We start from the raw sequence: 56,765 nt of genomic DNA, 5'->3' as shown, positions 1-56,765 counted from the left end.
CTTAGCCGAGTTCGCGCACGAACGCCAGGATGTCCGCGCCAAGCCGCCGCGCATGCGTGAACGGCAGGCCGTGCGGCGCGCCCGCGTAGACGGTGAGGCGGGCGTTGGGCAGCAGGGCCGCCGTGCGCTCGGCGGTCAGCGCAATCGGGCAGGAGGCATCGTTGTCGCCGTGGACCAGCAGGGCCGGCACCCTGATGGCCGGCAGCTCCGCGCGGAAATCCGCATGGACGCTGGCATGATTGCAGCCCAGCAGCGCCTGCAGCGAAGTCTGCAGCGCCATGGCGCGCACCCACGCAAGCCGCGGCGCCGAGCACAGGCCGCCGCCGAACGGCGCGAGGTTGTTCTCCACCCAGAGCGGAAAGTCGTCCGCCAGCTCGGCCGCGGCTTGCGCCAGCAGCGCGGGATCGATGCCGTCCGGGTTGTCGTCGCTGCGCGCAACGCACGGCGTGGTGCAGCCCACCAGCACGATGCCGGCGACGTGGCCCGCGCCGTGGCGCGACAGGTAGCGCACGATCTCTCCCGCAGCCATCGAATGGCCGACCAGCGTCACGCGCCGCAGGCCGAGCGCGTCGATGACGTCCGCGAGATCGTCGGCCAGCGTATCGAAGTCATAGCCGCGCCCCGGATCGCTGGAACGGCCATGCCCCCGGCGGTCGTAGGCGATGCAGCGCATGCCTGCGGCATGCAGCGCCTGCATCTGCCCGCTCCATGCGTCCGATGGCAGCGCCCAACTGGCCGCGAACAGCACCACGTCCGCGGCCGGATTACCGTTGTGCCAGTCGCGCACGAAGAGCGACACGCCTTCACGGGTCAGCACATGGCCGGGCTGTGTGGCGTGGCGCTCAGCGGGGTTTGATGCGCCGGGATGGCGCAGGGGCGGCGCGGAATGTGTCATGGCGGTGGCAGGCATGAGGCGGCTCCGGTGGTGGTTACCTGGCGAGTCCAGGCGAGCTCAGTGTCGGAGCTGGGGGGCTGCGCGCCAATTACGCGAGAGGTAATAGAAACGGCCAGAGAGCCGCCTCCAGCCGTGGCCGTCTACTATTTCGGTCACTGCGGCCTTGGTCGTTAGACGCTTCATTGCTACGATTCCCTGAGAAGCACTCCGGAGATGGACATGCCATGGTTTGTGGTCCTGGCTGGCGCACATTGGCGCCAACTGTCGCCGACGATTTTCAAGACACACGCMCGCGTCGACGACTGGAGCCAGCTGTTTTGTGACGGCGTCGATACAAGCGGTGGAATGACCGAGTTGAGGTACAAAGCATCGATCATCCTCGTGCCGCACTCGGCCGTTCTTGTTGCTGTGCGGCTGGGCGAAAGCAAGGGCGGAATGGGTTTCGTAGCTGACGCCGACGTAGGCGACACCGCCGATCACTGAACCCGTCTGCCAAGTGAGCGCGTATCGGTTCAAACTACGAGCCCCGAGGGGGCAACTATGTCCATCGCGACCTATGGCGGATACACCATCCGAGGCTTTGCGAAGCCCTTGGTGGATGGCTCGTTCGAAGCTTCGGGGGCCGTAGAGAAGGATGGCCAAGTGCTCGAGACCTCCGACCCGCTTGGCTATTACCCGACTTTTGAAGGGGCACTTGCCGAAGGCCTTGCCTGGGCCAGGGAATGGGTTGACGTTCATATCTGAACCTTCCGAAATTCCACCACCCCCGCCCATGGGTTCGCGGCCCACGCGCTTGCGCCATTGATCTCGTCCCACAGGTCGCGATACGCCCGAATGCTCGGCTTCCATTGAATATCGAGGCCAGTGGCATTGATCGCATTGCGGTGCTTTCGCAAGATCGCAGCGCTGAACTGGTAATCAAGGCTTGCCACAGCCCGCCACGAGCGGGCATCTTCCGGAGCAAAAAAAATCCCGCCAGGCACGGAATGCCAGGCGGGGATACGAATTCGCATCGTGCCCAGCGGAGGGCCGCGATGCGAGTTTCAAKGCTAGCAGGGCGGGCGGCTTGGGACTGTCAACAATTGTCACGGTGGCCGGGGTGCCGATCGCACCGGAGCCGGGCACTTCGTAGCGGGTGTGGGCTTGACGCGGCATTCGAGGCGAAAGGCGGCCTCGAATGTCTAAATGCGCGACGCGATGACGGGGGGCAATCATGGGTGACCGCCGACGGCCGTGCCCGGCTGGCACGTTGCCCGCGCAGTCCACCAAGCTAGATGACGATAGTGTGACGATCTTGGGATACGCGACAGCACGGCAGGTAAGAGTTCAGGAGGAAACCGGGGTTCAAAAGGAAACGGGGATTCAAGAAGAAGCCGGCGAGTAGCCGGAGCAGCACAATCTATCAGCCGACTTCGGGCGGCTTTTTTCCTCGCAGTTTTTTGACGCAGTGTGCGCTTGCGCACCGTGCTGCAGACCCGGGCGCTAAACGATGGAGGCGGGCTGGCTAAAGCGGCCGGTCACGGAAAATGCCAGGCGCCTGGGAGGGATCAGCCTGGCACTCGGCGAATCCTGTTGATGACCAAGACTAGCGAGCATTTTCACTCTAGATGTCCAGAGTAGATTCGTAAGTGTGGCAGCAAACACATCCGCCTCTACAGGCGTTTTTTTTACGCCCGCCGCGCGCGGGCGTCTTCTTTTCTGGAGCGTTGGTGGCCACATGTCGAGCCAGCACTGTTCGAGTCGGGGTCCTGTCGCCGGCGCGCGTAGCCGCGTGGATTGCGCAAGCCAGCCAACCCGCGCAGCTTCTTGTCCTCGTTTTGTGAGTTACCGCCTGCGATGGCTGCCCAGCGCTCGCGGCGTCCCGCTCCGAATCGCTTCCTCGAGCAAATCCGCGAGGGCACGCGTCCGGTGCTCCGCGATCTGCCGCGCCGTGGCCCGTGCGCCAGGCATCTGCGCATCCGTGAGCGCACCGGCCCCCAACGCTTTCATGGCTTCGCGGCAACGGGCCGGATCGATCTGCGGTTTCGCGTCATCTAGCATGGGATTCGAGGTCTGCGCTTGCTGTTTCAGGCCGGATTGTGCACCCATCTCACGTGGGGACGATCCCCTCTTGTTGGGGTAATCGTGAAGGACTATTGACGGCGGAAAAGCGCCTGTGCCGGCGCCCGGCGATCCACCATMGGGATGATGTGGAAGAACGCCACAGGCCATTCGGGCCAGGACGTTTCGTGCAGGACCCGGAGTTTCGGGCTCTGCTTTTGTCTTGAAAGCGATGGCTTGCGCTTGGCGAGGCAAAAAAATGCCCACCGGATAAACGGAGGGCACGAAGAAGTGACATTGGGCGAGACGCTTTTCCCGCCCGCACGCAGTGTCTCACCATGGGCGGCGGGTATCTGCCCCAACAGCGTGGGGTTTGTGCTTCATCACCCACTTGACTTGGATCAACGTTCGAAGCTAGGAGATGTGATCCTCGCCCCCMTGCGGGGCAGTGGCCCGGGATGGCCTCAGCGGCCTGCCTACTGCTCGTGCGGTACGAATCGCCAGCCGCCGGCTTCGAGCGCAAAGGCAAAGCCGGTGACGCGCTGGTCGGGCTTGCCGCCGGTAGAGATCATGGCGGAGCAGCGCACGTTGCCGCTATTGTGGCTCAGGCCGCACTCGTCGAGCTGCTTGACCGTCAGCGATGTGGCCATTGCGGTCAGCTCCGCGACTGCCTCCGCATCCGTCTCGGTCTTCAATCGCCCACGGGCAAACTCGCGCATCGAGGCGGTGGCTTGCCCGGCATCCGGGCCGCTGATGGCGGGTTCTTCACGCCGCACCAGCACCCACGGCTCCGGGTTGCCGCCGAAGGCCAGCGCACGGTAGCCGTCGCGGCGGCCAGCCTTGACCCCGACGATACAGACGATCTCGCCGCCGCTGGCGGGCAGGCAGCCCTTGACCGTGTGCGCCTTGATGGAAGCCATGATCCCTGCCACAAGCGGCGAGCGCGCACGCTCGGCCGCAGCCGGGTCAGTCTGCTCCAGCTGCTTCAGGCGCTCGGCCTCCGATTGCTGGATAGCGGCGGTGACCTGGTCGGGCGTGGGCGCGGGCGGGGCCGCGGCAGCGATGACGCCGGCGCTGGCGGATGCCAGGCAGACAGAGAGGAATGCAGCTTGGGTAGCGAGACGGGAAAAGCGCATGGAGAGGGAGCAACAGCCGGATAAGAAGGGCGGTCAGTTTAGCACCCAGGCAGGCAATCATGAGCAGCAAGGGCCGCTTTGGCGTGGCGCTCGCTTTCCGTTTTCCGTTCCGGGGACCACGCTCGGTGTCCGGTGCCTGTCACCGGCATGAAACAGCCCGCTGGGCGGCGGGCTGGGCGGCCTGGTCAGGCCTTGCAGGGTCCAAGCGCCTTAGCTGGCTTTCTCTTTCTTCTGGTGATGGACGATCCGGTCCCACCAGTAATGGAACGGATGGGCGTGTTCCGGATAGAGCACCGACTTGTGGAAAAAGCCCGCGCGAATGACGAAGGCATAGAGCAGGACGACTGCCCCGAGGAAGAGCATATAGGCGATCATGGCGGTTCCCTTATATGGTGGCCATGATTCATTGTAGGCGTCGCGCGCCTGGCGCGCCGGGCGCTGGCGGCTACATGTTCCTGGCCCCCAGCGCGGCTAGCTGGCTAGCTACTTCAGCGGCCAGGCCGTGCAGATGAATGACGAAAACATCGCGAACGGCTGAGCTGATGCCGGAAGCGCCTCTCAGGCGCAGACTGCAGCGCATGCTTGCCAATCGCCGCACTGGGACGGAACCCGCCATGCCACGCATTCAGAGCGATATCCCCGCCCGCCTGGACCGCCTGCCGTGGTCGCGCTGGCACTGGCGGGTGGTGATCGCGCTGGGGGTGGCGTGGGTGCTCGACGGGCTTGAGGTGACACTGGTGGGATCGCTGGGCGGCGTGCTGGAGCGCCCGGATGGCCTGGGCCTCAATGCGGCGCAGGTAGGGTGGCTAGGGTCGCTGTACATAGCTGGCGCGGTATTGGGCGCGCTGGTGTTCGGCCGCCTTGCGGACCGCCTTGGCCGCAAGGCCTTGTTCCTGGTGACGCTGGCGGTGTACATGGCGGCGACATTGGCCACCGCTTTTTCCACGGGTTTTGTCTTCTTCGCGGTGTGCCGCTTCCTGACGGGCCTTGGCATCGGGGGCGAGTACGCGGCGATCAACTCGGCCATCGATGAACTGATCCCGGCGCGCGTGCGCGGGCGCGTTAGCCTGGCCATCAACGGCAGCTTCTGGTTCGGTGCCGCGCTTGGCGCGGGCCTGAGCCTGGTGCTGCTGGATCCGCGTGTGCTGGGCCCGGCCCTGGGCTGGCGCGCGGCGTTCCTGCTCGGCGCAGTGCTGGCGCTAGCCATCCTGCTGGTGCGCCGGGACGTGCCGGAGAGCCCGCGCTGGCTGCTGACGCATGGGCGTGGCGAGCAAGCCGGGCGCATCGTCGCCGCCATCGAGGCGCAGGTGGTGGCCCAGTACGGCGCGTTGCCGCCAGCCACGGGCACGATCCTGCTTTCCAGGCGCGCGGCGCCTACGCTTGGCGAGGTCGCGCACGTACTGTTCAAGCGCTACCGGCTGCGCAGCGCGGTCGCCCTGGCGCTGATGGTCTCGCAGGCGTTCTTCTATAACGCGATCTTCTTTACCTATGCGCTGGTGCTCACGCGCTTTCACGGCGTGCCCGATAACCGCGTAGGGCTGTATATCTTCCCCTTTGCGCTCGGCAATGTGCTGGGGCCGCTGCTGCTGGGGCCACTGTTCGACCGCGCCGGGCGGCGCCGCATGATCGGCCTTACCTATGTGCTGTCCGGTGTTGGACTGGCTCTGACCGGGTGGGCGTTCGAGCAGGGCTGGCTTGACGCGCGTAGCCAGGCGCTGTGCTGGTCGGCGGTGTTTTTCCTGGCCTCCGCGGCGGCCAGTTCCGCTTACCTGACGGTGAGCGAGGTCTTTCCCATCGAGACGCGCGCCCTCGCCATTTCGGTGTTCTACGCCGTGGGGACGGGCACCGGCGGCTTTATCGGGCCGTTGCTGTTCGGCGCGCTGATCGCAAGCGGCAGCCGCGCCGCGGTGGCTGTTGGCTATGGCATTGGTGCGGCGCTGGTGATCGTCGCGGGCTTGTTTGCCCTGCGCTATGCGGTCAATGCGGAAAAGCGCCCGCTGGAAGAGATTGCGCCGCCGCTGTCGTCGCGCGATTAGCCCGCCTTGCGTGCCAAATCTGCGCCGCCGCAGCCCGGCCGGATGCGTTGCCGCAAGCGCGGCTGCTGTGATTGCCGAGCCAGGGCCGGCGCACCGGCAACACGGGCGCGGTCTGGTCTCCCTCAGACCGGATCTTTCCTGCGGAACGCGGCCTGCGCGGTGGCGATCAAGCGGCCTTGGCTGTCGGTGACCTCGGCGTTGGAGAAAAATACCCGGCGGCCACCGCCCACGCGCCGGCCAACCACCAGCAGCGGCTCCACTTGCGCGGACGAGACATAGTTGACGTTCAGCGAGATGGTGGTGGCGGCACGGCGCATGCCATGCTCGGGAAACAGGCCGGCGTAGCCGCCCGCCGCGTCCAGCAGCGTGGCCAGGATGCCGCCTTGCACGACGCCCGTGTTGTTGAGGTGCGCAGCCTGCGGCATCAGCGACATGCGCACCAGGTCCGGCTGCCACTCCACGATGGTGAGATTCAGCGATTCGAGAAAGGGATTCTCCAGCGCGTAAGGCTGGCTTGCGGGGGCGTTGTCAGGCATGGCGAGCGAGGGACTGTGCCAGTGAGTTGGAATGGCCGTCATGATAGCCGCTCGCGGCCCGCGGCTATCCGGACGGTTTCGTTGTCGCGCTCTCCGACGGGACGGGTGAGATGTGCTTGCTGCGCGCCTGATCCTGTTCGCAGGCCCCAGAGATGGCTAGGCGGGCATCGCGCCCATCGTCAGCAGCCCGCATCCGCCCAGCATCCCTGCCCAGCGGGCGGCGCGTACCGCGATGGCCGGCGCGTAGCTGAGCAGCAGCACCAGCACGAGCGCGCCGAGCGTCAGCGTGCCGATCCATGAGACGCTGCCCATCGGCCAGCCTTGCTGCTGCACGCAAGCCGCCAGGGCAAGGGCCAGCGCGGCCCAGCCCAGTCCCTGCAGGCGCAAGCGCGCGGCGGGCGAAGGCGCGGCGCCACGGCCGTGGCGATCGGCATAGTGGCGGTCCAGCGTCTGGCTGAGCGCGGTGAAACCGCTATAGGTGAGGGCCAGCGCGGTGAGGAAACCCAGGCTTGCGCTCATGCGGCTCCCTTCGCATCGCTGGACGGCATACCAGTGCCTTTGGCCGGCGCCGGGCGCCGCGCGGGCACGCGCGCCTTGGCGCGCCGCCCCAGGATATGCGCTGCCGCGCCCAGCGCAATGCCCAGCGCCAGYACCGTCAGGTCGAACCCCGCCACGGCAGCAGGCCCCTGGCCTTGCAGCAGCGTCGCGCCCAGGTGGGTCTGCGTGGTGAAGGCGTTGAGCACGGGAATGGCAGCGAGCATCAGCGCGCCGGCCCAAAGTTGCGCGCGCCACATGCCGCGCGTCGGCCGCACCTGCGCCAGCACGGCTGCCGTGCCCCAGGCGATGAAGAAGGCATGGATCTCCGCGTCGGGGCGGTGCGGCATGCCCACGGGCAGCAAGCGGTTGGCCCAGAAGTACGCAGCAAACGCGATCGGCAGGCCGGCAATGGCGCCGAGGTTGAGCGCGTCCACCAGCCGCAGGCCGAAGCTCGGGCGCTCGCCGGCCGCCAGTGCCTTGGCCTGGCCTTGGCGCGTTTTTACGCCCCACAGCAGCGCGCCGGTGGCCACCATGACGCAACMTGCCAGCCCGCTCACGAAGAACAACGCGCGCAACAAGGGCCCGGCGAAATGCGCCTCGTGCAGGCCCACCATCACGCCGCGCGTCTGGTTGGCCGCGGCGGGCGCGTCTCCAGTGGCTGCGACCAGCGCGCCGGTGACGCCGTTAAAGCGCATCGACGGCGCATTGGCGGACAGCGAGCCTTCGGTGCCGCGCGACACCGTGATGGTGGCGTTGGCATCGCCGGGCAGCATGATGGCGACGCGGCCGGGCTGCGCGCCATCCCAATGGCGCATGGCTTGTTCCACCAGCGGGGCGACCGGCGTCAGCGGGGCCGCGCGCCCACTTGGCTTGCCTTGCGGCGCGCGGCCGAAGGCCTCGTTGTTGAAAGCCTGCTGGTTGCCCTCGTACGCGGTCTGGATGCCCCACGGCATGTACATGAACATCAGCGTGACCAGTCCGGTGTAGGTGATCATCAGGTGGAAGGGCAGCGCCAGCACGGCGGTGGCATTGTGCGCRTCGAGCCAGGAGCGCTGGCCCTTGCGCGGCCGGAAGGTGAAGAAGTCCTGGAAGATGCGCCGGTGCGTGATGATGCCGCTGAGAATGGCCACCAGCATGAACATCGCGCAAAAGCCGATGATCCAGCGCGCCCAGATCGCCTGCATGAAGTACAGGTCGAAGTGCAGGCGGTAGAGGAACTCGCCACCGCGCGTGTCGCGCACGGTTTGCAGGAAGGCGCCGGTGGCGGGATCCAGCGTGCGGCTCTCGAAGCGGCCGCGGCCGCCTCCGATGCCTGAGGCCGGCGCGCCGGGTGGGCGCATCCACAGCACGTTTACCGCGGGGTTGCGCGCATCCGGCAGGTTGATGAACCAGCGGGGCGAGTCCGCGGCGTTGCGCTGCAGGTAGGCTACCGCACGGCTGGCGGCTTCGGCGCTGGACACTGGCGTGGCGGCCGAGCGGTGCAGCTCGGGCTTCATCCACAGCGTGATCTCGTCCTTGAAGTAGCTGGCGGTGCCGGCGCAGAACACCAGCAGCAGCACCCAGCACACCAGCAGCCCGGACCAGCTATGCAGCCAGGCCATCGATTGGCGCAGCCCGGCCCTCATGACGCGCTTCGCAAGGCAGCCAGCATGACGCCGAGCACCGCGGCAGGCACCGCCACGCCGGCCCAGGCGCGCCACGCGCTGCCGGCGGCGAACACCCACAGCACCGCGCACGCATATAGCGAGAACGACAGCAGCGTGGCGGTCATCACGGCCTCGTCCGGCGGCATGGGCATCACCACGGCCAGCAGCCCGGTGGCCACGGCCGCGAGTACATAGCCGCCCCCGATGGCGGCCACCACGCGCGAGGCAACGCCGAGGCGATAACGGCCGGTCTGGCTCAACCCCATGACAAGCGCTCCCTTCTTACTTGTTGGGCGMGGCTGCCGGCACTGCGGGTACCGCGGCCAGGCCATCGCCCTGCGTCAGCGACAGGGTGGTGACGTAGCTGGCGATGTCGTACGGCTTGCCATTGCGCTCGCCGGCGGTCTTGTCAACGTGGTGCACCTCCAGCACGTAGGTGCCTTGCCACGGCTGCGCCAGGCGCACGATGCCTTGCTCGTCGGTGCGCAGCTCGCGGCCCCAGCCGGACTGCACGGCCACGCCCACTTTGGCCTTGGGCAGCGGGCGGCCGGCATAGACCACCTGGTACTCGCCGGCGCGGCCAGTCGGCACGATGTCCAGCGCGAGCCTGGGCGTGACGGCGGTGGTGGAGCCAGCACCCAGCAAGCGAGCCGCCGGCGTCCAGGCGGTGCGGATCACCTTGTCGCCGTCCTTGCGCTCCAGCACCGGATAGCCCGTGTCCTGCGCAACGATGGTCTCGCCCGCGCCTGCGCGCCCCGAGAGCACGAAGCCGTTGGTGGTCTTGTCCGCCTTGAGGGGTTGCTCACCCCTGGCCGTTACCAGCACGGCGGTGGGCTGCACGAACCGGTCCAGCAGTCCCGGCGAAACTTCGCGCAGGTTCTCGTTGAATTCGCCAAAATACAGTTGGGCGGCCGCTGGCGTTTGCTCCAGCCAGACCTGGTGGGCCTGAGCGGTGCCGCTCAGTGCGGCGCCGCAAAGCAGGGCTGAGGTGATGAGGCGATTCATGGGCGATGCATCCTTTCAAGACGGGGGCCTGGCAGTGCCGTGTTGCGCACAGGCCGTTGGCTGGGACGGCCGGCAAATTGTGGCCGCCGAGTCGCATATGATAATCGTTCTCATTTATCTTGTGTGGATTTTGCGTGATGGCGGAGCGTGGGGGCAGGCTATGGACGCAGGCCGGCCGACGCCCCCCGGAGGCGGATTTGCGGTCATTGAGGGGGTGCAGGAAAGGGGTCTTTGGCCCGGCTTTTGCGTCCGGATTCAAGGCTTGGGGGGGGCCGGTCCCGCGCTCGGCTATCATGTGCGATCCTCAGGATCTTCAGTGTGCGGCCAGCGCCGCATCCGCGACCGTTTCCCCGCCTCTTCTACCTGCATTTATTGTGTCTTTTGCCATGCATTCTTCTGATCCCGCCGACGTCAAGAAAGTCGCCGCCATTGTCTGGATCCGCGTCCAGATGGAGCGGCTCGGCATCTCCATGGATGAATTGGAGGCGGCAGGTTGTTTTGACTGGGAGGCGGCGCCCGCCAGGGCACCGGCCGAGGAACCCATCGTCGAGGAAAGTGAAATGGATGTAGATGTAGCCCAGGCGCTGTTGCCCGCAGGACCGATCACGGCACCGCCCGCGCTGTTGCCTGCCGGGCCAATCACCGCACCGCCGGTAGTAGCGCCTGCGCCATTGCGCAAGGCCGTAGCGCGCAAACGCGTTCCTGCCCCTGTCAGGCAATCAGCGCCGCCTGCTGTGCCGGTCGCATCGCCGGTCGCAACTCTGGAAGCCGCGCCTGTCGTAGTTGCGGTGGCAGTCGCCGACGCCGTGCCCGCGGAAAAGCCGGCCGCCGTAGTGGTTGCCGAGCCGGCGGCAACCCCGGCTGCCGCTCCTGCGCCTGCACGGGTGACCATGTCCGTGCCCGCGCAGAAAGCGGGAGCCGTGAAACCAGCGGCACCTCCAGCGGCTTCGGCACAGGCAGCCGAGGCCGCAGCCGTGCCGGCAGCCGCAGCGGTAGCACCTGCGTCAGCACTGCCGCAGGCGAGCGTCCCCGCACGCCGCTACCGCAATGCGGAGGGACAGGTCTGGGATGGCGTGGGCCCCATGCCCGCATGGCTGCTGCGTGCAGTCAACGCGGGTCAGTCGGTGGAGCATTTCCGGGTGAATTGAAGACAGCGGCCGATGGCCGCTGTCCTGGTCGCTGTCCTGGTCGCTGTCCTGGCCGCTGCCGGCGAGGCAGCGATGGTGCCGCGCTGCCGTTCAGGCCAGCGGGTTAATGATGGTGCGGCAGCGGATAAACGTTGTTTCCGCATCCAGCGCGGCGGCCAGCGTCGGCGAGGGCACCTTGTCGAGGTCGGTCACGACGTAGCCCATCTGGCCATGCGTTTGCAGGTGCTGGGCCACGATGTTGACCCCGTCGCGCGCCAGCAGCGTGTTGAGCGCGGCGAGCGCGCCCGGCGCGTTGCCGTGCACGTTGAGCAGCCGCGCCGGCGACGTTAGCGGGCCGGGGCTCACCTCGGGGAAATTCACCGCGCCAATCGTGTCGCCCGTCCTGAGGAAGGCAATGAGCTTGGTGGCGACTTCCGTGCCGATATTTTCCTGCGCTTCTTCCGTGCTGCCGCMGATATGCGGCGTCAGGATCGCGTTGGGCACGCCCTGCAGCGGGCTGGTGAAGCGGTCAGCGTTGGTCTTGGGCTCTTCGGGGAAGACGTCGATCGCCAGGCCGGCGATATGGTTGTCATCGCACGCCGCGCGCAGCGCTTCGATATCCACCACGGTGCCGCGCGACGCGTTGATCAGGATCGCGCCGCGCCGGAACTGGCGGAGCACGTCGGCATCGATCATCTTCTTGGTCTGCGCGGTGGCCGGCACGTGCAGCGTCACGATGTCGGCCTGCGACACCGCATCCGCCAGCGAGCGCGCCGCGCGCGCCGAGCCCAGCGACAGCTTGGCCTGCACATCGTAGTACACCACGCGCATGCCCATGGCTTCCGCCAGCACGCCAACCTGCGAGCCGATATTGCCGTAGCCGATGATGGCGATGGTCTTGCCGCGCGCCTCGAACGACCCGCTTGCGCCCTTGGCCCATTTGCCGGCATGCGCCAGCGCGTTTTTCTCGGGAACGCGGCGCAGCAGCAGGATCGCCTCCGCGATCACCAGCTCGGCCACGGAACGCGTATTGGAGAACGGCGCGTTGAACACCGGCATGCCGGCGCGGGCCGCGGCGTCGAGGTCTACCTGCGAAGTGCCGATGCAGAAGCAGCCAATGGCCACGAGGTGTTTGGCGGCTTCGATTTCAGCGGCGCCAAGGTGCGTGGCGGAGCGAATGCCGAGAATCTGGTGGGCCGCGGGAGCGCGATGCAGTTCGTCGCCAGCGAGCGCGCCAGTGCGGCGCTCGACGGTGACATGCGCTTCCTTGAAGCGCTCGACGGCGGTGTCATGGATGTTTTCAAGCAGCAGTGCTGAGGTCATGGCGATTGGGTGATGGCGGCGAAGGCGCGAGGTGGGTGCGGCAGCGCGAGGGCATGCGCAAGGTGAAACGTACGCTGCCATGGTAACGCAGGCAGCGCTGCCCAGCCGAACACCCACATTGCCGCCAATGGCAAATCCGTCCCGCCCGGGACGAGGCCCGCTAGGGAAAGCCCCCGGATTGACCGGTGAATCAACGGCTCCTACAATTAATCGGAATGCTATTCCGTCTAATAGAACATCGGGCGCGACAACTCCGGAAGAACGCCCCGCCGCCAAGAGCGGGCGTGAGCCACGCATAGCGAACATCGAACACCGGACATCAATCAGTCAGACATCAATGGAGACAGCCATGTACCACCGCCTTTGCGCCAGCCTTGCCCTGGCAACCCTTAGCGTGGCCACGACCTATGCCCACGGCGCCACCTGGCCCGACAAGCCGGTGCGCATCGTGGTGCCATACACCGCTGGTGGTACCACCKATTTCGTAGCCCGTCAGGTGGCGCAGAAGCTGACCGAAAGCACCGGCAAGTCGTTCTTCGTGGAGAACAAGCCCGGCGCCAGCGGCACCATTGGCACGCTGCAGGTGGCACGTTCCGCGCCCGACGGCTACACGCTGCTGGCCAACGACACCACGTACACCATGTTGCCGTCGCTGTTCAAGGCGCTGCCCTGGGACTACAACAACGACTTGGTGCCGGTGACCACGATTGCGCAGACGCCGGTGATCCTGATCGTGCCCGCGAGCTCGAAGTTCAAGACGCTGCAGGAACTGATCGACTTCGCCAGGCAAAACCCGGGCAAGCTGAACTTCGGCTCGGGCGGCGCCGGCAGCTCCACGCACTTGTCCGCCGAGGTCTTCAAGAAGGACGCCGGGATATCGATCACGCATATCCCGTACAAGGGCGCGGGCGATGCGCTGATGGGGCTGATCGGCAACAACGTGGATATCCTGATCACCGCCACGCCGACCGCGGTGCCGCAGATCAAGGGCGGCAAGGCCCGCGCGCTGGCGGTCACGGGCGTCGTGCGCGTGCCCGCGCTGCCGGACGTGCCGACCTTTGCCGAAGCTGGCCTCAAGGACTACAAGGTCATCAACTGGTTTGGCCTTGCAGCACCCAAAGGCACGCCCCCTGCGCTGGTTGCCAAATTGCAGGCGGAGGTGCACAAGAGCGTGAACAGCCCGGAGGTGAAGGAGCGCCTGGCCAGCATGGGCGCCCAGCCGGGCGGCATTGCGCCGGCGGAATTCGCCAGGCGCATCAAGGACGACACCGCGCTGTGGAGCCAGGTGGCAAAGTCCGCCGATGTGAAGGCCGAGTAAATGGGCAAGCGCCGCCATTGCGCGGCGCTGGGACAACAAGGAACGAACATGTACTTCAGAACGGTGCCCCGGGAGATATCCCTCCAGGTCTTCTCGGCCATGCCCGCGCATTTGCGCAAGACCGGCGTGCGCTCCGAGTGGGCCGATGCCAACAAGGGCGGAGCCTGCATCGACAGCTTCCTGGAGGGGCCGGTCTTTGATCCCGCGGGCAACCTGTATGTGACGGACATCCCGTTCGGGCGCATCTTGCGCATCTCGCCGGCCGGGGAATGGTCGCTGGTCGCCGAGTACCAGGGCGAACCCAACGGCATGAAGTTCCTGAACGCGCGCGAACTGGTGGTGGCCGACTATCGCCGCGGCCTGTTGCGCGTCAACGTGGACACGGGCGAGGTGGCCTCCTTGCTGGGACGGCGCAACGCGGAACAGTTCAAGGGCGTGAACGACCTCGCCATCGCCCGCAACGGCGACCTGTACTTTACCGATCAGGGCCAGACCGGCCTGCACGATCCCACGGGCCGCGTCTACCGCCTGCGTGCCGGCGGGCAGCTGGACCTGCTGCTGGGCAATGTGCCCAGCCCCAACGGCCTGGCGCTGTCCTGCGACGAAAAAGTGCTGTTCGTGGCGGCCACGCGCGGCAATTGCGTGTGGCGCGTGCCGCTGCAGGCCGACGGCAGCGTGTCGAAGGTGGGGCAGTTCTTCACGTTCTACGGCACCAGCGGCCCCGACGGCATGGCCATCGACAGCCGTGACCGGCTGTTCGTGGCGCATGCCAGCCTGGGCTGCGTGTGGGTGCTGAGCAAGCGCGGCGAGCCCGAGGCGATCCTCGCCAGCCCGGCAGGCGCAACCACCACCAACCTGGCGTTCCAGCCCGCCGCTGAGCCGGGGCAGCCGCGCAAGGTGTTTGTCACCGAATCGGAGACGGGCACGATCCTGTTCGCGGATCTGGACGAGGCCGGGCTGGGCGCTTGATTCCGTTGCCGCCCGCGCCTGTCACTTCGGTGGCAGCAGGTCTTGCAGGTCCCGCAGGGTTGCCGCGGTAGCGGGGCCCGCAGGCGCGGAGACGGGTGGCGCCGGGCGGGCCGGGCTGATCGTATTCGTCCTGCCGGCCGGGCCGTTGCCGTTGCCAGTGCCGCCGCCGGCGGCGGCATGCGGCACGGCAGCCGGGTCGAGCCGGCCATTCTGGCCCAGCGCGATCTGCGCGCAGCCGGTGAGGAAGCCGTCCTTCTTCAGGCTGTTGGTGATGTCGATCGCCAGGACTGCAGCGCGCTCCTCGATCGGGATGAGGGTGCCGCCGCGGCTGAATGTGTATTTGCCTTTCCACACCGCGCGGTTCTGCCTGACATCCGTCAGCGTCGTGCCATAGTTGATCGACAGGCGGCCGCCGGACGCATTGACCACGCCCCCGCCGTTGGCGATGGTCAGCACCGTATCGGCGCCGAACGTACGCATCCTGCCGGTCAGCGCGGTCGAGTCCAGCTCCAGCCCCGAGATCTCGTCGTACGCCGATTCCACGCCGCACTGCCGGGTCACCTCGCGGAACTTGGCCGCGAACGCCGCGGAGAAGTCGCTGTTCCACCCCATGCCGGTAGTGCCCAGCACATACATGCGGGTGGGCTTGCCGGTGTAGTCGCTGGCGCGGCTGGTCACGCCGACGGTGGTCGGCGCGCAGCCGCCCAGCAGCATCGACGCTACGGCCAGCGCGGCGGGGGCGCTATATCGATATCGGTTTCCCATGTCTTGTGCCCTGAGAGAAATGGCGAGGCGACCGGTTGCGGCCGGCGCCCGCTTGCTACTTCGTGTATGAAAAGTAATAGGGGCTGGTGGCGGATCGCATCACATAGCGGCCGTCGGCTTCGGTCAGCCGATAGCATGTTTGCATCGCGTTGAAACTCGGGTTGGCCATCTCCAGGCAGACCTGGTTGGCTTCCGGCTCGATGCGGTAGCGCCCGGACGAATAGCCGCGGCTGACGGAATTGGTCACATCCAGGCTGCCGCTTTCCCGGACCTGCATCCAGAGCGTAACGCCGGACGGCGCGATGGCATTGATCCTTCCGAGATGCGTGAAATGGCTGGCCAGCTCGGCCCCGGTCAGTTGCCTGCCCTGCGGGCCGGCTGCAGGCCGGGTCGGGGCGTAGGCCGTGGCGCCCTGGCCAGGCTGCCCAGGCTGGCCAGGCGGGAGCGCCATGGCAGGCGGGGCGGCGGACGCCGTCTCGCTACGGAATTTCTGCAGTKCCAGCGCGGACCGCGCTGGCACTTCGCTGATCCATTGCGCGGGAATGGCAAAATTGATGTTCTGCGCGTCGGTCCGCATCAGGTAGGTAATGCCGACGAGCTGCCCGTCCGTGTTGAACAGGCCGCCACCGCTGGAGCCCGGGGAGATCGGGGCGGTGGTCTGGAGGCGGACGATGCGGTCGCGCTCGTCCTTGTTCAGCGAGGAGAGCAGGCCATCGCTCAGCGTCAGCTCGTAGCCGCGCGGCGCGCCGATGGCGTAGACCTTCTGCCCCACCTTGAGCGCGGCCAGCGGCGCGATCTTTACCGCCGGGGCGGTGAGGCCCTTGGCGCGCAGGATGCAGAGGTCGCGCTCGACATCGGCGTGCACCAGGCTGGCGCCATACGTGACCTTCTCGCGCCGGATGCTGACGGATTTGCCGCTCTTGAGCACGTGGCAGTTAGTGACCAGTTCCTCCGGCCCGATCACCACCGAGCTGCCCAGGCCGAACCGCGTGCCTTGCGCGTCAAAGACGGATACTACCCAGATGCTGGGCGATTCCCGCTCATAGAGTTCGGCCGAATCCAGCGCCAGGCAATCCGTCGAGATGCCAAAAGCCAAACACGAAATAGCGACGCTTCCCGCAATGTTTTGCGCCCGACCCATGATGTTCATTCTGGTGACTGGTTTTGCCGGATTCAGCCGCTATCCTGACGGTGCGGGCTGTCTGGTCTTTCCCCGGCCAGTTCGGCCGGGCTGCCTATGATAAACGTTCCGGATGCCAAGCGGGTGGCCCGCTATTGCGGCCGCCGCGCTAAAGATTCCCGGTTGATGGCCGACAACATGGATGCTGGGAGGTGCGCTTTCCCGCTGGCTTCAATGCCAATCGTAGCTTCAGCCGCAGCTTCAACGGTAGCTTCAATCTCAACCTCAATTTCAACCTGGAAGACCATTCAATGGATATTTCCCTCGTCAGTGCCGCTAGCAACTCGGGCGGCGATCCGGTGCCCACCATGATGCTGCGCAAGTCGCTGGACCTGCAGGCTCAGAGCGTGGCAACCCTGCTGGGCTCGATGCCGCAAGTCAGCGTTCCGGCCAGCAATCCGCCTCACCTTGGCCAGAACATCGACGTCAAGGTCTGATTCCGGTAATCCGGTAACGGAGCTGCCCGCGCCCAGGTTGACATCGAACGGGTGCGGGGAGCTAAACGGCGGAGCCGGGCGGCTGCGGCGCCAGCGCGAACGCCAGCCGCACGGTCGTCCCTTGCGCCGAAGAGCGCAGGTCCAGCGCCGCTCCGATGGCCTCGGCACGCCGGCGCATATTGCCCAATCCCCGTCCGTGCGCGGCAGCCTCGGGCGCAAAGCCGCGGCCATTGTCGTGGATCTCGACGACCAGGGCTTGCTGGCCGGCATCATGGCGCGCCGAGACCCGGATAGCGCTGCCGCCGCCATGCTGCATGGCATTGGAAAACACCTCCAGCAACAGGTAGTGCAGCTCACGCACCCGCTGCGGCGTCAGGTCGTGCAGCGCCGGCAGGCGCGCTACCTGCCAGTCCACCCGCAATCCCGCCGCCTCCAGCCGCGGGCCAAGCCGGTAGCGCAGGTTGCCGAGTACGGTGGCCAGGTCGCCGCCGGTGTCCTGCAGCGCATCGACGGATAGTTTCAGGGCATCCAGCGCATGCTGCAGCTGTTGCTGCAACGTGTGCGTGGAAGGGCTGCCGGAGCGCAGCATGGAGAGCATGCCCACCAGCTGGCTGCCAAGGCCGTCATGGATATCGCGCAAGACCCTGCCGCGCTCTTGCAGGGTGGCCTGCTCGCGCTCCATCTCGCGGGAGTGGCGGTACAGCGCATACAGTTCCTGCTCCTTGCGCGAGACCGCCCTGTCCAGCTTCTGGTTCAGGGCAGCCAGCATGCGTGTGGCGCGCGTGTAGCGGTCGACCAGCAGCCAGCCCATGGTCAGGCTGAAAATCAGCGACACGTAGCGGGTGACGGAGGAGTCCCAGTAGTCATCCCCGATCCACCAGACATGGATCAAATCCAGCATCGAGATGAGCAGGGTGAGGCCAAGGGCGGCGGCAATCGCCGTGCGCTCACGCTCCGGGCGCGTCACGGCGGCGCGGACCAGCACGGCCACGATCGACAGTGCCATCGCAACATTGACGACCACATTGGCCAGCACCATGGCGCGGGTGCTGTGGGCCGCCACCATCAGCGCGATCAGCGGAAGCTTGACGCTCAGGTAGAGCCGCAGCACGCGGCGCAGCCAGCGCGCCTCCAGGCCGGTCACCAGGATGGCGAACCTGGCGGTCGCGTACATGAAGACCGCCCGCCCGGCCAGCACCACCGCGAGCCACGCATCGGGCGCGCCGGCGTCGTCGGAAACGAAGTACTCGGCCAGCCCGAAAGACCAGCCAAACTCGGCGATGGCATATAACCCGAACAGGGGATCCCGCTGGCGCCACCACACCAGCGCCGCCAGGCAAGCTAGCAGCACACTGGCCGCCGCGATGACTATCGGGCCGATGACCTTGAACCAGAGCGCGCGCTGGTAGTGGGCCTCCACCAGTGCCGGGGCACCAAACTCCACGCGTGACAGGCCGCCGCGCGAGCTGGCGCTGGCAGCGATCGTGACAATCAGTTCGTTCTCCGGGCGCAGCAGGTCAGCCGGCACCGGGATCAGCAATGGCTGCTGGCCGGCATAGGACGCCGGGGCCGACAGGCTGCCCGCGTGGGCGAGGCGGCTGCCGTTGAGGCGCACTTCATAGCTATTGGCGGCCCGCTCGATATACAGCGCGGCCATGCCCTGGCGGCCTGGCAAATCCGGGAAGCGCAGGAGAAATCGCGCGCCGCCGGTCTGGCCGGGACGGGACCGGTCCCAGTAGTAAGGCAGCCTGACGGTGGCCGGCGTGCCGTCGCCGGTGATCATGGCGGCCTCGCCAAGGATCTGCGGCTGCCCGGCGGCAAGCGGCGATGTGCCGGGCAAGGCGAGCAGCAGCCAGAGCACAAGCGCTAGCAGCGGCTTTGCGGTGAGCAGGGGGCGGGGCAACAGGATGCGCGCCATCCGCAAGGGGGCGGTAGCCGGCGTGGCGGGGGCGCTTGCCGCCGCGTGGGGTATCACCATGAGCTGGTCTGGGGCTTGGCGCAAGGGTGCGGGATGATGGCCCCGCCGCGCCCATCGTAGCTTTGCGCCGGAGCTCGGTCAATCGCACCGGTTGCGCGGCCCATCGCCGCGCCTTCAGGCGGGATGGGCCGGGCTTCACCCCACCGCGGCCGGCGCGCTCGCGGCGGGCCTGGAGCTGGTGCCGCCAGCGGGTGAAGGCACCCGTTTCAGGCGTTCGGCGTGTGCCGCCTCGGCATGGTTGCCCATGACCTCCAGGCGCAGCAGGATGATGGGCACGGACACCAAGGCACGTTCCAGCGCAACCAGCAACTGCCCGGCCCGCATTTGCGGCATACGGATCTCAAAGCTCAGCATGCACTTGATTGGCGGCAGGCCGAGCGGCATCTGCCGCTCGTTGGCGGGGTACTGGCCGCAGTCGCTGGTGGCGCAACGCATGGCCACGCGCACGTCGGGCACATCGTCCAGCCGCGCGATCACGCTCAGGCGATACAGGCGCCACCGCTGGACGGGCGGCGCAAGGTTGACGGCTTTCATGGCAGCTCTCCTTTGAATTTTGATGCGAGGCAATCGAAGCAATCGAAGCGATCGAAGCGTTTGGTGCGCCCGGCCGTGGCCGAGCGCACCGGGCCTTCAAAGCGCGGGCCGCAAGCCGGTGGAAAGTTGCAGCTCCACCGTGGCGCCCGCCAGGTCCGCCTGGGCCTGGAGGTAGTCGAGGTAGGTCTCGTCCGCGGTGCGTTGCGCGTCGAGCAGTTCCAGCAGGGAGGCCGAGCCGTGACGGTACGACTGGCGCATGCCGTCCAGCACCCTGTCGGCATCGGCGATCACCGAGTCGCGGTAGCGCTGCAGGTTGTCCTGCGCGGCCTGGAACGCGGTGAGCGCATTGCGCACGTCGACCTCGGTCTTCAGCTCCGCCTCGCGCAGGGCCAGCATGGCCTGCGTGACCTCCGACTCCGCCTGGATCAGCTCGCCGCGCTGCAGGCGCGACAAGGGCAGGGGAATCGACACCGACACGCCCAGCATGCGCGAGCGCGCCGTGGCGTCGCCGCTGGGCTGGCCCTCATCGTCCGTGGTGCCGCGTACGCCGGGGGTCATGGTCATCGCGAAGCTCACGCTGGGATCCACCCAGCGGTTGGCGCGCGCCAGTCCCGACTTGTCGCGGGCATTCTCCAGTGTGGCGCGGGCGATCCGGACCTCGTCGCGCGCTTCCATCGCCTGGGCGATCAGCGCGCCGCTGTCGGTGCCGGGATCGTAGGGCTGGAACTCGCAAGCCAGCGGCGCGTTGCCGAAGGCCTCGGCCACGCGCACGCCAAGCTGGATGGACAGCTTTTGCATGGCGGCCTGCGCGGCGGCGCGTGCGGATTTCACCTCGGCGGTGAAGCGGTCGCGCTCGACCCGCGACTGCGACAGCTCCAGGCCGCCGATGTCGCCGGCCTTGCGGCGGATCTCGTTGGCGCGCACCACATTGGACAGAGCGGACAGCGTCGATTCCTGCCGGACCAGGGCCTCGCGGCTGCGGCAGGCTTCGACAAAGGCGGTGGCGGATTCCTGGTACAGCGTGTGCTTGAAGCCCTGCAGGTTCGCCTCGGTCAGGCGCAGGTTGCTCTCGGCGGCGCGGATGCGCGCGCTGCGCTTGCCGCCTAGCTCGATGGGGATCTCGATTTCGAACTCATGCGTGCGCGGCGGCTTGGGCGACACCGCGCGGCTGGTCTCGATGTTGCCACGGCCGTACTTGAACACCGGGTCCGGGCGCACGCCGGCGATCGAGATCTCGGCTTGGGCGCCGCGGATGGTTTCCTGCTGCGCGGACAGGCCGATGTTCTGCCGCTCCACCGTGTCGAGATAGGAGGCGAAGCGGACCGGTCCGCGGGCCGTGGCGGCGGCGGGCTCGTCCTGCGCCCAGGATGCGGATGCCGCCAGCATCGACGTTGCCAGGAAGAGGTGGCGCAGGGCGGGTGCCGCTGGCAAGTTCTTGTCTTTGATTTGCATGGGATTCTCTTCAGGCCTGGCCGGTGGCGCCGGTCGCCGGTGGGTTGCCTTCGGCATCGATTTCCGATTCCCTGGCACCTTGCGCCGCGCGCTCGGCGCGGGCTTCAACCAGGTAGTAAAGGGCGGGCAGCAACAGCAGGGTCAGCAAGGTGGCGGTAAAGAGGCCGCCTACCACCACCGTGGCCAACGGCCGCTGCACATCGCTGCCGAGGCCTCGCGCCAGCATCGCGGGCGTAAGCCCGATGGCGGCCACGGTGGCGGTCATCAGCACCGGACGCATGCGGCTTGCCGCGCCTTCGATCACCGCTTCGCGCAGGCTCAGGCCGTCCTGCGCGCGCAGCCGGTTGATCTGCGAGATCATCAGCACGCCGTTGAGCACGGCTACGCCAAACAGGGCGATAAAGCCCACCGCGCTGGATACGTTCAGCGTCATGCCGCGCAGATGCAGCGCAGCCAGGCCGCCGATGGTGGCCAAAGGCACCGCCAGCAGCACCAGCGCCGGCTGGCGCAGGTTGCGGAATTCGGCAAAGAGCAGCACGAACATCAGCGCCAGCGTCATCGGCAGGATGATGGCGAGGCGCGCCTGCGCACGTTCCAGGTTCTCGAACTGGCCGCCCCATTCGATCTGGATGCGCTTGTGGTCGTAGGACACGGCGCGCTCGATGGCGGGCTGGGCCTCCTTGAGGAAGCCGGACAGATCGCGGTCGCGCACGTTCAGGCGCACGATGATGTGGCGGCGCGCCATCTCGCGCACGATCACGCTTTCGCCGGACACGGTGGCGATGCGAGCGACTTGCGCCAGCGGCACCTTGGCGCCATTGGCCGCGGTCAGCATCAGGTCGCCCACGCTAGATGTGCTGGCACGCATGGCCGGCGGGAAGCGCACCGTCATGTCGTAGCTCTTCTCACCCACATAGAGCTGGCCAACCGGCGATCCACCGATGCCGGTGGAGATCAGCTCGGCCACGTCGGCCGCGTTGATGCCGTAGCGCGCGGCGGCGGCGCGGTCCAGGTCGATCTTCAGGTTGGGCAGCGGAGGCTCCACGTCGATTGCCACATCCGCCGCGCCGGGCACGCCGCGCAGCGCGGTGGCGACTTCACCGGCAATGCGGCGCACGTCGCGCAGGTCGTCGCCGAACACCTTGACCACCAGGTCGCTATGCGCGCCGGAGAGCTTGTCCTGCACCCCGTCGATCATCGGCTGCATGAAGCCGACCGAGTAGCCCGGCATCTGCGCATAGCGCGCCGCCAGCTTGTCGATCAGCTGCTGCTTGGTCATGCCCGAGGCCCACGTCTTGTACGGATGCAGGCCGACGCTGGCCTCGATATGAGAGGGCGTCCAGTAGTCGGTGCCGTCGTCGTTGCGGCCGGTCTGCGTCACCACGTAGGAGATTTCGGGGAACTCGCGGGTCACCCGGCGCAGCTCGCTGGCCATGTCAGAGGCGCGCTCCAGGGTGATGCCGGGCGGCATCTGCACCTGCAGCCACAGCGAGCCTTCATCCAGGTACGGCAGGAAGTCGCGCCCGATGGTAGCGCCAAGCGCCAGCACGCAGGCGAGCGCCAGCGCGCAGCTGGCGGCCACCCAGCGGATGCGGCCAATGCCGCGCTCCAGCGCCACGCGGTAGCGCACGCCCAGCCAGTCCAGCACAGGATTGTGAAACACGCGGCGCGGCTTGCGMATGGCGATCCAGGCCAGCCCCGGCACCAGCGCCAGCGCAACGATCAAGGCGCCGATCAGCGCCGCGCCAACGGCGAACGCCATCGGCGAGAACAGCTTGTACTCGATGCGCTCGAAGGAGAACAAGGGCAGGTAGGCCGCAACGATCACCAGCATGCCGAAGAACATCGGACGCGCCACCTGCAAGGCGGCCTCGATGGCGTCGCGCGGGGTGAGCGCGCGGTCCTTGTCCTGCTCGCGCCGGCGCAGGATGTTCTCCACCAGCACCACCGCGCCATCCACCAGGATGCCGAAGTCGATCGCGCCCAGGCTCAGCAGGTTGGCCGGGATGCGCAGGTGATACATGAAGACAAAGGCGATCAGCAGCGAGAGCGGAATCGTCAGCGCCACGATCAGCGCCGCGCGCGGGCTGCCCAGGAACAGCAGCAGCACGATGCCCACCAGCAGCATGCCTTCGGTCAGCGTGAAACCTACCGTGCGCATGGTGGCGTCGATCAGCGAGGTGCGGTCGAGGTAGGCGACCACCTTCACGTCCTTGGGCAGCAGGTTGTCGTTCAGATCCCGCACCGCCTCGTGCACGCCCTCAAGCGCTTCCGATGCGTTGAAATCCTTGAGCAGCAGCGTGATGCCGGAGATCGTGTCCGGGTTGTCGTCCTTGCCCAGGATGCCGCGCCGCTCCACGTTGCCGTAGCGCAGCGTGCCGAGGTCCTTKACCAGCACGGGGGTGCCGTCCTTGCTCGTGACCACCACGTTGCCCATGTCGTCGAGCGAGCGCAGCAGGCCCACGCCACGCACCACGTACGATTGTTCGCCGCGGTCGATGACGCTGCCGCCCGCATTGACGTTGTTGGCGTTGAGCGCCTCGGTGACCTGCGTCAGCGTCAGGTTGTACTGCGTCAGCCGCGCCGGGTCGAGTTCCAGCATGAACTGCGTGGTGAGCCCGCCGAAATTGGTGACGTCGACCACGCCGCGCACTTTCTTCAGGCGCGGGATCACGGTCCAGGTCTGCAGCTCGGATAGCTCGCGCAGGTCGCGCGTCGTGGACTCCAGCGTGTAGCGGTAGAACTCCCCGGTAGGCGAGGTGTACGGGTCCAGCCCCGGCTTGGCGCCGTAGGGCAGGTCGACCTCGTTCAGGCGTTCCTGCAGGCGCTGGCGCGCCCAGTAGCCGTCGGTGCCATCCTCGAAGACCACGGTGATCAGCGACAGCGCGAACAGGCTGCGGGTGCGCAGCACATGCATGCCGGGCGTGGCCAGCAGCGCGCGCTCCAGCGGAATGGTGATCTGCTGCTCGATTTCCTCCGCGCCGAGGCCTGGCACCTGGGTCACGATCTGCGACGTAACGTCGGCAATGTCCGGATAGGCTTCCACGGGCAGTTGCTTCCAGCTGTAGGCGCCGTACAGCGCCACCAGCGCAAAGACCAGCCAGACGATGGCGCGCCGGTTGAAGCAAAGGGTGACGAGGCGGTCAATCATGTAGCAGCACTCCGTTTTTCACGACGATGCGTTCGCCGGCCTTGAGCCCGGCGAGGATCTCGACTTGCCCGTCGGCATGCGCGCCCGTGGTGACCACGCGCGGCTCGAAGCGCAGCGGGGCCTTCTCCACCAGCACGCGCGTGTAGAGCCCGCTTTGCAGCAGTGCGGTGGGCGGCACCAGCAGTGCCGCGTGCTTTTCTCCCGCGAAGGTCACCTTGGCGAAGAGGCCGGGGCGATAGCGTCCGTCCGCGTTGTCGATGGCCACGCGGACCTTGACGGTGCGAGTGTCGGGGTCGAGGATCTCGCCGATGTAGCGGACCTTGCCGGTCACGGGCTTGCCGGGGTAGGCGTTGAGCAGGATCTCGGCGGGCTGGCCGACGAAGATCGAGGCGATGTCTTTCTCCGACACGTTGGCCGCGAGGTAGACCGTGGACAGGTCGGCCACCGTCATGACCGGCGCGCCGTTGTCGTTCCAGAAGCCGCCCTGCGCGCCTTCGAGCTCGATCACCCGGCCGGCCAGCGGCGCGTGCATGGTGTACTGGCGGTGCGATTGCGGTGCGGTGCCGGCGCCAAGCTGCGCGAGCTGGGCGGCCGTGGTCACGGCGTCGCTGTTGGCTTGCGCGTAGGCCAGCTGGGCTTGTTCATAATCCTTGCGTGCCGCGATTTCCGCTTCGAACAGGGTGCGTTGGCGGTCCAGGTTCAGCTTGGCTTCGAGGAGCGCCGCGCGCGCTTTGCTGGCCTCACCCTGAGCCGCGCTCAGCTCGGCGGAATCCAGCGTGAAGAGCGGGTCTCCCTTGCGCACGACGTCGCCCAGGGCAGCGTGCAGGCGAACGATGCGCCCGGGCATCGGTGGCACGATCTTGACCAGCTTGGCGGCATCGGGCTCGATCGAGCCCGGTACCTCGATGGGGCGCTCCAGCGCTTGCTCGACGAGGGTCTGCACCTGCAATTGGGTGCGCAATGGCGATGTCTCGGGCACCGTGATGAAGTTGCCCTCGCGGACCGGCTCGGTACTGTGCTTGGGCGTGTTGGCGATGGCGCCAGACAGGCTGGCGCCATCGCAGCCGGCCAGCGTGAGACATGCCGCGCAGACGGCGGCGAGCGCAAGGCCTGGCTGCCGGCGCAGCGGCAAGCATTGGCGGGTGGTGGGCGTTTGCATGGATTTTTCTCCTCGGTCGGTGCACTTGCCGTGGCGGCAGCCAGGACAGGGGCACCGCTTGTTGCCGGTGCGTCGTCGGTGGAATCGCAAAGCGGAATCACAGGGTCAGGATCCACGGACGACAGGATTCGACGGGCGTGACGCATCCCCGGCGCTGCGGGGTGGCAAATCCACGCAGGTAACCGGTGATGGGCGAAAGCGCCCGCTTTGCTAACGGTGGGGAGGCGGCGCGGAAGGCGGGGCGGGTCCGGCGCGCACGCGGCCGGGACGGCGCGAAACGCAACGGGAGCCTGGCGGGTCCAGGTAGCCGGTGCCGCGGCTCCGGCAGGATGCCGGAAGCGGAGTCAGGCCAGCTGGAACGCGCCGTGCCTTCGGCGCTGCCTACTAGAAGGGTCTGGGTCCATGTCTTTCCTCAGGCAATCAGGGTGGATCTTGGCGGGTGGGCCTTGCGCTCAGGCCGCGGCCAACGCGCGCTCGGGCTGCGGCACGGTTTCCCAGCGCACGGCGCGAACCAGCGGCTCCAGGCCAAGGCGCTGCACCAGCTTGACCATGCCGGGCCTGCCGCCCGGCTGGCAATGCACCAGCACACGCATCTCGACCAGCTCGCGGCGCTCGCACTGCCGGGTGCGCAGGCGCTGCAGCGAGAGTTCGCGCGCGGCCAGCTCCTGGCGGATCTGCTGCTCCAGCCGGGCGCCATAGTCGTCCTTGCAGAGCAGCACCACCTGGAACAGCTGGGCGGCTGTGCCGCGGCTCGCCTGGGCGGTGCGGCGGTTGGGGGCCTGGGGGAGCATCCAGTTGAACAAACGCATATCCAGCTCCTTTCCTTCTCCTTGGGGTTATTCGAGCGCGCCGGCCGGAATGGCCCAGCGCACGAGGGAAACGCTCTTCTCCATGCTGATGCGGCTGACGATCTGCTCCAGCTTGCCTTCATTGCCGGGCGCGGCCAGCACATCGGCGCGGACTTCTATGTGCCCGCCAGCGGCGGTGTCCTCGCTGTGCAGCGACTGCAGCAGCAGGGCGGGCATTTCGGTCAGTGCATGCAGCAGCAAGCCGCGCACGCGGATTTCTTCCTGGGCCGTGCATACCGTGGTGATGCGATAGACCATCTCCACTTCCGGCGCGGTGGCCGTGCCGTTGCGATTGATGCGCTGGCCCAGCATGCGCAGGCCAAAGTTGGCGCACAGGATGCAGGCGGTGCCGATGGCGGCTTCCAGCGCATGGCCAAGGCCGGCGAGCACGCCGACGGCGGCGGAGCACCACAGCGTGGCAGCGGTATTCAGGCCGCGCACGTTCAGGCCGTCGCGCATGATCACGCCGGCGCCGAGAAAGCCAATGCCCGAGACGACCTGCGCGGCAATGCGCGCATGCCCCTGCGGGTCAAACGTAAAGGCGGAAACCGAAACAAACAAGGCCGCGCCGGCGGCGACCAGCGCGTTTGTGCGCAGCCCCGCCATGCGTTGGCGCAGTTGCCGTTCGGTACCGATGCAAGCGCCCAGCGCCAGCGCTTCGAGCAAACGCAGGGCAAATTCGTGCCACACCATGAGAACTCCCGTATTGAGCAGGAAGCACCGGTGAGTCTTGTGCAAATCGCGGACAAGCGCAGGCAGCGGCGTGCTGCAACGCAGGCGCGATCAGAAGAATGAAGCCGTATTCAAGAAGAGAGGCGGGACAGGACGTCCGGCCTCGAAGCACCGTGCCGCAAGCGGGGCACGGTCGCTAGGGATACCGTGGCCCGTCAGGCGGAGGTGCCGATCCTGGATCGACTACTGTCGTCGGAACAAGTGCTCACTGGGTAGCCCTGGAATTAAGAACCCGCGTACTGTAGCGGTGCAAGTTGAATGGGTCAAGCACAAAACGGCCGATGCCTGCGATTCATCGATATTGACGGTTGAATGCGTGTGAATTGCCTGAAAATCAATCGGACAAGTCCGAAAATAGATCAGAGAATTATCGAATCAAAGCATCGCATTGGAATGTCTCACGGCCTTATCTGGCGTGCCGCGAGATTGGCGCGTCGCGATAGTCAGTGCGTCGGCGTCGGCGCCGGTACGGCAGCGCGCCGCGACCGCGCCGCCAGCAACTGGCTCAGGCCCAGCCCGCCCAGCGCCGCCACCGCCGAGAACAGGAATACCGAGCCATAGCCCGCATGGCTGGCGATCACGCCGGCCACCGGGCCGGTCAGCCCCAGCGCCAGGTCCAGGAACAGCGCATAGGCGCCAAGCGCCGAGCCGCGGTTGCTCTGGGGCACCAGCTTGACCGCCTCCATGCCCAGCGACGGGAACACCAAGGCAAAGCCAAAGCCGGTGACGGCGGCGCCGATCAGCGCCTGCGCGGGTGACGGCGCAAGCCAGATCAGGGCCAGGCCGGCGGCTTCCACGGCAAACGAGCACAGCGCCACCCGATAGCCGCCAAAGCGGCCGATGCTATCGGCCAGCAGCAGGCGCGCCACCACAAAGGTCACGCCCAGGCTGGTCAGCGCCAGCGCGGCATGGTCCCAGCCGTGGCTGGCGTAGTACAGCGTCACAAAGGCCGTGATGGCGCCAAAGCCCACCGAGCCCAGCGCCAGGCACAGGCCAAATGGCGTCATATGGCGGAACACGGTGCGAAACGGCATGCGCGCGCCCTTTACCGTGGGCACCGCTGCCTTGCGCCGGGCCAGCATGAACGCGGCCAGGGCCATGACGGTGGTGACGATGCCCAGCGAGGCAAAGCCCCAGCGCGCATCCAGCAGTACGCCAACCGGCGCGCCCAGCGCCAGCGCGCCATAGGTGGTCATGCCATTCCACGAGATCACCTTGCCGGTATGGCGGGCGCCCACGTCGCCGATACCCCAGGCAATGGTGCCGGTGGTCACCAGGCTCTCGCCCGCGCCCAGCATCAGCCGGCCGGCGAACAGCCACGCCAGGCTAAGCCAGCCGATCGACACGAACAGGCTGGAGACCACGGCCAGCAACCCGCTGGCGGCAACCAGCGTGAGCCCGAGCGTGACGGATTTCTTGGCACCCTGCAGGTCGCACAGGTTGCCGGCGTAGGCGCGGCTCAGCAGCGTGGCCAGGTACTGGATGCTGACCGCCAGCCCGGCCACGACCGTGCCATAGCCGAGATCGCCGTGGACAAAGCCGGGCACCACCGCTAGCGGCAGGCCGACCGTCAGGTAGGCGATGAAGTTGAAGAAGACGATGGCGACGATGCGCCGGTTGATGCTGCCTTGCTGGTGTTCCCCGGATTCCGGGGCGGCGAGGGTCGTGCTGTTTGCGGACATGGCGATACGAAGGCGAGGGTCTTGGCGCTGGAAGGGCAGAGCCCGGACAACGAACCGTGGCGCGCCATGCTTGGGGCACGCGGGATAGTGCGGTCTTGGGGCGAATGCGAACGGGGAAGCGGAGGTGTGATGTGGGCGCTACTCGAGGCGGCGGGTTGATACGGCGGGGCGCGGGCGGTGGGCTGGCAGCATGAGCAGGGACATGGCTAGGGGGCGGGTTAGCCGGCCTGTGTCCCCAGAAGCTGGCCGGTGAAATCGGAGCCGCCCGGTCGTATGCAAGTCCGCCGCTGCTGGCTGGGCAATTTTAAGCGGGTGTTTAGTTGGTGTAAATCCGGGTTGCGGAATTTTGCACCATCGAGTGCGGCGAACGTGTGCCAGGTCAGGCCGAAGTGCGCTAAATGGCACGTTCACGAGGGCGGCGAGGTCTGTGCAAGTGCGCACGGAGAGGTAGACAATGCCTCGTGGCAGCAGCAGGGCTCGCCACCAGTTTTATCGCCAGTTTCGTCACCAGCTTCATCACCAATGACTCAGTGAGAGGACCGGATATGCAACTCGGAATCATAGGGCTCGGGCGCATGGGCGCAAACATCGCAAGGCGGCTGCTGCGCGCGCAGCACGAGGTGGTGGTGTACAACCGCAGCGCCGACAAGGTGCAGGCCCTCGCGGCGGACGGTGCCGTCGGCGTCACCAGCATCGAGGCGCTGGTTGGCAAGCTGGCTGCCCCGCGCGCGATCTGGGTCATGTTGCCGGCAGGCGACACCACCGAGCAGATGATCGCCGCGCTGGCGGACCTGCTCGAGCCCGGCGACGTCATCATCGACGGCGGCAACACCTTCTACAAGGACGATATCCGGCGCGCGGGCGAACTGGCGGCGCGCCAGCTGCATTATGTGGACGTGGGCACCTCGGGCGGGGTCTGGGGCCTGGAGCGCGGCTATTGCCTGATGATCGGCGGCAAGCAGGAGGTCGTCGGCCGGCTCGATCCGCTGTTCGATACGTTGGCGCCCGGCTATGGCGATATCCCGCGCACGCCGGGGCGCGACCCGGCGAACGACCGCGCGGAGCGCGGCTACATCCACGCCGGGCCGGCGGGCGCGGGCCACTTTGTGAAGATGGTCCACAACGGCATCGAGTACGGCCTGATGCAGGCCTATGCCGAGGGCTTCGACATCCTCAAGACCAAGGCCTCCGAAAGCCTGCCCGAGGCCGAGCGCTTCCAGCTCGACCTGGCGGATATCGCCGAGGTGTGGCGGCGCGGCAGCGTGGTGTCCTCGTGGCTGCTTGATCTCACCGCGCAGGCGCTTGCCAGCGACGTCAAGCTCTCGCGTTTCTCCGGGGAAGTCGCTGACAGCGGGGAGGGGCGCTGGACGATCGACGCGGCTGTCGAGCAGGCAGTGCCGGTGCCGGTGCTGGCCAGCGCGTTGTTTGCGCGGTTCCGCTCGCGGCAGGATCACACCTATGGCGAGCGGCTGCTCTCTGCCATGCGCTTTGGGTTTGGCGGGCATGTGGAAGAACGTGGCGGCGGGCAGGCCAGTGTGGCGCACGCCAGCCGGCCCGCCGGCCTGCCTGATTCCGCACTTTAGCGGGGTGAGGTGCGAATTCGTCAGCCCTTTGCCGCATAGCCGCTAAATTTCCCCAAGGATTGGCCGTTAGCCGGTGCAGTGGCCCGTCATTGCAGCGCGCCGCTCCAGCGCCAAGCAYCGCTGGAGCCACGCGGCGATGCCTGGCCCGGGGAAACGATCAACACCGCGCAGCGAGCCCGCGCATTGCGGGGACAAAGGAAGCGTATGAGCAGCTCGATGAGAGACATCGACGAACGGACCAACCTGACCAACAACAACCAGTTCGAGTTGCTGTTGTTCCGCCTGGGCGAATCGGACCAGTCCGCGCAGAGCGAACTGTTCGGCATCAACGTCTTCAAGGTCCGCGAAATCCTGGTAATGCCCCAGGTCACCACCGTGGTCGGCGGCGGCCCGGCCATGCTCGGCATGGCCGATATCCGCGGCCAGGTGATTCCTGTGATCGACCTGCCCAAGATGGTGGGAAGCACGCCGCGCACCGGCCTGAACATCCTGCTGGTGACCGAATACGCGCGCTCCACGCAAGGCTTTGCCGTGGAAGCCGTGGAAGAAATCGTGCGCCTGGAGTGGAACCAGGTGGTCTCGGCCGAGACCAGCGTCCGGGGCGACATGGTGACCAGCATCGCCAAGCTCCATAACGAGGCCGATCCCGCGAACCCGCGCCTGGTCCAGGTGCTGGACGTGGAGCAGATCCTGCGCGACGTGCTGCCGACCCGCCAGCCGGAAGTGGACCCCAAGACGGTCGGGCCGCAACTGACGCTGCGCCCCGGCACCAAGATTCTGGCCGCCGACGATTCCGCCTTCGCCCGCAGCCTGATCGAGCAAGGCCTCAAGGCCATGGGCGTGCCGGTGCTGATGACCAAGACCGGCCAGGAAGCCTGGCAGCAACTGGGCGAGATCGCCGATCACGCCGCCGCCAACGGCCGCACCGTGCAGGACGAGATCGCGCTGGTGCTGACCGACCTGGAAATGCCCGAGATGGACGGCTTCACGCTAACCCGCAAGATCAAGGCGGACGCGCGCTTCAAGTCGATCCCGGTGGTGATTCACTCCTCGCTGTCCGGGACGGCCAGCGAAGACCACGTGCGCAAGGTGGGGGCCGATGCTTACGTGTCGAAGTTCCTGGCGAAGGACCTGGCGGATACGATCCGGGGCGTGCTGGCACGTTGATTTTTTGTCTCTTGGTTTGCTCTGCATCTCTCCCACTTGTGGGGGAGGGGCCGGGGGATAGGGCGGGCGCTCGTTACGCCTGCATGCTGGAAAACACCACGGGCTTCGCTTCAAGTGGCTCCTAGCCACCCCTCTCCCCGGCCCTGAGGGGAGAGGGAGAGACAGCCGTCGTCATGGCGCGCGGCTTTGGCCTGTTCGGCGGCTTTGGCCTGTTCGCTGGCTTCGGCGAATGCCCTCAGGCCGCCATCCCCAGGAACTGCTGCAGCTCCGGCGTAGCCGGATTGCTGAACAGCTGCTCCGGCGGCCCGATCTCATGCACGCGCCCCTGATGCATGAACACTACCCGGTTGCACACTTCGCGCGCAAAGCGCATTTCGTGCATCACCATCAGCAGCGTCATGCCCTCGCTGGCCAGCTGGCGCACCACGTTCAGCACCTCCACCACCAGCTCCGGGTCCAGCGCCGAGGTAATCTCGTCGCAGAGCAGCGCCCGTGGCTGCATGGCCAGCGCGCGCGCAATCGCCACCCGCTGCTGCTGCCCGCCGGAGAGCTGGTCGGGATAGCTGTCGAACTTCTCCCCCAGCGCTACCTTGGCCAGGCACTCGCGCGCGCGGGTCAAGGCTTCCGGCTCTTTGACGCCGGCCGCCACCGTGGGCGCCAGCATCACGTTGCGCCCCGCGCTCAGGTGCGGGAACAGGTTGAACTGCTGGAAGATCATGCCGACCTTGCGCCGCAGCGCGCGCAGCTCCAGCTCGCTGCTGCCGAGCTTGGCGCCTGCCACGGTGATGTTGCCTTCGTCGATGCTCTCCAGGCCGTTGATACAGCGTAGCAAGGTGCTCTTGCCCGAGCCGCTCTTGCCGATGATGGCAATTACCTCGCCGGCTTCCACCTTCAGGTCGATGCCCTTGAGCACTTCGTTGGCGCCAAAGCGCTTCTTTACGTTTTCAATGGCGATGAGCGACATTGAGCTTCCTTTCCAGGTGACGGCTGTAGCGGGATAGCGGCCAGCACAGCGCAAAGTAGATCAGCGCGACCAGCGCGTAGACGGTAAAGGGGCTGAAGGTGGCGTTGGTGATCACCGTGCCCGCCTTGGACAGTTCGACAAAGCCGATGATGGACGCCAGCGCCGTGCCCTTGATGATCTGCACCACGAACCCCACCGTGGGCGCAATGGCAATGCGCAGCGCCTGTGGCAGGATCACGTAGCGGATCTGCTGCAGGTGGCCCAGCGAGAGGCAGCCGGCGGCTTCCCACTGGCCTTTGGGGATGGCCTCGACGCAGCCACGCCAGATCTCCGCCAGGTAGGCGCCGGACCACAGCGACAACGTCAGGCCAGCGGCCAGCCAGGCCGGGATTTCCACGCCGAACAGCGCCAGGCCGAAGAAGGCCAGGAACAGCTGCATCAGCAGCGGCGTGCCCTGGAACACTTCGATAAAGGCCCATGCCGCACGGCGCAGCGGCGCGCGCCGGCTGATGCGCATCAGCAGCACCAGCAGCCCGATGACGGCACCGCCGGCAAAGGCCACCAGCGACAGCACCACGGTCCAGCGCACCGCCATCAGCAGGTTGCGCAGGATGTCCCAGGTTGAAAAATCGGTCATGACGCCCTCCGGAACAGCATGCCGCCAATGCCGCGCAGCACCTGGCGCAGCCCGATGGCAAGCAGCAGGTAGATGGCGGTGGTCAGCAGGTAGACCTCGAACGCGCGGAAATTCCGGCCCTGGACGAAGTTGGCGGCAAAGGTCAGGTCCTCGACCGCGATCTGCGAGCACACCGCCGAGCCCAGCATGACGATCACCACCTGGCTGGACAGCGCCGGCCAGATCTTCTTCAGGGCGGGGCGCAGCACCACGTGGCGAAATACCTGGAAGGGCGACATCGCCAGGCTGGCGCCCGCCTCAAGCTGGCCGCGCGGCACGGCCGCGATGCCCGCGCGGACAATCTCCGCGCTGTAAGCGCCAAGGTTGATCACCATGGCCAGGATGGCGGCCTGTATTTCTCCCAGTTGCACGCCCGCGCTGGGCAGGCCGAAGAAGATAAAGAACAGCTGGATCAGGAACGGCGTATTGCGGATCAGCTCCACGTAGCCGCCCGCGACGGCCGCCAGCCAGGCCGGCCCCTGGGTGCGCGCCCAGGCGCAGGCGATGCCGAGGGTCACCCCCAGCACGCCGCCCATGGCGGTGAGTTCAGCCGTGACTTTGATGCCGTGCGCGAACACGCCGGCGTAGTMGAAGGCCGAGAGGAAATCGAATTGGTAGGACATGCGGTAGCGATCGGTGGAGGCGCCCGGTTGGGGCGCTCATGAGCGCGGAGCTGGCGCAGTACGCCATGCCGCAGCGGCTGCCCGCCGGGCACGGCTTCCCGTGGCTTGGGTCGTCAGTGCATCAACGCATCAACGCATCAATGCATCGACGCATCAAAGCGTGGCCGGCAGCGGCATGCCCAGCCACTTCACCGTGATCGCATTGAGCTCGCCGTCCTTCTTCACTTCCGCCAGGATCGCGTTGACCTTGGCTTGCAGCTTGGGCTCACTCTTGTTCAGGCCGATGAAGCAGGGCGAGTTCTTGATCAGGAACTTCGGTTCCGGCTTCTTGGGCGGGTTCTTGGCGAGGATGGCGGCTGCCACCACGTTGCCCGTCGCCACCAGTTGCACCTGGCCGGACAGGAACGCACTAATGGTGCCGTTGTTGTCTTCGTAGCGCTTGATGGTGGCCGTCGCCGGGGCGATCTTGGTCAGCTCCAGGTCCTCCACCGCGCCGCGCGTCACGCCGATGGTCTTGCCGGCCAGTTCGGCGGCGCCAGTCACTTTCTGGTCGGCCGGGCCAAACACGCCGTTATAGAACGGAGCGTAAGCCTCGCTGAAATCGATGGCCTTCTCGCGCTCGGCGTTCTTGCCCATGCTGGAGATCACCAGGTCCACCTTCCTGGTCTGCAGGTAGGGCACGCGGTTGGTGCTGGTCACGGGCACCAGTTCCAGCTTCACGCCCATCTTCTTGGCGATCAGCGCCGCTACGTCGATGTCCAGGCCCTGGGGCTTCATCTCGGCGTTGACCGAGCCGAACGGCGGAAAGTCCTGCGGCACCGCGACCTTGAGCACGCCAGCCTTGACCACATCGTCCAGCGCTTCGGCGCCGGCGGTTTGCATCGAGAAGGCGAGGGCAGCGGCACCGAGGCCGAGGAGGAGTTTGGAGAGCTTCATTAGGGTCCTTGCTAGCTTGCCGTTGGGGTGGAAATTCAAAGAATCGAAATCGAGGAAGCGGATCGTTGCTATCTACCGGTTGCCCGCGCGCTCAGGCCGCATGCCCCAGCGGGCTCAGCGCCTGGCGCAGCGGATCCGGCGGGGCCGCCGGCGTGGCGGCGCTCAGGCCAGCCTCGACGTGGCACAGGTGGGCGTCCATCAGCGCAATGGCGCGCTCGGTATCGCCCGCGGCCAGCGCCGCCACGATCAGCGCATGCTCGGCGCAGGACTCGTTGGCCTGGTGGCTGGACTGGTAGCGCATGGCAATCAGCGTGGTGCGCGCCGTCAGGTCGCGCAGCGTGTCGGCCAGCAGCACATTGCCCACGCATTCGCCCAGGCACACATGGAAGTCGCCCAGCAGGTAGCTGCGCAGGGCGGCGTCGTCGGCGCTCAGCGCGCGCTGCTCCTGCGCCACGTGCTCCTGCAAGCGGCCGATGGCAGCGGCGGAGACCGGCGCCGCATAGCGCAGCAAGCCAAGCTCGATCGCGCGGCGGGCGGCAAACGCCTGCCGGGCCTCCTGGCGCGAAGGCTCGATCACAAACCAGCCGCGCCGGGCCGACACCGTGACAATGCCGCGCGCCGCCAGCCGGGTCAGGGCTTCGCGCACCAGCGTGCGGCTGACGCTGAACAGCCCGGCCAGCGCCTGCTCGCCCAGCCGCGTGCCGGGCGCCAGGCGCTGGGCCAGGATCGATTGYGTGATGCGTTCGGCAATTTCGGCGGAAGTGCTGCCGCGGACGTGGCCGGCGGCATCGCTGAAGGTTGGCATGGAGGGAGCGGCGAAAGTCATGCCAGCCTCAGACGCAAGAGGTATGCCAGACTTATATACAACCGTGATGTGCAGGTTTTGTACACAAAACGGCCTTGGCCCGGGCTGGGCGCGCACCAGTTGGGCGCGGCTTATGCCGCTGGCGAGTGCAGGTGCACGGCAGTGGTGCGGCGAGCGCTGCCGGCAACGTGCTCAGGCTGCGTGTGCAAGGCGCGCGTGGAGCCCGAGGCCCTTGCCGAGAAAGGGCCGCGCGGCCTGGGCGTGGGCATCAGCGTCGACGATTTCGGCATGGGCTACCGGCATGGGCTACCGGCATGAGCTACCGGCATGAGCTACCGGCATGAGCTACCTCTGCTTCGGGCCGCTCGCATCCGAGGACGTTTCCATCTTGCCGAGGGAGCCCGGTACCGCCCAGGCCCGGCCTGACCCGATTACCACCCGCCGCCGAGCGCGCGGAACGTCGCCACCGCGGCGCGCGCGTTGTCGGCGTGCACGCGGGCCTGCTGGTCGCGCGCGGCCAGCAACTGGCGCTCCTCATCCAACACCTCGAACAGGCTGACGGCCCCGCCCTTGTATGCATCTTCGGAAGCGCCGCGCGCGCGTTCGTGGGCGTCGATCTCGGTGCTCAGTTCCTTGCCCTGCGCTTCCAGCTCGGTCAGCGTGACGATGGCATTCTCCACGTCTTCGGTGGCGCGCAGCATGGCCTTGCGGTAGTTGACCAGCGCCTCGGCGTTGGCGCCTTTGGCTTGCGCCACTTCGGCATCCACCCGGCCGAAGTCGAACAGGCGCCAGCGCAATCCCGCTGCCGCCACCGGCTGGAACGCGGCAGCGGAAAACAGCTTGCCGCCGCTCAGGCTCTCAAAGCCGAGCAGGGCGGATAGGGACAGCTTGGGGTAGTACTCGGCCGTGGCCGCGCCGATGCGCGCGCTGCTGGCGGCCAGCCTGCGCTCCGCCGCGATCACGTCGGGGCGGCGGCGCAGCAGGTCGGCGGGCCCCTGGGCCACGGAGATGGCCGGCACGGCCACGCCATTCGGCAGGGGGCCAAGCTCGGCTGCGTAGGTGCCCGGCTGCGCGCCCATCAGCACATCGAGCCGGTTCAACTGGGTTTGCAGCTCGATCCGCAAGGGGGGGATGGTGACGCGCGCCTGCGCCACCAGCGCTTGCGCCTGGGCCAGCTCGCGGCTGGACGCAAGCCCGTCGTGCAAGCGCAATTGCACCAGGTCCAGCAGCTTGTCGTTGTTCGTCACCTGCTCCTGCGCAATGGCAATGCGTTGCTGCGCGCCGCGCACGCGGAAGTAGGCATCGGCGGCCTCGGCCGCCACCGAGATGCGCGCGCCGAGCTGGTCGGCCTGCGCGGCCTGCGCCTCGGCGTCGGCCGCCTCCGCGCCACGCCGCAGGCCGCCGAACAGGTCGATCTCCCAGCTCGCGCCCGCGCCTACATCGTAGAGCGCGGCATTGCGGTCGTAGCCGGGGAACTTGCTCGCGATCCTGCCTAGCGGGCTTTCCAGCGACTGATGCACCTTGGCCGCCTGCGCCGACAAACTGCCTTGGGGCAGCAACTGCGCGCCGGCCTCGGCGGCAGCGGCCCGTGCCTGCTGCACGCGGGCAAACGCGGCGGCCAGGTCCAGGTTCTGGTCCAGCGCGCGCTGGACGATGCGCGTGAGCGCGGGATCGTCGAATCCCGTCCACCAGGTATCCAGCGGTGGCGCCGGCGGGCGCGTGGCGCGTGCGGCCAGCGCATCGGCATGCGGGAAGCTGGCTGGGGTGTCGGCCGCGGGCGCCTTGTAGTCCGGACCGACGGCGGCGCAAGCCGCCAGGCCAAGCGCCGTCAGCGCTGCCGCGGCAAGCGCGGTGGCCCGCGCCGCGTGCTGGCGCAGGTGCCGGTACGGCTGCGGCTGCGGCTGTTGGGGCGCGAACCCGGGGCGGGGCGGGGTACGGCTCATGTCCATCTCCTTCAGGGATTCTGGGATTCAGGGAAACCAGGAAGCGGCTTGATCGCCGCCCCAGTGGTTTTGTTCAACAAGTTACTTGCATGATGATATTTACAACTCTATACTAACTTTCATCTTGATAGCAACCTGATTTCCCGGAGGTGGCGAACATGCAGAAGAAGCCGCTCGACAATGCGCCTTGCCCCATTGCCCGCAGCCTGGCGCGGGTGGGTGAGCCGTGGAGCATCCTGATCCTGCGGGAGGCGTTCTATGGCAACAGCCGCTTCGACGAATTCCAGAAGCAGCTGGGCATTGCGCCCAACATGCTGGCGCGCCGCCTCGAAACCCTGGTGCGCGAGGGCCTGCTTGCGCGGCGCCAGTACTGCGCGCGGCCACCGCGTTTCGAATACCTGCTGACTGACCGGGGCCGCGAATTCCGCCCGGTGATGCTGGCGCTGCTGGCCTGGGGCAACCGCCACTTCTCGCCCGAGGGCGAGAGCGTGCTGCTGGTGGACCGCCAGACCGGCGCCACCGTTATCCCCATCCTGGTGGATGCGCAGACCGGGCATCCGATCACCGATGCCGATCACGTGGTCGTGGCCGGCCCGGCCGCCAGCGGGGGCGTCCGCGCCAAGCTCGAAAAGTCGGCGCGGGCACGCGCGGCCCCCATCCCCGATGTCCCGCAGGCAACAGCCCATATGTGAAAGCACAGCAGCGTTAGCGCGTTGAAGCAAAAGTTAGAGCGAAAACCAGAGGAAGCGTCATGACAAGCGATATCACCGCCGAGCGTGCAGGCCCGGCGCCCATCCCCGTTACCAGCAAGCCCCGCATCAGCCGCAAGCGGCTGATCATGACCGGCGCGCTCATCGCCGCCGGCCTTGGCGCCGCCGCCTATGGTCAGCACTGGTGGACGCACGGCCGCTTCCTGCAAAGCACCGACGATGCTTATGTCGGCGGCGAAGTCACAGTGATTGCGCCGAAGGTGCCGGGCTACCTGGCGCAAGTGCTGGTGACCGACAACCAGCAGGTGCATGCCGGCGACTTGCTGGCCCGCATCGATGACCGCGACTACCGCGCCGCGCTGGCCAAGGCGGAAGGGGCGGTGGCCGCCCAGCAGGCGCTGCTGGCCAATCTGGACGCCACCCGCTCCTTGCAGGAAGCCGTGATCGGCCAGKCCCGGGCGGCGGTCACCGCGGTGAATGCCGACACCCTGCGCTCGCGCGACGACCAGGCTCGTTACCAGAGCCTGGCGGCCAAATCGGYCGTATCGGTCCAGAGCTCGCAAAAGGCCGACTCGGACTACAAGCAAGCTCTCGCCAACACGCAGAAGGCGCAGGCCAGCCTGCTAGCCGCGCAGCGCCAGGTGGACGTGATCAACACGCAGAAGCTGCAAGCGCAGGCGGCGCTCGCGCAAGCCGTTGCCGAGCGCGACATCGCCAAATTGAACCTGGGCTACACGGAGCTGCGCGCGCCCATCGAYGGCACCATCGGCAACCGCCGCGCCCGCGTGGGCGCCTACGCCGCGGGCGGCGCGCAGCTGCTGTCGGTGGTGCCGGCGCGCGGCCTGTGGGTCGATGCGAATTTCAAGGAAGGGCAGCTTGCGCATCTGCGGCCAGGCATGCGCGCCACGGTGGAGGCCGATGTGTTGCCCGGCCGCGTGTTCCACGGCCGCGTGCTCAGCCTGGCGCCGGCCACGGGGGCACAGTTCAGCGTGCTGCCGCCGGAGAACGCCACCGGCAACTTCACCAAGATCGTCCAGCGCGTGCCGGTGCGCATCATGCTGGATGACAACGAGGCCGCGCTGGCCATGCTGCGGCCCGGCTTGTCGGTACTGGCGCAAGTCGATTCCCGCGCCGACGCGCAGGTGCAGCCATGAGCAGCAGCGTCCTGGCCGGGCCCGCGCAGGCCACGCAGCCAGTCGAGCCCGCTCAGCCGTCTGCGCCRGCGTCTTCCGCGGCCTCCATGAGCACGGCCGCCAAGGTGCTGGCCTTCGCCACCATGTGCGTGGGCATGTTCATCGCCTTGCTGGATATCCAGATCGTCTCGGCCTCGCTGCGCGACATCGGCGGCGGGCTGTCGGCGGGCACCGATGAAACCGTGTGGGTGCAGACCAGCTACCTGATCGCCGAGATCATCGTGATTCCGCTGTCGGGCTGGCTCTCGCGCGTGATGTCCACGCGCTGGCTGTTTGCCGTTTCGGCCGCGGGCTTTACGCTAACCAGCCTGCTGTGTGGCCTCGCCTGGAACATCCAGAGCATGATCGCCTTTCGCGCCATGCAGGGCTTCCTGGGCGGCTCGATGATTCCGCTGGTGTTTACCACCGCCTTCGCCTTCTTCGGCGGCAAGCAGCGCGTGATTGCCGCGGCCACCATCGGCGCCCTGGCCTCGCTGGCGCCCACGCTCGGGCCCACCGTGGGCGGCTGGATCACCGACAACTACTCCTGGCACTGGCTGTTCTTCATCAACCTGGTGCCGGGCATCTTCATCACCGTGGCGGTGCCGCTGCTGGTGCGCGTGGACCAGCCCAACTGGTCGCTGGTGCGCGGCGCCGACTATCTCGGCATGACGCTGATGGCGCTGTTCCTCGGCTGCCTGCAGTACACGCTGGAAGAAGGCCCGCGCTGGGACTGGTTTGGCGACGACGTGATTCGCACCACCGCCTGGATCTCGGGCATGGCGGGCGTCGGCTTTGTCTGGCGCAGCCTGACCTACGCCCATCCGGTTGTGGACCTGCGCGCGCTCAAGGACCTCAACTTCGCGCTCGGCTGCTTCTTCTCGTTCGTCACCGGCGTGGGCATCTTCGCCACCATCTATCTCACGCCGCTGTTCCTGGGCCACGTGCGTGGCTTCAGCGCGCTGCAGATCGGGCTGGCGGTGTTCTCCACCGGTGTGTTCCAGGTCATGTCGATCCCCGTCTATGCGTTCTTCGCCAATCGTGTGGACCTGCGCTGGCTGATGATGTTCGGGCTGGGCTGCTTTGCCTTCTCGATGTGGCAGTTCTCGCCCATCACGCATGACTGGGGCGCGCAGGAACTGTTGCTGCCGCAGGCGTTCCGCGGCATGGCGCAGCAGTTCTCGGTGGCGCCGGCGGTCACGCTCACGCTGGGGTCGCTAGCGCCGGAGCGGCTCAAGCTGGCGTCCGGGCTGTTCAACCTGATGCGCAACCTGGGCGGCGCGATCGGCATCGCCAGCTGCGCGACCATCCTGAACGACCGCACCAACCTGCATTTCCAGCGCCTGGCGGAGCACCTGAACTACAGCAACGAGGCCATGGGCGCGCTGCTGCAGGCGGTGGGCAGCAATATGGCCGCGCTGGGCCACGACGTCGCCGACGCGCAGTCCGCCGCGCTCAGGCAACTGTGGGCACTGACCTGGCGCGAGGCGCAGACGCAGACGTTTGGCGATGCCTTCCTGGTCATCATGGTGTGCTTTGTCATCGCCACCGCCATGGTGCCGCTACTGCGCAAGGCGGGGCCGCCAGCAGCGCCGTTGGCCGATGCGCATTGAGGCCTTCCACCGCAGGGAGATCGATCATGAACACCCGTTTAACTAGCGCGCTGGCCTGTGCCACGCTGTTTGCCGCCATGGCTGCCCAAACCATCCACGCCAGCACGGAGCGCCCGCGCGACTCCGGCGTGGGATGCGCCCGCGCCGACAACCGCTACTGCAAGGCGCCGCAGGGTGCGGGCGCCGGCGATACGCAAGCGCAATGGCCGGCCGCTGCGCGGCCAGCTTCATCCACCAACCCAAGGAGCCTGTGATGAAAACCAGGGAAGTCGTGTTGTGCCACCCCGTTCGCACCGCCATTGGCGCTTATAACGGTTCGCTCAAGGCGACGCCGGCGACCGAGCTGGGCGCGGCGGTCATCCGCGAGACGGTGCGCCGCTCCGGCGTCGATCCGGAGCGGATCGGCAGCGTGGTGTTCGGCAATGTGATCCAGGCGGGCAACAGGATGAATCCCGCCCGGCAGGCGGCCATCGGCGCCGGCCTGCCGGTGTCGCTGCCGGCGATGACGGTCAACCGCGTGTGCGGGTCCGGCGCGCAGGCCATTGCCAGCGCCGCCGATGAAATCTGGCTTGGCCATGTCGACGTGGCGATCGCCGGTGGCATGGAGAATATGGACCAGGCGCCCTACCTGATGCCGGCCGCCCGCTGGGGCAGCCGCATGGGCGACGCGGCACTGCAGGACAGCATGCTGCGCGATGGTCTGGTGGACGCATTCTCGGGTGAGCACTCCGGCTGGCATACCGAGGACCTGGTGGCGCGTAACAAGATCAGCCGCGACGAACAGGACCGCTGGGCCGAACGCTCGCAGAGCCGCTTTGCCCGCGCGCAGGAGCAAGGCCGCTTTGTGGAGCAGATTATCGGTGTGCCCGTGAAGGCAAAGGGCGGCACGTCCACGTTCGACGTGGATGAAGCGATGCGGCCGGACACCACATTCGAGATTCTCAGCAAGCTGCGTCCGGCGTTTCGCAAGGACGGCACCATCACCGCGGGCAATGCACCGGGGCTCAATAGCGGCGCGGCCGCCATGCTGGTCGCCGAACGATCGCTGGCCGAGCGTCTTGGGCTGGCACCGATGGCCCGGCTGGCGGCCTATGGCGTAGGCGCCGTCGAGCCGGGCTTGTTTGGCCTTGGGCCCGTTCCGGCCGTGCGCCAGGCGCTGCAGCGCGCGCAATGGGCGCTGGGCGATGTCGAGTGGATCGAGATCAATGAGGCCTTCGCGGCCGTGCCCCTGGCAGTGGCGGGCGAACTCGGATTGCCGCTCGACATCATCAACGTGGAGGGCGGCGCGATCGCGCATGGCCATCCCATCGGCGCAACCGGGGCGGTGCTCACCACGCGCCTGCTGTACGCGATGCGCGCGCATGGGCTGCGCCGCGGCATCGTGACGCTGTGCATCGGGGGCGGGCAGGGCATTGCGCTGGCGCTCGAAGCCCTGGATTAAGCGCCACCGGTGGGGGCGGCATTGCGGCGTTTCAATCCAGCTATCATGTTGAAAGTATCAAGATGCCGGAGCGGAGCCCTCAACCATGCAAAGAAAAACCTTCAGGAACATGCAATGCCCCATCGCCCGCGGGCTGGAGCGGGTTGGCGAGTGGTGGAGCATGCTGCTGATGCGCGAAGCGTTCTATGGCGCGCGGCGCTTCGACGACTTCCAGAAGAACCTGGACATCGCGCCCAATATGCTCACGCGCCGCCTCACCGCGCTGGTGGAGGAGGGACTGCTGGAGCGCCAGCAGTACTCGGAGAAGCCGCCGCGCTATGAGTATGTGCTGACGCAATGCGGGCGTGATTTCCTGCCCGTGCTGCTGGCCATGCTTGCCTGGGGCAACAAGCACTTCGCGCCGGAAGGCCCCAGCGTGGAATTGCGCGACAAGGAAACCGGCAAGGTGGTCGATCCCGTGCTGGTGGATGCCGGCACGGGCGAGCGGCTGAGCTTCAAGCGGCATGCCCTGGTGGCGGGCCCGGCCGCCGCGGACGGCATGCGCCGGCGCCTGGCATCCGCCGCTGGTTTCCTGGGGGGCGTGGAGCAAGCCGGGGAAGCGGGCGACGCGGTGCTCGCCAGCGACCTGCCGTAGGCGCTTTGCACTGTCTTTGCACTGTCTTTGCACTGTCTTTGCGCTGTTAACCACTGTTAGGCAAGTCGGACATCGATGCGGGGAACGTCATGAAGATTCTGGTCCTGGGCGCTGGCGCCATGGGTGGCTACTACGGCGCTCGCCTGATGCAGGCGGGGGCGGATGTCACGTTCCTGGTGCGGCCACGGCGTGCCCAAGCGCTGGCGAGAGACGGCCTGACCGTGCGCAGCGAGCTTGGCGATATCCGCGCCGCCGTGAAGACGGTGCTGGCCGAGCACGCCAAGGCGGATTACGACCTGGTCCTGCTGGCATGCAAGACCTATKACCTGGACAGCGCGATGGCCGCGCTGGGCCCGGCACTGTCTGCCCGCGGGGGCAAGCGCGCGGCGATCCTGCCGCTGGTCAACGGGCTGCGCGCGTATGAGACGCTGGACGCGCGCTACGGCCGCGACAGGGTGCTTGGCGGCGTCTCGTACATTGCCACCACGCTGGACGCCTCTGGCGCGGTGGTGCATCAAGGCGCGGTCGACAGGCTCATCGTGGGTGCGCGTGCCGAGTCGGCACAGGGCCTGGCCAGCGCCTTCCATGCGCTTGCCGCCAGCACGCCCGGCACGCGCGAGTTGTCACCGGACATCGACCAGGCGCTGTGGAACAAGTGGGTGATGATCTCGGCCGGCGCGCTGATGACCTGCCTGATGCGTGGTGCCGTCGGCGAGATCGTCAGGACAGTGGACGGCCGCGCGCTGATGCAGCAGGCCATGGGCGAGTGCGCGGCGGTGGCGCGTTTGTCCGGGCACGCCTTGCCCGAGCCGGTGGCTCAGGCCATGGCCGCGCGCCTGCTGGACGAGKACTCGGCCTGGGCCGCCTCCATGATGCGCGATATCGCGCAGGGCGCGCCCCGCCTGGAGGCGTACGACATCGTCGGCGACATGGCGCAGCGTGCCGCGCGGCTGGGGCATGCGGTGCCGCTGGTGCGCATTGCCTATAGCCACCTGCAGGTCTACGAAGCGCAGCGCGCCGCAGCCTAGCGCGCCGAGGCCGCCTGCGCGGCGGCCGCGCGGCGCTCCCGCGCCGCACGCCGGAACATACCCGGCCCGACGCCAAAGTACGCCTTGAAGGCGCGCCCGAACGCGGCCTCCGAGGCATAGCCGCAATGCTCGCCGATGCTGGCTGCGGAGCCGCGGTCCAGCGTCAGCAGGCGGGCGGCCATTTCCATGCGCAAGGTGGTCACGAACTGCAGCGGCGTCTCGCCGCTGAGCAGGGTGAAGCGCCGCGCGAACGTGGCGCGCGACACATTGCACACCGCCGCCAGTGACGCCACCGACCACGGCTCGGCCGGCGCGCGCAGCACCGCATCGATCGCCTTGGACAGCCGCGCGTCGGCCATCAGCGCCAGCAGGCTATGCGTGACACCGCCCTGCGCGATCAGCGCGCGCAAGAGCAGGGTCAGCAGCGCGGTGGAGAGCTGTCCGATGACCGCCGCGCCACCTGGCTCGGGCGCCTGCGCCTCGCTGCACATCATGTCGATCAGCGCATGCAGCCAGGCGCAATCGGCGCGCTGCGCGGTGGCCACGCGCAGCACCGGTGGCAGGTTGCGTAACAGCATCGTGCCCGGCAAGCCCAGCACGAACGTGCCGCACAGCATGTCCAGCGGATGCGTGTCGCCGGGCATCGTCACCTCGGTCAGCAAGCCATTGAAGCGCGTCGTCTGGGCCGGCGCGCCGGCGGCCCCTTCGGTCCCCTCCGGCAGGCTGCGCAGCGTGTGCGCGCTGCCGTGGGGGAACAGCAGCACGTCGCCCGTATCGAGCGAGATGGCCTCTTGCGCCACCAGCGCGCGCGCCCGCCCGTTCAGGATGATGTGATACGGCAGGTGGCCGGCGGGCGCCGCCGCGTTGTCCACCCGCCAGTTGCCGGCGAAGTGGCAGTGCAGGTCGACGGTGCCGGCGGGCGAAAGCATGCGCACAAGTTCGGTCAGGCTATCCATGGCGGGAACGGTGAGATCAAGACGGATACGCGGTATTGAGATGATGGAGCAAGATAATGCGACGATTATATGCGGTAAGTCGCGGCTGGCGCGCCTAGACTTCAGTCCATGGAAGCAGCGCAACAAACACAGCGCGGGTCCATCAACCAACCGGAAAGGAGTGCCGTCATGTCCCGTCTTCACACCATCAACCCCGCCGAAGCCACCGGCCAGGCCGCCCAACTGTTCGCCGCCATCAAGGGCGCCGTGGGCAAGGTGCCCAACGCGTACGCGGTGATCGGCAGCAATGCCCCCGAGGTGCTGGCCCACGCGCTGCAAACCGGCGCGCTGCTCAAGAATGCGACGCTCAGCGCCCGTGAGCTCGAAGCGATCAACCTTGCCGTCAGCGAAGCTTCGGGTTGTGACTATTGCGTGGCCGCGCACACCATGACCGGCAAGATGGCCGGCTATACCGCCGAGCAAACGCGTGCGCTGCGCGCCGGCGAGTACCCGCAAGACAGCAAGATCGACGCGCTGGTCCGCTTTGCACTGGCCGTGGCCACGACTTCCGGCACGGTGCCCGCCAACGTCGTCGCCAATGTGCGCGAAGCCGGCTACACCGATCGCCAGATCGTCGAGAGCATCCAGGCCATCAGCGCGATCCTGTTCACCAACATGATCAACCGCGTCAACGATACGGTGATCGACTTCCCCAAGGTAGCGTGAGAGGTGAGAGGTGAGAGGTGAGAGGTGAGAGAGGGCGGACGGCGGGGTGATCGTGCCCCGCCTGTTGTCTTGTTCGCGTCTATCGACATGCGGAATCTTTCGTTCCGCTGTGATGCCCCTGCTGTGGACAATGAGGATCACGAGCGTCATGCCTGTCTTTTCGGCAAGACATTAATCCGATCGATCCTACCAGCGGCCATTCATGTCCCGACCCCGATCCCTACTCCGCATTCTCGCCACCGGCCTGCTGCTCGGCGCCACGTTTCCCGCGCTGGCCGACACCGCCATCCTCAACGCCGGCTACGACGTCACCCGCGAGCTGTACCGTGAGATCAACCCCGGTTTTATCGCTAACTGGAAGCAAGCGAGTGGCGAGACGCTGGTCATCAATCAGTCGCACGGCGGATCGAGCAAGCAGGCGCGATCGGTAGCGGATGGCCTGGAGGCCGACGTGGTGACCATGAACCAGGAGACCGACATCGACATCCTGGTGCAGCGGGGCGTGGTGGCGCAGGACTGGAAGAAGCGCCTGCCGGACAACGCGGCGCCGTACTACTCCACCATCGTGTTCCTGGTGCGCAAGGGCAATCCCAAGCGCATCCTGGACTGGGAGGACCTGGGCCGCGCTGGCGTGCAGGTGATCGTGCCGAATCCCAAGACCTCGGGCAACGGGCGCTACACGTATCTGGCGGCATGGGGCGCGGCCATCCGCAAGGGCGGCAGCGAGGCCCAGGCGCGCGATGCGGTGGGCCGGCTGTTCCGCAATGTGCCGGTGCTCGATACCGGCGGYCGGGGCGCGACCACCAGCTTCACGCAGCGCCAGCTTGGCGATGTGCTGGCCACCTTCGAGAGCGAGGTGCACCAGATCCGCAAGGAGCTGGGAGACAGCTTCGAGGTGGTGTACCCAAGCCAGTCGATCATCGCCGAAGCGCCGGTGGCTGTGGTCGATAAGGTGGTGGACAAGCGCGGCACGCGCAAGGTGGCCACGGCTTACCTGCAATACCTGTGGTCCGATGCGGGCCAGGACGTGATCGCCCGCCAGTTCTACCGGCCGCGCTCTGCGGCGATGCTCAAGGCCCACGCGGCGCTGTTCCGGCCGATCCAGCTGTTCTCCGTCAGCGATGTGTTTGGCAGCTGGGCGCAGGCGCAGACCCGGCATTTTGCCGATGGCGGCGAGTTCGACAAGATTTACCAGAGCCGGCTGTAAGCCAGGCACGGGCGGCGGGTGAGTCCYGCCGCCCGCTTGCCGATGCCGTCTCCGCTATGGCTTCGGGCTCAGGCCATTCAGGTGCTTGACCAGCTTGCCCAGCGTGGTGGCCTGGATCAGCAGGCTGAACACCACCACCAGGTAAGTCACGCCGATCAGCATCTCGCGGCCGGCGAACTCCGGCAGCGATAGCGCCAGCGCGATCGAGATGCCGCCGCGCAGCCCGCCCCAGGTCATGATGGTGGCCGAGTGCGGATTGAGCCGGCGGAAATTCTGCAGCGCCAGCAGCGGGATGGCCACGCTGATGCCGCGGGCAATCAGCACCACGGGAATCGCCGCCAGCCCCAGCCAGACGATATGCAGCTGCAGCGACAGCGCGATGATCTCCAGCCCGATCAGGCCAAACAGCACCAGGTTGAGCAACTCGTCCAGCAGGCCCCAGAAATTGAACAAGTGCTCGCGGGTTTTCTCCGACATTGACTTGCTGGTGCTATGGTTRCCGATCACCAGGCCCATGATGACCACCGACAGCGGCGCGGACACGTGCACCGTCTCGGCCAGGCTGTAGCCGCCGGTGGCGAGCGCCAGCGTGATCAGGATCTCGACCGGATAACTGTCGATCCCGCGCAGCAGCATCGACGCCACATAGCCCACCACAACGCCCAGCACCACGGCGCCCAGCACTTCGCGCACCAGCGCGAGCGCCACGTGCGAAGCAGAGAATTCGGTGGCGCCGGTCGCTAGCCCCACCAGGGTCAGGAATGCCACCACCGCGGTGCCGTCGTTGAACAGCGATTCGCCCGCAATCTTGGTTTCCAGGCTCTCCGATGCGCCCGCGTTCTTGAGCACGCTGAGCACGGCGATCGGGTCAGTAGGGGAAATCAGCGCGCCGAACACCAGGCACCACAGCAKGCTGACCGGGTGGCCCAGCCACTGTGCGACATAGAAGAAGCCGAACCCGACCGCGGCGGTCGAGATCACCACGCCAACCGTGGCCAGCATGACCACGGCCCGGCGCTGCCGGCGCATGCGCGAGAGGTCGACGTGCAGGGCGCCGGCGAACAGCAGCAGGCTGAGCAGGCCGTGGAAGACCACGTCGGAGAAATCGATCTGGGCCACGAGCTTGCGGGCCTGCGCGACCATTTCAGGATGGTTGAAGCCGAGGATGGACACGCTCAGGCAGGTCACCAGCCCGACGGCGGTGATGCCCAGGGTGTCGGGCAGCTTGATGAAGCGGTGGTTGATGACGCCGAAAATGGCGATGAGGGTGAAAAGGGCGCCAGTCCCTTGGAATACAGTCATGCGGGGAGTTCTCCTTGCCTTGCGGGGCGCTGATCGTGATGTCGTGTGGATTTTATGCCACATCGACGATGCCAGTACTCAGGATATTTCCTCAAACACGCGCCAAAGCCGCTGAGCAGGCCAAAGCCGCGCGCCATGACGACGGCTGTCTCTCCCTCTCCCCTCAGGGGGTTGGGAGAGGGGAGCGCGGCAACGCAGATCCGGCTTTGTCAGCGGTTCAAGCCCCGGACCCCATTGCGCCGCCATGCGCCCTGGCCAGGCGGAACTGGCCCACCGCATCGGCCAGCTTGTTGGCTTGCTCATGCAGGAAACCGGCGGCCGCCGAGGCTTGCTCGACCAGCGCCGCGTTCTGCTGCGTTGCCCCGTCGAGCTGGCTCACGGCCTGGTTGACCTGCGTGATGCCCACGCTTTGCTCGCTGCCGGCATTCGAGATTTCGCGCAGCACCTGCTCGACCTGCTTCACGCTGGCCACGATGCTGTTCATGGTCTCGCCGGCGTCCCGCACCAGTTCCGCGCCCGAGTCCACCTTGGCCACCGATTTGCTGATCAGTCCCTTGATCTCCTTGGCGGCCTGGGCGCTGCGCTGGGCCAGCGTGCGCACTTCGCCAGCCACCACGGCGAATCCGCGTCCCTGTTCGCCGGCGCGGGCGGCTTCCACGGCAGCGTTGAGCGCCAGGATGTTGGTCTGGAAGGCGATGCCGTCGATGACACCGATGATGTCGTGGATCTTGGCGGAGGCGGTCGAGATTTCCTGCATGGTGGTCACCACGCGAGAGACGGCATCGCCCCCCCGGTTGGCGACCTGCGAGGCCGCCGCCGCCAGCTCGCCGGCGCGCACGGCGGCCTCGGCCGAGTTCTGCACGGTGCCGGTGAGCTCGTCCATGGCAGCCGCTGTCTGCTCGAGGCTGGCCGCGGCTTGCTCGGTACGCGAGGACAGGTCGATATTGCCCTGCGAGATTTCGGCGGTTGCTGTGCGAACCGATTCGCTGCTGTCCCGGATATCGATCAGCACGGTGGCGAGCTTGTCGGCAAACTGGTTGAACGCGCGGGCGATCTGCGTGACCTCATCGTTGCCGTCGGCCGGCAGGCGCTTGGTCAGGTCGCCGTTTCCGGAGCCGATTTCATCCATGRCCTCGCGCACCTGGGACAGCCGCCGGAACGCAGAGGCCGTCATGACCGAGCCGGCTCCCGCAGCGAGGAAGGCCACCGTCACCAGGGTCATGAACATGGCCTGCAGCACATGGCGCAGGCCGGCCAGGGCTTCGTCCTCATCCATGGCAACCACCAGTTCCCAGTCGGAGTTCTTGACCGGCTCCGCATGCAGCAGCTTGGTGGCGCCGGCGATCTTGACCGCGAGGGGCTGCTCGGGATCCGACAGCTTGGCCAGGACGTTCGCGCTCAGGTCGGCGGACAGGTCAGTGGCTGGCTTGAGGTTGAGCTTGGCATCCGGATGCGCCACGATGCGCCCGCTCTTGTCGGCCAGGAAGGCAAAGCTGGCGGGGGTGGGGTGGATGCCGTTGACGGTGGAGGTCACGGCGTCCAGGTTCACATCGGCGGCCACCACGGCCTTCAACTGGCCATTGGCCAGCACAGGCAGGGCCAGCGTCACCACGAGCTTCTTGGTCGCGACATCTTCATACGGCTGCGTGATGACCAGCTTGCCGGCGCTGACGGCGGCCTGGTACCACGGGCGGCCCGTGGGATCGTAGTCGGCGGGGATGCCGAGGTCGCGGGAAAACACCGCATGCTTGTCCGGGTAGCCCGCATAGGCCACGACAAAGCCGCCGGATTTTTCCAGCTGTGTGACCGCGGACATGGGATCGGTGGAAAGGCTCTCCGGCGATACGGCTTGCACCATGGCGGCYCGCGCGGTCAGCCACTCGGTGATGGCTTGCGCGTTGCCTTGGGTGATGGTGGCGAGGTTTTGCCGCAGCGCGCGTTCGTCGCTGTGCTTCGTGACTACGTAGGTGATGCCGGTGGAGGCCGACAAGGCGGTGACAACGATGGCGACACAGGTCGCCGTAATGCGTGTACGGAGCGAGAGAAGCATGCGCGTTGGGTAGGGGCGGTGGTTAAGAAAGGCCTCCGACAATTTTGTTGTCGGCCAGCATGCCCCGGCTAACGGAAGGCTGGAGGGGAACTGTAGGGCCGAAACAGCAATGTGCAGACATTTCCCCGCGCGAGTGCATGGCGGCGCCCCGCGGCGTGGTGAATACGCCGCTATTGCCCGGCGGGACGCATTTTCCGCGCCGTCCTTGCCTTAGCCGCCAACCTTAAAAAATGCCAGGAACCGACGCATGATGGGTGACAGCGCCCCGGTGCGATGCGCCACCAGCACCCGGCTGGCGGCATCCTGGCGAGCCAGTGCCCGGTACGTCATGCCGGGGATGCGGGTGCGCGCGTAGTTACAGCGGCTTCGACGAGGCCTGACCCGGCGGCCACCGCTGGCTCGCCATCTGGTATAAGCGTCGCAGACACGAATCCAGACACGAATCCAGGCCGGGGAACCCGATGGAACTGCGCCAGCTTCAGTATTTCGTCCGCGTGGTGGAACTCGGCAGCATGAGCCGCGCGGCGCTCGACCTCGATATGGTGCAATCCGCCATGAGCCAGCAGATCAGCCGGCTGGAGAGCGAGCTGTCCACCCGGCTGCTGCGCCGGACCACGCGCGGCGTGACGCCCACCGAGGCCGGGCTGGCCTTCTTCCGCGAGGCCCAGCTTGCCTTGCGCCATGCCGAGCAGGCCAAGCGCGCCGCCCACCATGCACGGCTGTCCGGTACGGTCAGCGTGGGGCTGGCGCCTACCACCGCTTCGGTCATCGGCGTGCCGCTGATGCGCGCCATGCGCGAGCGCTATCCCGATGTGCGCCTGCATATGGTGGAGAGCCTGTCCGGCCACCTCAGCGCCATGCTCAACGCCCGCCAGCTCGACCTGGCCGTGCTGTTCGACACCGTTGTGGCGCGCCGCTGGAGCGTGACGCCGCTGCTCGAGGAAACGCTGTTCCTGATCCGCTCGCGCCGTGCGCTGCCGGCCGAGGCCGAGGCCGAGGCGCCGCAGCGGCTGCGCATGGCGCAGTTGCGGGACGTGCCGCTGATCATGCCGACCGGCCTGCATGGGCTGCGCAGCACGCTCGATGCCGCCTTCGCCCGCGTGAAGATCGTGCCGCAGGTGGTGCAGGAGGTGGATTCCCTGGYCATGCTGATGGACGCCGTCGACCTCGGGTTTGGCGCCACCCTGCAGCCTTGGGCCGCGGTGGGGCGCTATGCCGATGCGCAGGCGCGTTTCCACCTGGCCGAGATCGCGGACCCCAAGGTGCGGCGCCAGAACGTGCTGTGCAGCCTCTCCGATGACGAACTGTCGCCCGCCGCGCTGGCCTTGCGCGTGGTGCTGGCTGATTGCGCCCGCGAACTGGTGCGCTCCGGCGCTTGGCGAGGTGCACGGCTGCTTGGGCCGCAGGGATGATGCACGGGCGCCCCCGGGGGTATCACGATTCGTGATGCCCCCATGCGATCCGGGGGCTTAGCAGGACGCCGGCGGGCCGCTACAGTGCGGGCATCCCCACCGGAACCCTCATCGTGCTGTCCATTACTCAAATCCGGGAGCTGTCCCTGCCGGCTTTGCCGAGCCTTGCCGGAGGCGCGCGCCCATGATCGACGTCCTGGTTATCGGCGGCGGCAATGCCGCCCTGTGCGCGGCCCTGATGGCGCGTGAAGCCGGCGCCAGCGTGCTGCTGCTGGAAGCCGCCCCGCGCGAGTGGCGCGGCGGCAACTCCCAGCACACCCGCAACCTGCGCTGCATGCACGACGTGCCACAAGACGTGCTGATCGAGGCCTATCCCGAAGAGGAATACTGGCAAGACCTGCTCAAGGTCACCGGCGGCCTGACCGACGAACGCCTGGCCCGCCTGGCCATCCGCGCCTCCTCCACCTGCCGCGACTGGATGCGCAGCCATGGCGTGCACTTCCAGCCGCCGCTGTCAGGCGCGCTGCATGTGGCGCGCACCAATGCCTTCTTCATGGGCGGCGGCAAGGCACTGGTCAACGCGTACTTCCGCAGCGCCGAAGCCCTTGGCGTGCAGGTGCGCTACAACGCCCMGGTGGACGCCATCGAGCTGGACGGCGACCGCTTCATGGCCGCCCGCATCGGCAGCGAGCGCATCGAGGCGCGCAGCTGCGTGCTGGCCGCCGGCGGCTTCGAGTCCAACCGCGAATGGCTGCGCGAGGCCTGGGGCCAGAACGCCGACGGTGACTGGCCGGCCGACAACTTCCTGATCCGCGGCACCCGCTTCAACATGGGCGTGCTGCTCAAGTTCATGATCGAAGCCGGGGCGGATGCCATTGGCGACCCTTCCCAATCGCACTGCGTGGCCATCGACGCGCGCGCGCCGCTGTACGACGGCGGCATCTGCACCCGGGTGGACTGCGTCTCGCTGGGCGTGATGCTCAACCGCAACGCCGAGCGCTTCTACGACGAGGGCGAGGACTTCTGGCCCAAGCGCTACGCCATCTGGGGGCGCCTGGTCGCGCAGCAGCCCGGGCAGATCGGTTATTCGATCATCGACGCCAAGGCCGTAGGCCGCTTCATGCCGCCGGTATTCCCGGGCGTGCGCGCCAACACGCTGCCGGAACTGGCGCGCCAGCTCGGGCTGGACGAGGCCCCCTTCATGCGCACCATCGAGGCTTACAACGCGGCGTGCCGGGTCGGCACCTTCGACCACACCGTGCTGGACGACTGCCACACCGAGGGCATTGCCCCGGCCAAGACCCACTGGGCCCGGCCGATCGATACCGCGCCGTTCTTTGGCTACGCCCTGCGCCCCGGCATCACCTTTACCTACCTMGGCCTCAAGGTGAACGAGCACGCCGCCGTGCACTTCGGCGGCAAGCCCAGCGCCAACCTGTTTGTGGCCGGTGAGATGATGGCCGGCAACGTGCTCGGCAAGGGCTATACGGCAGGTGTCGGCATGGCCATCGGCACCGCCTTCGGCCGCATCGCCGGCACCCAGGCCGCAGCCGCCGCGCTCGGGCGGCCCAGTCACAACGCATTCCAGGAAGAGCAGCATGCAACATCTTGAAGCGCTGACGCGCGAAGCGGCGGCGCTGGCCCAGGGCGCGCTGCCGCTCACCGGGGACGAGGCAGAAGTAGGCCGCGTCATGCAGATCTGCAATGCCTGCCGTTATTGCGAAGGCTTTTGCGCGGTGTTTCCCGCCATGACGCGCCGGCTGGAGTTCGGCAAGGCCGATATCCACTACCTGTCCAACCTGTGCCACAACTGCGGCGCTTGCTACCACGCCTGCCAGTACGCGCCGCCGCACGAGTTCGCGGTCAACGTGCCGCAGGCCATGGCCAAGGTGCGGGTCCAGACCTACGCCGACTATGCCTGGCCCGCCGCTCTCGGCGGGCTGTACCGCCGCGCCGGCCTGGCCACCGCGCTGGCGCTGGCAGCCGGGCTGGCGTTGTTCCTGGTGATGGTGCTTGCCATGCGCGGCAGCCTGCTGCACGCACCGCTGGCCGGCAACTTCTACGCCATCTTCCCGCACAACCTGCTGGCGGCGATGTTCGGCCTGGTATTCGGCTGCGCGGTGCTGGCGCTGGGCGTGGGCGTGACGCGCTTCTGGCGCAAGGTATCGCCCGGCGAGCTGCAAGGCGAGGCTCGCGGCCCGGCCGTCGGCGGCGCGGCGCACGATGCATTGCGGCTGCGCTACCTGGACGGCGGCCACGGCCAGGGTTGCAACAACGCGGACGACGCGTTCACCCTGTGGCGCCGGCGCTTCCACCATTTCACGTTCTATGGCTTCATGCTGTGCTTTGCCGCCACGGCGGTCGCCACGCTTTACCACTACCTGCTGGGCCTGCACGCACCGTATGCGCCCACCAGCCTGCCGGTGCTGCTGGGCACGGCAGGCGGCATCGGCTTGCTGATCGGCCCGGCGGGTCTGCTCTGGCTCAACCTGAAGCGCGATCCGCGCACCGGCGATGCGGCCCAGAAGCCGATGGACCGCGGCTTTATCGCGCTGCTGTTTTTCACCAGCCTGACGGGGCTGGCGCTGCTGGCCTGGCGCGACACCGCGGCCATGGCGCTGCTGCTGGCGGTGCACCTTGGCGTGGTGATGGCGTTGTTCCTGACGCTGCCTTACGGCAAGTTCGCGCACGGCATCTACCGCAGCGCGGCGCTGCTCAAGTGGAATATCGAAAAACGCCGGCCCAGCAACCTGGCGCTTGGCTCGGACTGAACATCAAGCATTCAAGAGACCAAGGAGAACCTCATGACAAAGCCCGGCATCCTCGCCATTTCCTCGATGCGGGACCAGTGCACCGATGCCGAATGGCAGGCGCGCGTGGATCTGGCCGCCTGCTACCGGCTGGTGGAGCTGTACGGCATGGCCGACATGATGGCCAACCATATCTCGGTGCGCGTGCCAGGCGAGGACGGCGCCTTCCTGATCAACGCCTACGGCATGATGTACGAGGAGATCACCGCCTCCAGCCTGATCAAGGTGGACCACGCCGGCAACATCCTCGCCAAGCCGGATTTCGGCGCGCTCAACTACGGCATCAACAAGGCCGGCTACGTGATCCACAGCGCCGTGCACGAAGCGCGCCCGGAAGTGGCCTGCGTGATCCACACTCATAGCTGGGCCTCCATGGCCGTATCGTCGCTGGACTGCGGGCTCTTGCCGCTCACACAGACCGCCATGCGCTTTCTCAAGATCGGCTATCACGACTACCAGGGTGTGGTGCTCGACACCGCCGAGCAGGCCTCGCTGCTTGACGACCTCGGCAAAGGCGAGGCCCTGATCCTGCGCAACCACGGCGCACTCACGGTGGGCAATACGGTTGGGGAAGCCTTCAACTGGATGCACCGGCTGGAGCTGGCCTGCCGCGCGCAGATCGGTGCGATGTCCTGCAACACACCGTTGCGCGAGGTGGGCGCCGACGTGCTGCAGGAAACCTGGAACAACTACCAGCCCGGCACGCGCCGCCCCTACGGCGTCATGGAGTGGCCGGCGCTGCTGCGCAAGCTGGACCGGCTGGATCCGAGCTTCCGCGACTGAGGCGGGGCGGCCTTCCGGCGGCGATAGCGGCTGCAAAAGTGGCTGCAAAGTGGCTGCAAAAGCGATAACGAAAAAACGAACGGAGAGAGACAACATGCACAAAAGCCCCGCACTGGCCCGCGCCAAATCGGCCGCCATCTCGGCCGCCATCTCGTTCGCCTGCGCTATCGCAGGCACGGGCGCCATCGCCGCCCCTGGCGATGACTACCCGGCCAAGCCGGTGCGCGTGGTGGTGGCCTTCACCGCTGGCGGCACCACCGATATCCTGGCGCGCAGCGTCAGCCAGGTGCTGGCGCAGAAGTTCAGGCAATCCTTCGTGGTAGACAACCGTCCCGGCGCCGGTGGCAATATCGGCACCGAGGCTGTGGTCCGCTCGCCGGCCGATGGCTATACGCTGCTGGTCAACTCGGTCGGCCCGATCTCGATCAACCAGACGCTGTACAAGCGCCTGAACTACGATCCGCTGACTGACCTGGTGCCGGTGGTGCAGATTGCCGATGTGCCCAACGTGCTGGTGGCGCATCCCTCGCTGCCGGCCAAGACGCTCGAAGAATTCGTCGTCTACGCCAAGGCCAATCCGGGCAAGCTGAACTACAGCTCAACCGGCGTGGGCACCTCGTCGCAGCTCTCCAGCTTCATGTTGACGCAGCGCATCGGCACCGAGGCCACGCATATCCCCTACAAGGGCGCGGACGCGCTCAACGATCTGTTGTCCGGCCGGGTGCAGTTCATGTTTGCCACGATCCCGTCGGTCATCGCGCATATCAAGGCCGGCAAGCTGCGCGCGCTGGCGGTCAGCAGCGCGCGCCGTTCGCCATCGCTGCCGGACGTGCCCACGGTAGCCGAAAAGGGCTTCCCCGGCTTCGAGGCCGGTTCCTGGTTCGGCGTGTTCGCGCCCAAGGGCACGCCGCAGGCGGTGATCAACAAGGTCAATCAGGCCGTCGACGAAGCGCTGCCGTCGCTGCAGGCGCAGATGGTGCGGGAAGGGGCGGATCCCGTGGGTGGCTCGCCGGAGCAGTTCGGCAAGTTCACGCAAAAGGAATACGCCAAATGGAAAGTCGTGGTGCGTGACTCGGGTGCTTCCCTGGAATGAACGTGCGCGTGAATACGAACCAGCCGGCAGTCGCGCAGCCTTTGCGCATCCTGCTGTCGGAACAAGCCTTGCAGCATTACGGCACGCCGATTGGCGAGGCGCTTGGCGGGGCTTTCGTGCCAGTGGTGGTGCCGTCGGGGCAGGGGCAAAACGATGCCCCCGGGCTGGACGCCGATATCGCCTTTGTCTCGCGCGATGTCACCGGGCTGTCCACCAAGCACGAAATCCTGCCCGCCACCCGGCGCTTTTACGATGCCATGCTGGCAAGCCCCGGGCTGCGCTGGGCGCATACGCATTCGGCTGGCGCGGACCGCGCCGTGTTTGGCGAGTTGCGTGCGCGCGGCGTGGCGGTGACGACTTCCTCCGGTGCCAACGCGGGCGTGGTGGCACAGACCGCGTTGGCGGGTGTGCTGGCGCTAGCGCGGCATTTTCCGCAGATGCTGGCGGCCCAGCATGARCGCCGCTGGGCGCCGCTGATTGGCTCCGGGCTGCCGCGCGATCTGGCGGGGCAGACTGCCACCATCGTCGGTTGGGGCCCGATCGGGCAATGGCTGGGCAAGTTATTGCAGGTGCTGGGACTGCACGTGATCGTGGTGCGCCAGAGCGCCGTGCCGGCTGGGCCCGGCTATGAACCCGTGGTATTCGATGCGGTGCGTGGCGTGCTGC

General features: G+C 67.2%; 53 protein-coding genes. 24 read left to right on the top strand and 29 right to left on the bottom strand.

Annotated features, from left to right (window positions below):
• Position 1: 1 nt before the first annotated feature.
• Positions 2-910 (bottom strand): alpha/beta fold hydrolase, encoded by a 909-nt coding sequence (locus tag AC1DS3_RS01825; protein WP_441638504.1) that lies wholly within the window; start codon positions 908-910, stop codon positions 2-4.
• A gap of 204 nt (positions 911-1,114) precedes the next feature.
• Here AC1DS3_RS01825 and AC1DS3_RS01820 point away from each other — a divergent pair, with 204 nt between their 5' ends.
• Entirely contained in the window at positions 1,115-1,378 is a 264-nt protein-coding gene (locus AC1DS3_RS01820; RefSeq protein ID WP_441638502.1) for a hypothetical protein, read from the top strand.
• A gap of 57 nt (positions 1,379-1,435) precedes the next feature.
• The gene (locus AC1DS3_RS01815; RefSeq protein WP_441638500.1) at positions 1,436-1,639 is read left to right on the top strand and encodes a hypothetical protein; all 204 of its coding nucleotides are present in this window, start codon (positions 1,436-1,438) and stop codon (positions 1,637-1,639) included.
• Here the strand turns inward: AC1DS3_RS01815 and AC1DS3_RS01810 are convergent.
• The 3 genes from AC1DS3_RS01810 to AC1DS3_RS01800 all read right to left on the bottom strand — a co-directional run bounded on the left by AC1DS3_RS01810 (position 1,630) and on the right by AC1DS3_RS01800 (position 4,446).
• The gene (locus tag AC1DS3_RS01810) at positions 1,630-1,908 is read right to left on the bottom strand and encodes a hypothetical protein (RefSeq protein ID WP_441638498.1); all 279 of its coding nucleotides are present in this window, start codon (positions 1,906-1,908) and stop codon (positions 1,630-1,632) included. The two genes, AC1DS3_RS01815 and AC1DS3_RS01810, sit on opposite strands and share 10 nt — an antisense overlap.
• Before the next feature lie 1,503 nt (positions 1,909-3,411).
• Positions 3,412-4,071, bottom strand: coding sequence for a hypothetical protein (locus AC1DS3_RS01805; protein ID WP_441638496.1), 660 nt, complete (start codon positions 4,069-4,071; stop codon positions 3,412-3,414).
• 210 nt (positions 4,072-4,281) lie between these two features.
• Positions 4,282-4,446, bottom strand: a complete 165-nt coding sequence (locus AC1DS3_RS01800) for a hypothetical protein (protein ID WP_253931542.1) — start codon at positions 4,444-4,446, stop codon at positions 4,282-4,284.
• 239 nt (positions 4,447-4,685) lie between these two features.
• On the opposite strand from AC1DS3_RS01800, the gene AC1DS3_RS01795 reads away from it, so the two are divergent.
• Positions 4,686-6,107 (top strand): MFS transporter, encoded by a 1,422-nt coding sequence (locus tag AC1DS3_RS01795; RefSeq protein ID WP_441638493.1) that lies wholly within the window; start codon positions 4,686-4,688, stop codon positions 6,105-6,107.
• Positions 6,108-6,229: 122 nt separating this feature from the next.
• Here the strand turns inward: AC1DS3_RS01795 and AC1DS3_RS01790 are convergent, their stop codons facing one another.
• From AC1DS3_RS01790 to AC1DS3_RS01770, 5 genes are all read right to left on the bottom strand, one after another.
• Positions 6,230-6,685, bottom strand: coding sequence for a PaaI family thioesterase (locus AC1DS3_RS01790; RefSeq protein ID WP_441638491.1), 456 nt, complete (start codon positions 6,683-6,685; stop codon positions 6,230-6,232).
• Positions 6,686-6,799: 114 nt separating this feature from the next.
• Positions 6,800-7,162 carry a DUF3325 domain-containing protein gene (locus AC1DS3_RS01785; RefSeq protein WP_441638489.1) on the bottom strand — a complete coding sequence of 121 codons (363 nt, stop codon included), beginning with the start codon at positions 7,160-7,162 and terminating at the stop codon, positions 6,800-6,802.
• Complete coding sequence (locus tag AC1DS3_RS01780; RefSeq protein ID WP_477126590.1) at positions 7,159-8,805, bottom strand: PepSY-associated TM helix domain-containing protein; 1,647 nt, start codon at positions 8,803-8,805, stop codon at positions 7,159-7,161. Before AC1DS3_RS01780 ends, AC1DS3_RS01785 begins: the two co-directional genes overlap by 4 nt.
• Positions 8,802-9,092, bottom strand: a complete 291-nt coding sequence (locus AC1DS3_RS01775; protein WP_441638485.1) for a DUF3649 domain-containing protein — start codon at positions 9,090-9,092, stop codon at positions 8,802-8,804. Before AC1DS3_RS01775 ends, AC1DS3_RS01780 begins: the two co-directional genes overlap by 4 nt.
• Before the next feature lie 16 nt (positions 9,093-9,108).
• Positions 9,109-9,831 carry a cobalt ABC transporter substrate-binding protein gene (locus tag AC1DS3_RS01770; protein WP_477126589.1) on the bottom strand — a complete coding sequence of 241 codons (723 nt, stop codon included), beginning with the start codon at positions 9,829-9,831 and terminating at the stop codon, positions 9,109-9,111.
• 293 nt (positions 9,832-10,124) lie between these two features.
• On the opposite strand from AC1DS3_RS01770, the gene AC1DS3_RS01765 reads away from it, so the two are divergent.
• Positions 10,125-10,979, top strand: coding sequence for an H-NS family nucleoid-associated regulatory protein (locus AC1DS3_RS01765; protein ID WP_441638481.1), 855 nt, complete (start codon positions 10,125-10,127; stop codon positions 10,977-10,979).
• Between the two features lie 90 nt (positions 10,980-11,069).
• Here the strand turns inward: AC1DS3_RS01765 and serA are convergent, their stop codons facing one another.
• The gene (gene serA, locus AC1DS3_RS01760) at positions 11,070-12,281 is read right to left on the bottom strand and encodes a phosphoglycerate dehydrogenase (RefSeq protein ID WP_477126588.1); all 1,212 of its coding nucleotides are present in this window, start codon (positions 12,279-12,281) and stop codon (positions 11,070-11,072) included.
• A gap of 349 nt (positions 12,282-12,630) precedes the next feature.
• On the opposite strand from serA, the gene AC1DS3_RS01755 reads away from it, so the two are divergent.
• Entirely contained in the window at positions 12,631-13,599 is a 969-nt protein-coding gene (locus tag AC1DS3_RS01755) for a Bug family tripartite tricarboxylate transporter substrate binding protein (RefSeq protein WP_477126587.1), read from the top strand.
• A gap of 48 nt (positions 13,600-13,647) precedes the next feature.
• Positions 13,648-14,568 (top strand): SMP-30/gluconolactonase/LRE family protein, encoded by a 921-nt coding sequence (locus AC1DS3_RS01750; protein ID WP_441638476.1) that lies wholly within the window; start codon positions 13,648-13,650, stop codon positions 14,566-14,568.
• A 21-nt stretch (positions 14,569-14,589) separates the two neighbouring features.
• On the opposite strand, the gene AC1DS3_RS01745 is transcribed toward AC1DS3_RS01750, so the two are convergent.
• Both AC1DS3_RS01745 and AC1DS3_RS01740 read right to left on the bottom strand, forming a co-directional pair.
• Positions 14,590-15,333, bottom strand: a complete 744-nt coding sequence (locus AC1DS3_RS01745; RefSeq protein ID WP_441638474.1) for a hypothetical protein — start codon at positions 15,331-15,333, stop codon at positions 14,590-14,592.
• 55 nt (positions 15,334-15,388) lie between these two features.
• Positions 15,389-16,429: a S1C family serine protease gene (locus AC1DS3_RS01740; RefSeq protein ID WP_477126586.1), complete on the bottom strand. Its 1,041-nt coding sequence runs from the start codon at positions 16,427-16,429 to the stop codon at positions 15,389-15,391.
• 236 nt (positions 16,430-16,665) lie between these two features.
• Here AC1DS3_RS01740 and AC1DS3_RS01735 point away from each other — a divergent pair, with 236 nt between their 5' ends.
• Positions 16,666-16,950 carry a YjfB family protein gene (locus AC1DS3_RS01735; RefSeq protein WP_441638470.1) on the top strand — a complete coding sequence of 95 codons (285 nt, stop codon included), beginning with the start codon at positions 16,666-16,668 and terminating at the stop codon, positions 16,948-16,950.
• A gap of 61 nt (positions 16,951-17,011) precedes the next feature.
• Here the strand turns inward: AC1DS3_RS01735 and AC1DS3_RS01730 are convergent, their stop codons facing one another.
• The 8 genes from AC1DS3_RS01730 to AC1DS3_RS01695 form a co-directional block, all read right to left on the bottom strand.
• Entirely contained in the window at positions 17,012-18,928 is a 1,917-nt protein-coding gene (locus tag AC1DS3_RS01730; RefSeq protein ID WP_441638468.1) for a sensor histidine kinase, read from the bottom strand.
• 135 nt (positions 18,929-19,063) lie between these two features.
• A complete protein-coding gene (locus tag AC1DS3_RS01725) occupies positions 19,064-19,462 on the bottom strand; it encodes a hypothetical protein (RefSeq protein ID WP_441638466.1) in 399 nt (132 codons plus the stop codon).
• A gap of 96 nt (positions 19,463-19,558) precedes the next feature.
• A complete protein-coding gene (locus tag AC1DS3_RS01720; RefSeq protein ID WP_441638464.1) occupies positions 19,559-20,914 on the bottom strand; it encodes a TolC family protein in 1,356 nt (451 codons plus the stop codon).
• 10 nt (positions 20,915-20,924) lie between these two features.
• Entirely contained in the window at positions 20,925-24,065 is a 3,141-nt protein-coding gene (locus AC1DS3_RS01715) for an efflux RND transporter permease subunit (RefSeq protein ID WP_477126585.1), read from the bottom strand.
• Complete coding sequence (locus AC1DS3_RS01710; RefSeq protein WP_441638460.1) at positions 24,058-25,224, bottom strand: efflux RND transporter periplasmic adaptor subunit; 1,167 nt, start codon at positions 25,222-25,224, stop codon at positions 24,058-24,060. The genes AC1DS3_RS01715 and AC1DS3_RS01710 overlap by 8 nt, the downstream gene beginning before the upstream one ends.
• Positions 25,225-25,676: 452 nt before the next feature.
• On the bottom strand, positions 25,677-26,033 hold the full coding sequence (locus tag AC1DS3_RS01705; RefSeq protein WP_441638458.1) for a hypothetical protein: 357 nt from the start codon (positions 26,031-26,033) through the stop codon (positions 25,677-25,679).
• A 27-nt stretch (positions 26,034-26,060) separates the two neighbouring features.
• The gene (locus AC1DS3_RS01700) at positions 26,061-26,762 is read right to left on the bottom strand and encodes an MgtC/SapB family protein (protein WP_201777403.1); all 702 of its coding nucleotides are present in this window, start codon (positions 26,760-26,762) and stop codon (positions 26,061-26,063) included.
• A 485-nt stretch (positions 26,763-27,247) separates the two neighbouring features.
• A complete protein-coding gene (locus tag AC1DS3_RS01695) occupies positions 27,248-28,486 on the bottom strand; it encodes an MFS transporter (protein WP_441638456.1) in 1,239 nt (412 codons plus the stop codon).
• 545 nt (positions 28,487-29,031) lie between these two features.
• Between AC1DS3_RS01695 and gnd the strand changes: the two genes are divergently transcribed.
• On the top strand, positions 29,032-30,069 hold the full coding sequence (gnd, locus tag AC1DS3_RS01690) for a phosphogluconate dehydrogenase (NAD(+)-dependent, decarboxylating) (RefSeq protein ID WP_441638454.1): 1,038 nt from the start codon (positions 29,032-29,034) through the stop codon (positions 30,067-30,069).
• Between the two features lie 204 nt (positions 30,070-30,273).
• Positions 30,274-31,236 carry a chemotaxis protein gene (locus tag AC1DS3_RS01685; protein ID WP_441638452.1) on the top strand — a complete coding sequence of 321 codons (963 nt, stop codon included), beginning with the start codon at positions 30,274-30,276 and terminating at the stop codon, positions 31,234-31,236.
• Between the two features lie 235 nt (positions 31,237-31,471).
• On the opposite strand, the gene AC1DS3_RS01680 is transcribed toward AC1DS3_RS01685, so the two are convergent.
• The 6 genes from AC1DS3_RS01680 to AC1DS3_RS01655 form a co-directional block, all read right to left on the bottom strand.
• Positions 31,472-32,200 (bottom strand): amino acid ABC transporter ATP-binding protein, encoded by a 729-nt coding sequence (locus AC1DS3_RS01680; protein ID WP_441638450.1) that lies wholly within the window; start codon positions 32,198-32,200, stop codon positions 31,472-31,474.
• Positions 32,181-32,837: an amino acid ABC transporter permease gene (locus tag AC1DS3_RS01675; protein WP_441638448.1), complete on the bottom strand. Its 657-nt coding sequence runs from the start codon at positions 32,835-32,837 to the stop codon at positions 32,181-32,183. Before AC1DS3_RS01675 ends, AC1DS3_RS01680 begins: the two co-directional genes overlap by 20 nt.
• A complete protein-coding gene (locus AC1DS3_RS01670; RefSeq protein ID WP_477126584.1) occupies positions 32,834-33,499 on the bottom strand; it encodes an amino acid ABC transporter permease in 666 nt (221 codons plus the stop codon). Before AC1DS3_RS01670 ends, AC1DS3_RS01675 begins: the two co-directional genes overlap by 4 nt.
• Before the next feature lie 153 nt (positions 33,500-33,652).
• Positions 33,653-34,435: a transporter substrate-binding domain-containing protein gene (locus AC1DS3_RS01665; RefSeq protein WP_441638444.1), complete on the bottom strand. Its 783-nt coding sequence runs from the start codon at positions 34,433-34,435 to the stop codon at positions 33,653-33,655.
• A gap of 91 nt (positions 34,436-34,526) precedes the next feature.
• Positions 34,527-35,261 carry a GntR family transcriptional regulator gene (locus AC1DS3_RS01660; RefSeq protein WP_477109421.1) on the bottom strand — a complete coding sequence of 245 codons (735 nt, stop codon included), beginning with the start codon at positions 35,259-35,261 and terminating at the stop codon, positions 34,527-34,529.
• A 410-nt stretch (positions 35,262-35,671) separates the two neighbouring features.
• Positions 35,672-37,183, bottom strand: a complete 1,512-nt coding sequence (locus AC1DS3_RS01655; protein WP_441638440.1) for an efflux transporter outer membrane subunit — start codon at positions 37,181-37,183, stop codon at positions 35,672-35,674.
• A gap of 158 nt (positions 37,184-37,341) precedes the next feature.
• Here AC1DS3_RS01655 and AC1DS3_RS01650 point away from each other — a divergent pair, with 158 nt between their 5' ends.
• The 7 genes from AC1DS3_RS01650 (at position 37,342) to AC1DS3_RS01620 (ending at position 43,781) form a co-directional block, all read left to right on the top strand.
• On the top strand, positions 37,342-37,875 hold the full coding sequence (locus AC1DS3_RS01650) for a winged helix-turn-helix transcriptional regulator (RefSeq protein ID WP_441638438.1): 534 nt from the start codon (positions 37,342-37,344) through the stop codon (positions 37,873-37,875).
• Positions 37,876-37,934: 59 nt separating this feature from the next.
• Positions 37,935-39,047, top strand: coding sequence for an HlyD family secretion protein (locus tag AC1DS3_RS01645; protein WP_477126583.1), 1,113 nt, complete (start codon positions 37,935-37,937; stop codon positions 39,045-39,047).
• A gap of 86 nt (positions 39,048-39,133) precedes the next feature.
• On the top strand, positions 39,134-40,678 hold the full coding sequence (locus AC1DS3_RS01640) for a DHA2 family efflux MFS transporter permease subunit (protein WP_477126594.1): 1,545 nt from the start codon (positions 39,134-39,136) through the stop codon (positions 40,676-40,678).
• Between the two features lie 26 nt (positions 40,679-40,704).
• A complete protein-coding gene (locus tag AC1DS3_RS01635) occupies positions 40,705-40,932 on the top strand; it encodes a hypothetical protein (protein ID WP_441638432.1) in 228 nt (75 codons plus the stop codon).
• Positions 40,932-42,119: a thiolase family protein gene (locus AC1DS3_RS01630; protein ID WP_441638430.1), complete on the top strand. Its 1,188-nt coding sequence runs from the start codon at positions 40,932-40,934 to the stop codon at positions 42,117-42,119. The genes AC1DS3_RS01635 and AC1DS3_RS01630 overlap by 1 nt, the downstream gene beginning before the upstream one ends.
• Positions 42,120-42,204: 85 nt before the next feature.
• Complete coding sequence (locus tag AC1DS3_RS01625; protein WP_441638428.1) at positions 42,205-42,753, top strand: winged helix-turn-helix transcriptional regulator; 549 nt, start codon at positions 42,205-42,207, stop codon at positions 42,751-42,753.
• An 89-nt stretch (positions 42,754-42,842) separates the two neighbouring features.
• Positions 42,843-43,781: a 2-dehydropantoate 2-reductase gene (locus AC1DS3_RS01620; RefSeq protein WP_477126582.1), complete on the top strand. Its 939-nt coding sequence runs from the start codon at positions 42,843-42,845 to the stop codon at positions 43,779-43,781.
• Here the strand turns inward: AC1DS3_RS01620 and AC1DS3_RS01615 are convergent.
• Complete coding sequence (locus tag AC1DS3_RS01615; protein ID WP_441638424.1) at positions 43,778-44,737, bottom strand: cupin domain-containing protein; 960 nt, start codon at positions 44,735-44,737, stop codon at positions 43,778-43,780. The genes AC1DS3_RS01620 and AC1DS3_RS01615 overlap by 4 nt on opposite strands.
• Before the next feature lie 168 nt (positions 44,738-44,905).
• On the opposite strand from AC1DS3_RS01615, the gene AC1DS3_RS01610 reads away from it, so the two are divergent.
• Together AC1DS3_RS01610 and AC1DS3_RS01605 are read left to right on the top strand one after the other, a co-directional pair.
• Entirely contained in the window at positions 44,906-45,442 is a 537-nt protein-coding gene (locus AC1DS3_RS01610) for a carboxymuconolactone decarboxylase family protein (RefSeq protein WP_441638422.1), read from the top strand.
• A 202-nt stretch (positions 45,443-45,644) separates the two neighbouring features.
• Positions 45,645-46,649: a sulfate ABC transporter substrate-binding protein gene (locus tag AC1DS3_RS01605; RefSeq protein ID WP_441638420.1), complete on the top strand. Its 1,005-nt coding sequence runs from the start codon at positions 45,645-45,647 to the stop codon at positions 46,647-46,649.
• Between the two features lie 54 nt (positions 46,650-46,703).
• Here AC1DS3_RS01605 and AC1DS3_RS01600 read toward each other — a convergent pair whose 3' ends face one another.
• Both AC1DS3_RS01600 and AC1DS3_RS01595 read right to left on the bottom strand, forming a co-directional pair.
• Positions 46,704-47,951 carry a cation:proton antiporter gene (locus AC1DS3_RS01600; protein ID WP_477126581.1) on the bottom strand — a complete coding sequence of 416 codons (1,248 nt, stop codon included), beginning with the start codon at positions 47,949-47,951 and terminating at the stop codon, positions 46,704-46,706.
• 217 nt (positions 47,952-48,168) lie between these two features.
• Positions 48,169-50,001, bottom strand: coding sequence for a methyl-accepting chemotaxis protein (locus AC1DS3_RS01595; RefSeq protein ID WP_477126580.1), 1,833 nt, complete (start codon positions 49,999-50,001; stop codon positions 48,169-48,171).
• A gap of 461 nt (positions 50,002-50,462) precedes the next feature.
• Between AC1DS3_RS01595 and AC1DS3_RS01590 the strand changes: the two genes are divergently transcribed.
• The 6 genes from AC1DS3_RS01590 to AC1DS3_RS01565 form a co-directional block, all read left to right on the top strand.
• Positions 50,463-51,413 carry a LysR family transcriptional regulator gene (locus AC1DS3_RS01590; RefSeq protein WP_477126579.1) on the top strand — a complete coding sequence of 317 codons (951 nt, stop codon included), beginning with the start codon at positions 50,463-50,465 and terminating at the stop codon, positions 51,411-51,413.
• Between the two features lie 184 nt (positions 51,414-51,597).
• On the top strand, positions 51,598-53,025 hold the full coding sequence (gene tcuA / locus AC1DS3_RS01585) for an FAD-dependent tricarballylate dehydrogenase TcuA (RefSeq protein ID WP_477126578.1): 1,428 nt from the start codon (positions 51,598-51,600) through the stop codon (positions 53,023-53,025).
• Entirely contained in the window at positions 53,012-54,184 is a 1,173-nt protein-coding gene (gene tcuB / locus AC1DS3_RS01580; RefSeq protein WP_441638410.1) for a tricarballylate utilization 4Fe-4S protein TcuB, read from the top strand. Before tcuA ends, tcuB begins: the two co-directional genes overlap by 14 nt.
• Positions 54,185-54,217: 33 nt before the next feature.
• Complete coding sequence (locus AC1DS3_RS01575) at positions 54,218-55,006, top strand: class II aldolase/adducin family protein (protein ID WP_441638408.1); 789 nt, start codon at positions 54,218-54,220, stop codon at positions 55,004-55,006.
• A gap of 94 nt (positions 55,007-55,100) precedes the next feature.
• Positions 55,101-56,099 carry a Bug family tripartite tricarboxylate transporter substrate binding protein gene (locus tag AC1DS3_RS01570; protein ID WP_441638406.1) on the top strand — a complete coding sequence of 333 codons (999 nt, stop codon included), beginning with the start codon at positions 55,101-55,103 and terminating at the stop codon, positions 56,097-56,099.
• An 8-nt stretch (positions 56,100-56,107) separates the two neighbouring features.
• On the top strand, positions 56,108-56,765 hold a 658-nt coding region (locus AC1DS3_RS01565), incomplete at its 3' end, for an NAD(P)-dependent oxidoreductase (RefSeq protein ID WP_477126577.1).

It is taken from the genome of Cupriavidus sp. 01L46, assembly GCF_056399905.1.
This window is presented reverse-complemented; position numbering and strand designations above follow the sequence as displayed.

Coding starts and splice junctions, on each gene's coding strand:
- AC1DS3_RS01635 (WP_441638432.1), top strand. CDS start 40,705: ATGAACACCCGTTTAACTAGCGCGCTGGCCTGTGCCACGCTGTTTGCC.
- AC1DS3_RS01630 (WP_441638430.1), top strand. CDS start 40,932: ATGAAAACCAGGGAAGTCGTGTTGTGCCACCCCGTTCGCACCGCCATT.
- AC1DS3_RS01750 (WP_441638476.1), top strand. CDS start 13,648: ATGTACTTCAGAACGGTGCCCCGGGAGATATCCCTCCAGGTCTTCTCG.
- AC1DS3_RS01680 (WP_441638450.1), bottom strand. CDS start 32,200: ATGTCGCTCATCGCCATTGAAAACGTAAAGAAGCGCTTTGGCGCCAAC.
- AC1DS3_RS01710 (WP_441638460.1), bottom strand. CDS start 25,224: ATGCAAACGCCCACCACCCGCCAATGCTTGCCGCTGCGCCGGCAGCCA.
- AC1DS3_RS01570 (WP_441638406.1), top strand. CDS start 55,101: ATGCACAAAAGCCCCGCACTGGCCCGCGCCAAATCGGCCGCCATCTCG.
- tcuB (WP_441638410.1), top strand. CDS start 53,012: ATGCAACATCTTGAAGCGCTGACGCGCGAAGCGGCGGCGCTGGCCCAG.
- AC1DS3_RS01575 (WP_441638408.1), top strand. CDS start 54,218: ATGACAAAGCCCGGCATCCTCGCCATTTCCTCGATGCGGGACCAGTGC.
- AC1DS3_RS01795 (WP_441638493.1), top strand. CDS start 4,686: ATGCCACGCATTCAGAGCGATATCCCCGCCCGCCTGGACCGCCTGCCG.
- AC1DS3_RS01655 (WP_441638440.1), bottom strand. CDS start 37,183: ATGAGCCGTACCCCGCCCCGCCCCGGGTTCGCGCCCCAACAGCCGCAG.
- AC1DS3_RS01720 (WP_441638464.1), bottom strand. CDS start 20,914: ATGCAAATCAAAGACAAGAACTTGCCAGCGGCACCCGCCCTGCGCCAC.
- AC1DS3_RS01790 (WP_441638491.1), bottom strand. CDS start 6,685: ATGACGGCCATTCCAACTCACTGGCACAGTCCCTCGCTCGCCATGCCT.
- AC1DS3_RS01800 (WP_253931542.1), bottom strand. CDS start 4,446: ATGATCGCCTATATGCTCTTCCTCGGGGCAGTCGTCCTGCTCTATGCC.
- AC1DS3_RS01725 (WP_441638466.1), bottom strand. CDS start 19,462: ATGAAAGCCGTCAACCTTGCGCCGCCCGTCCAGCGGTGGCGCCTGTAT.
- AC1DS3_RS01825 (WP_441638504.1), bottom strand. CDS start 910: ATGCCTGCCACCGCCATGACACATTCCGCGCCGCCCCTGCGCCATCCC.
- AC1DS3_RS01675 (WP_441638448.1), bottom strand. CDS start 32,837: ATGACCGATTTTTCAACCTGGGACATCCTGCGCAACCTGCTGATGGCG.
- AC1DS3_RS01815 (WP_441638500.1), top strand. CDS start 1,436: ATGTCCATCGCGACCTATGGCGGATACACCATCCGAGGCTTTGCGAAG.
- AC1DS3_RS01775 (WP_441638485.1), bottom strand. CDS start 9,092: ATGGGGTTGAGCCAGACCGGCCGTTATCGCCTCGGCGTTGCCTCGCGC.
- AC1DS3_RS01615 (WP_441638424.1), bottom strand. CDS start 44,737: ATGGATAGCCTGACCGAACTTGTGCGCATGCTTTCGCCCGCCGGCACC.
- AC1DS3_RS01695 (WP_441638456.1), bottom strand. CDS start 28,486: ATGTCCGCAAACAGCACGACCCTCGCCGCCCCGGAATCCGGGGAACAC.
- AC1DS3_RS01705 (WP_441638458.1), bottom strand. CDS start 26,033: ATGCGTTTGTTCAACTGGATGCTCCCCCAGGCCCCCAACCGCCGCACC.
- AC1DS3_RS01650 (WP_441638438.1), top strand. CDS start 37,342: ATGCAGAAGAAGCCGCTCGACAATGCGCCTTGCCCCATTGCCCGCAGC.
- AC1DS3_RS01685 (WP_441638452.1), top strand. CDS start 30,274: ATGAGCAGCTCGATGAGAGACATCGACGAACGGACCAACCTGACCAAC.
- AC1DS3_RS01625 (WP_441638428.1), top strand. CDS start 42,205: ATGCAAAGAAAAACCTTCAGGAACATGCAATGCCCCATCGCCCGCGGG.
- AC1DS3_RS01610 (WP_441638422.1), top strand. CDS start 44,906: ATGTCCCGTCTTCACACCATCAACCCCGCCGAAGCCACCGGCCAGGCC.
- AC1DS3_RS01810 (WP_441638498.1), bottom strand. CDS start 1,908: ATGCGAATTCGTATCCCCGCCTGGCATTCCGTGCCTGGCGGGATTTTT.
- gnd (WP_441638454.1), top strand. CDS start 29,032: ATGCAACTCGGAATCATAGGGCTCGGGCGCATGGGCGCAAACATCGCA.
- AC1DS3_RS01785 (WP_441638489.1), bottom strand. CDS start 7,162: ATGAGCGCAAGCCTGGGTTTCCTCACCGCGCTGGCCCTCACCTATAGC.
- AC1DS3_RS01745 (WP_441638474.1), bottom strand. CDS start 15,333: ATGGGAAACCGATATCGATATAGCGCCCCCGCCGCGCTGGCCGTAGCG.
- AC1DS3_RS01640 (WP_477126594.1), top strand. CDS start 39,134: ATGAGCACGGCCGCCAAGGTGCTGGCCTTCGCCACCATGTGCGTGGGC.
- AC1DS3_RS01665 (WP_441638444.1), bottom strand. CDS start 34,435: ATGAAGCTCTCCAAACTCCTCCTCGGCCTCGGTGCCGCTGCCCTCGCC.
- AC1DS3_RS01765 (WP_441638481.1), top strand. CDS start 10,125: ATGTGCGATCCTCAGGATCTTCAGTGTGCGGCCAGCGCCGCATCCGCG.
- AC1DS3_RS01730 (WP_441638468.1), bottom strand. CDS start 18,928: ATGGTGATACCCCACGCGGCGGCAAGCGCCCCCGCCACGCCGGCTACC.
- AC1DS3_RS01805 (WP_441638496.1), bottom strand. CDS start 4,071: ATGCGCTTTTCCCGTCTCGCTACCCAAGCTGCATTCCTCTCTGTCTGC.